This window comes from Streptomyces sp. STR69 (assembly GCF_024519455.1).
Lineage (GTDB): Bacteria > Actinomycetota > Actinomycetes > Streptomycetales > Streptomycetaceae > Streptomyces.
The window spans coordinates 227,979-270,908 of sequence record NZ_JALJRY010000015.1; the positions used below are offsets into that span (position 1 = coordinate 227,979).

43 protein-coding genes and 1 pseudogene (1 of these 44 cut by a window edge) are annotated in these 42,930 nt (G+C 71.1%); 24 read left to right on the forward strand and 20 right to left on the reverse strand.

Annotated elements, in window-relative coordinates; all coding sequences use genetic code 11:
* A protein-coding gene (gene helR, locus OC490_RS27715) for an RNA polymerase recycling motor ATPase HelR (protein ID WP_262060731.1) crosses the window boundary here: on the forward strand, positions 1-1,886 show its 3' portion. It extends 289 nt beyond the left edge of the window; only the last 1,886 of its 2,175 coding nucleotides appear in the window; the start codon falls outside the window, past its left edge; the stop codon is at positions 1,884-1,886.
* A 63-nt stretch (positions 1,887-1,949) separates the two neighbouring features.
* On the opposite strand, the gene OC490_RS27720 is transcribed toward helR, so the two are convergent.
* From OC490_RS27720 to OC490_RS27735, 4 genes are all read right to left on the reverse strand, one after another.
* Entirely contained in the window at positions 1,950-2,690 is a 741-nt protein-coding gene (locus OC490_RS27720) for a GntR family transcriptional regulator (RefSeq protein WP_262060732.1), read from the reverse strand.
* A 154-nt stretch (positions 2,691-2,844) separates the two neighbouring features.
* A complete protein-coding gene (locus OC490_RS27725; RefSeq protein WP_262060733.1) occupies positions 2,845-4,011 on the reverse strand; it encodes a serine hydrolase domain-containing protein in 1,167 nt (388 codons plus the stop codon).
* A gap of 98 nt (positions 4,012-4,109) precedes the next feature.
* On the reverse strand, positions 4,110-4,514 hold the full coding sequence (locus tag OC490_RS27730; RefSeq protein WP_262060734.1) for a nuclear transport factor 2 family protein: 405 nt from the start codon (positions 4,512-4,514) through the stop codon (positions 4,110-4,112).
* Positions 4,515-4,531: 17 nt separating this feature from the next.
* Positions 4,532-5,500 carry an acetylxylan esterase gene (locus OC490_RS27735; protein WP_262060735.1) on the reverse strand — a complete coding sequence of 323 codons (969 nt, stop codon included), beginning with the start codon at positions 5,498-5,500 and terminating at the stop codon, positions 4,532-4,534.
* Between the two features lie 103 nt (positions 5,501-5,603).
* Here OC490_RS27735 and OC490_RS27740 point away from each other — a divergent pair, with 103 nt between their 5' ends.
* A complete protein-coding gene (locus OC490_RS27740) occupies positions 5,604-6,962 on the forward strand; it encodes an 8-oxoguanine deaminase (RefSeq protein WP_262060736.1) in 1,359 nt (452 codons plus the stop codon).
* A gap of 63 nt (positions 6,963-7,025) precedes the next feature.
* Here OC490_RS27740 and OC490_RS27745 read toward each other — a convergent pair whose 3' ends face one another.
* The 3 genes from OC490_RS27745 to OC490_RS27755 form a co-directional block, all read right to left on the reverse strand.
* Entirely contained in the window at positions 7,026-7,679 is a 654-nt protein-coding gene (locus OC490_RS27745; RefSeq protein WP_262060737.1) for a hypothetical protein, read from the reverse strand.
* Between the two features lie 90 nt (positions 7,680-7,769).
* On the reverse strand, positions 7,770-8,525 hold the full coding sequence (locus OC490_RS27750) for a ferredoxin reductase (RefSeq protein ID WP_262060738.1): 756 nt from the start codon (positions 8,523-8,525) through the stop codon (positions 7,770-7,772).
* A complete protein-coding gene (locus OC490_RS27755; RefSeq protein WP_262060739.1) occupies positions 8,518-9,123 on the reverse strand; it encodes a sulfite oxidase-like oxidoreductase in 606 nt (201 codons plus the stop codon). Before OC490_RS27755 ends, OC490_RS27750 begins: the two co-directional genes overlap by 8 nt.
* Before the next feature lie 226 nt (positions 9,124-9,349).
* On the opposite strand from OC490_RS27755, the gene OC490_RS27760 reads away from it, so the two are divergent.
* The gene (locus tag OC490_RS27760; RefSeq protein WP_262060740.1) at positions 9,350-10,276 is read left to right on the forward strand and encodes an NADP-dependent oxidoreductase; all 927 of its coding nucleotides are present in this window, start codon (positions 9,350-9,352) and stop codon (positions 10,274-10,276) included.
* Positions 10,273-11,004 carry a GNAT family N-acetyltransferase gene (locus OC490_RS27765; protein WP_262060741.1) on the forward strand — a complete coding sequence of 244 codons (732 nt, stop codon included), beginning with the start codon at positions 10,273-10,275 and terminating at the stop codon, positions 11,002-11,004. The genes OC490_RS27760 and OC490_RS27765 overlap by 4 nt, the downstream gene beginning before the upstream one ends.
* Positions 11,005-11,014: 10 nt before the next feature.
* Here OC490_RS27765 and OC490_RS27770 read toward each other — a convergent pair whose 3' ends face one another.
* A complete protein-coding gene (locus tag OC490_RS27770) occupies positions 11,015-11,419 on the reverse strand; it encodes a MarR family winged helix-turn-helix transcriptional regulator (protein WP_262060783.1) in 405 nt (134 codons plus the stop codon).
* Between the two features lie 284 nt (positions 11,420-11,703).
* On the opposite strand from OC490_RS27770, the gene OC490_RS27775 reads away from it, so the two are divergent.
* A complete protein-coding gene (locus OC490_RS27775; protein ID WP_262060742.1) occupies positions 11,704-12,507 on the forward strand; it encodes a putative protein N(5)-glutamine methyltransferase in 804 nt (267 codons plus the stop codon).
* Here the strand turns inward: OC490_RS27775 and OC490_RS27780 are convergent.
* Positions 12,497-13,228 carry a hypothetical protein gene (locus tag OC490_RS27780; protein ID WP_262060743.1) on the reverse strand — a complete coding sequence of 244 codons (732 nt, stop codon included), beginning with the start codon at positions 13,226-13,228 and terminating at the stop codon, positions 12,497-12,499. The genes OC490_RS27775 and OC490_RS27780 overlap by 11 nt on opposite strands.
* Positions 13,229-13,423: 195 nt before the next feature.
* On the opposite strand from OC490_RS27780, the gene OC490_RS27785 reads away from it, so the two are divergent.
* Entirely contained in the window at positions 13,424-15,439 is a 2,016-nt protein-coding gene (locus OC490_RS27785; RefSeq protein WP_262060744.1) for an NADPH-dependent 2,4-dienoyl-CoA reductase, read from the forward strand.
* Positions 15,440-15,461: 22 nt separating this feature from the next.
* Positions 15,462-15,998, forward strand: a complete 537-nt coding sequence (locus tag OC490_RS27790) for a PadR family transcriptional regulator (RefSeq protein ID WP_262060745.1) — start codon at positions 15,462-15,464, stop codon at positions 15,996-15,998.
* A 67-nt stretch (positions 15,999-16,065) separates the two neighbouring features.
* Here the strand turns inward: OC490_RS27790 and OC490_RS27795 are convergent, their stop codons facing one another.
* From OC490_RS27795 to OC490_RS27805, 3 genes are all read right to left on the reverse strand, one after another.
* Complete coding sequence (locus OC490_RS27795; protein WP_262060746.1) at positions 16,066-16,611, reverse strand: hypothetical protein; 546 nt, start codon at positions 16,609-16,611, stop codon at positions 16,066-16,068.
* A 231-nt stretch (positions 16,612-16,842) separates the two neighbouring features.
* Entirely contained in the window at positions 16,843-17,787 is a 945-nt protein-coding gene (locus tag OC490_RS27800; RefSeq protein ID WP_262060747.1) for a LysR family transcriptional regulator, read from the reverse strand.
* 21 nt (positions 17,788-17,808) lie between these two features.
* On the reverse strand, positions 17,809-18,804 hold the full coding sequence (locus tag OC490_RS27805) for a fibronectin type III domain-containing protein (RefSeq protein WP_262060748.1): 996 nt from the start codon (positions 18,802-18,804) through the stop codon (positions 17,809-17,811).
* Positions 18,805-19,196: 392 nt separating this feature from the next.
* Between OC490_RS27805 and OC490_RS27810 the strand changes: the two genes are divergently transcribed.
* Entirely contained in the window at positions 19,197-19,931 is a 735-nt protein-coding gene (locus tag OC490_RS27810; protein ID WP_262060749.1) for a glycoside hydrolase family 75 protein, read from the forward strand.
* A 31-nt stretch (positions 19,932-19,962) separates the two neighbouring features.
* Here OC490_RS27810 and OC490_RS27815 read toward each other — a convergent pair whose 3' ends face one another.
* Positions 19,963-20,724: an SDR family NAD(P)-dependent oxidoreductase gene (locus tag OC490_RS27815; protein ID WP_262060750.1), complete on the reverse strand. Its 762-nt coding sequence runs from the start codon at positions 20,722-20,724 to the stop codon at positions 19,963-19,965.
* Between the two features lie 142 nt (positions 20,725-20,866).
* Between OC490_RS27815 and OC490_RS27820 the strand changes: the two genes are divergently transcribed.
* Positions 20,867-21,505, forward strand: a complete 639-nt coding sequence (locus OC490_RS27820) for a TetR/AcrR family transcriptional regulator (RefSeq protein ID WP_262060751.1) — start codon at positions 20,867-20,869, stop codon at positions 21,503-21,505.
* A 53-nt stretch (positions 21,506-21,558) separates the two neighbouring features.
* Here the strand turns inward: OC490_RS27820 and OC490_RS27825 are convergent, their stop codons facing one another.
* The 3 genes from OC490_RS27825 to dhaK are packed head-to-tail and all read right to left on the reverse strand — an operon-like array spanning position 21,559 to position 23,609.
* Positions 21,559-21,969: a PTS-dependent dihydroxyacetone kinase phosphotransferase subunit DhaM gene (locus OC490_RS27825; RefSeq protein WP_262060752.1), complete on the reverse strand. Its 411-nt coding sequence runs from the start codon at positions 21,967-21,969 to the stop codon at positions 21,559-21,561.
* Positions 21,962-22,570, reverse strand: a complete 609-nt coding sequence (dhaL, locus tag OC490_RS27830) for a dihydroxyacetone kinase subunit DhaL (RefSeq protein ID WP_262060753.1) — start codon at positions 22,568-22,570, stop codon at positions 21,962-21,964. Before dhaL ends, OC490_RS27825 begins: the two co-directional genes overlap by 8 nt.
* A gap of 46 nt (positions 22,571-22,616) precedes the next feature.
* Entirely contained in the window at positions 22,617-23,609 is a 993-nt protein-coding gene (gene dhaK / locus OC490_RS27835) for a dihydroxyacetone kinase subunit DhaK (protein WP_262060754.1), read from the reverse strand.
* A gap of 730 nt (positions 23,610-24,339) precedes the next feature.
* Between dhaK and OC490_RS27840 the strand changes: the two genes are divergently transcribed.
* The 6 genes from OC490_RS27840 (at position 24,340) to OC490_RS27865 (ending at position 32,356) form a co-directional block, all read left to right on the forward strand.
* Complete coding sequence (locus OC490_RS27840; RefSeq protein ID WP_262060755.1) at positions 24,340-25,374, forward strand: LacI family DNA-binding transcriptional regulator; 1,035 nt, start codon at positions 24,340-24,342, stop codon at positions 25,372-25,374.
* A 143-nt stretch (positions 25,375-25,517) separates the two neighbouring features.
* On the forward strand, positions 25,518-26,765 hold the full coding sequence (locus tag OC490_RS27845) for an extracellular solute-binding protein (RefSeq protein WP_262060756.1): 1,248 nt from the start codon (positions 25,518-25,520) through the stop codon (positions 26,763-26,765).
* A gap of 20 nt (positions 26,766-26,785) precedes the next feature.
* Positions 26,786-27,757 (forward strand): carbohydrate ABC transporter permease, encoded by a 972-nt coding sequence (locus OC490_RS27850; RefSeq protein WP_262060757.1) that lies wholly within the window; start codon positions 26,786-26,788, stop codon positions 27,755-27,757.
* A gap of 11 nt (positions 27,758-27,768) precedes the next feature.
* A complete protein-coding gene (locus tag OC490_RS27855) occupies positions 27,769-28,593 on the forward strand; it encodes a carbohydrate ABC transporter permease (RefSeq protein ID WP_262060784.1) in 825 nt (274 codons plus the stop codon).
* Between the two features lie 85 nt (positions 28,594-28,678).
* Positions 28,679-30,445, forward strand: coding sequence for an amylo-alpha-1,6-glucosidase (locus OC490_RS27860; protein WP_262060758.1), 1,767 nt, complete (start codon positions 28,679-28,681; stop codon positions 30,443-30,445).
* 54 nt (positions 30,446-30,499) lie between these two features.
* A complete protein-coding gene (locus OC490_RS27865; RefSeq protein ID WP_262060759.1) occupies positions 30,500-32,356 on the forward strand; it encodes an RICIN domain-containing protein in 1,857 nt (618 codons plus the stop codon).
* Between the two features lie 211 nt (positions 32,357-32,567).
* On the opposite strand, the gene OC490_RS27870 is transcribed toward OC490_RS27865, so the two are convergent.
* Entirely contained in the window at positions 32,568-33,422 is an 855-nt protein-coding gene (locus OC490_RS27870; RefSeq protein WP_262060760.1) for a slipin family protein, read from the reverse strand.
* 513 nt (positions 33,423-33,935) lie between these two features.
* On the opposite strand from OC490_RS27870, the gene OC490_RS27875 reads away from it, so the two are divergent.
* The 4 genes from OC490_RS27875 (at position 33,936) to OC490_RS27890 (ending at position 36,496) form a co-directional block, all read left to right on the forward strand.
* A complete protein-coding gene (locus OC490_RS27875) occupies positions 33,936-34,373 on the forward strand; it encodes a cation-transporting P-type ATPase (RefSeq protein WP_262060761.1) in 438 nt (145 codons plus the stop codon).
* Positions 34,374-34,492: 119 nt separating this feature from the next.
* Positions 34,493-35,218: an HAD-IC family P-type ATPase gene (locus OC490_RS27880; protein ID WP_262060762.1), complete on the forward strand. Its 726-nt coding sequence runs from the start codon at positions 34,493-34,495 to the stop codon at positions 35,216-35,218.
* Positions 35,218-36,129, forward strand: a complete 912-nt coding sequence (locus tag OC490_RS27885; protein ID WP_262060763.1) for an HAD-IC family P-type ATPase — start codon at positions 35,218-35,220, stop codon at positions 36,127-36,129. Before OC490_RS27880 ends, OC490_RS27885 begins: the two co-directional genes overlap by 1 nt.
* Entirely contained in the window at positions 36,113-36,496 is a 384-nt protein-coding gene (locus tag OC490_RS27890; protein ID WP_315986710.1) for a VOC family protein, read from the forward strand. The genes OC490_RS27885 and OC490_RS27890 overlap by 17 nt, the downstream gene beginning before the upstream one ends.
* A gap of 31 nt (positions 36,497-36,527) precedes the next feature.
* Here OC490_RS27890 and OC490_RS27895 read toward each other — a convergent pair whose 3' ends face one another.
* The 3 genes from OC490_RS27895 to OC490_RS27905 form a co-directional block, all read right to left on the reverse strand.
* A complete protein-coding gene (locus OC490_RS27895) occupies positions 36,528-37,805 on the reverse strand; it encodes an APC family permease (protein WP_262060764.1) in 1,278 nt (425 codons plus the stop codon).
* Positions 37,806-37,875: 70 nt separating this feature from the next.
* Entirely contained in the window at positions 37,876-38,457 is a 582-nt protein-coding gene (locus OC490_RS27900; protein ID WP_262060765.1) for a hypothetical protein, read from the reverse strand.
* A 125-nt stretch (positions 38,458-38,582) separates the two neighbouring features.
* The gene (locus tag OC490_RS27905) at positions 38,583-38,975 is read right to left on the reverse strand and encodes an STAS domain-containing protein (protein ID WP_262060766.1); all 393 of its coding nucleotides are present in this window, start codon (positions 38,973-38,975) and stop codon (positions 38,583-38,585) included.
* 211 nt (positions 38,976-39,186) lie between these two features.
* On the opposite strand from OC490_RS27905, the gene OC490_RS27910 reads away from it, so the two are divergent.
* From OC490_RS27910 to OC490_RS27930, 5 genes and pseudogenes are all read left to right on the forward strand, one after another.
* Positions 39,187-40,284 (forward strand): zinc-dependent alcohol dehydrogenase family protein, encoded by a 1,098-nt coding sequence (locus OC490_RS27910; RefSeq protein ID WP_262060767.1) that lies wholly within the window; start codon positions 39,187-39,189, stop codon positions 40,282-40,284.
* The gene (locus tag OC490_RS27915) at positions 40,277-41,026 is read left to right on the forward strand and encodes a helix-turn-helix domain-containing protein (RefSeq protein ID WP_262060768.1); all 750 of its coding nucleotides are present in this window, start codon (positions 40,277-40,279) and stop codon (positions 41,024-41,026) included. Before OC490_RS27910 ends, OC490_RS27915 begins: the two co-directional genes overlap by 8 nt.
* 53 nt (positions 41,027-41,079) lie before the next feature.
* On the forward strand, positions 41,080-41,526 hold the full coding sequence (locus OC490_RS27920; protein ID WP_262060769.1) for a pyridoxamine 5'-phosphate oxidase family protein: 447 nt from the start codon (positions 41,080-41,082) through the stop codon (positions 41,524-41,526).
* Positions 41,527-41,767: 241 nt separating this feature from the next.
* Complete coding sequence (locus OC490_RS27925) at positions 41,768-42,601, forward strand: universal stress protein (RefSeq protein WP_262060770.1); 834 nt, start codon at positions 41,768-41,770, stop codon at positions 42,599-42,601.
* 136 nt (positions 42,602-42,737) lie between these two features.
* Positions 42,738-42,930 (forward strand): annotated as a pseudogene (locus OC490_RS27930) (hypothetical protein); the annotation flags it as partial.

A 42,930-nucleotide genomic window follows, 5' to 3' on the forward strand; every position in this document is an offset into this window, starting at 1 on the left:
CCTCCGAGCCCGTCTACATCGGGCGGCTCGGCCTCACCGACAGCACGGGCCGACGGCTGCTGCTCGACTGGCGCTCGCCCGCCGCCGAACCGTTCTTCGGCGCCACCCACGCCAACCCGATGGGGCTGGCGAGCCGCCGCAGGTACCGCTGGACGCGCGGTCGGATCAGCGACTACTGGGACGAGGTGTTCACGGCGGACGGCTTCGTCGGGCACGCCGCGCTCGACGACCAGTCCGCGTTCATCGCGAGCCTCGGCGGCAACCGCTCGGGCCGGATGCGCGATGTGCTCGGCACCATCCAGGCCGACCAGGACGCCATCATCCGCGCGGGATCACGCGGTGCGCTCGTCGTCGACGGCGGCCCGGGCACCGGCAAGACCGTCGTCGCCCTGCACCGCTCCGCCTACCTGCTCTACTCCGACCCGCGCCTCGGCCACCGCAGGGGCGGTGTCCTGTTCGTCGGTCCGCACCGGCCCTACCTGGACTACGTCGCCGATGTCCTCCCCAGCCTCGGCGAGGAGGGGGTGCAGACCTGCATCCTGCGGGACCTCGTCGCCGAGGGCGCCGCCGCGACCGTAGAGCCCGACCCGGAGGTGGCCCGCCTCAAGTCGTCCGTGGAGCTGGTGCGGGCGATCGAGCCGGCCGTCCGGTTCTACGAGGAGCCGCCCACCAAGGGCATGAACGTCACCACCCACTGGTCCGACATCTGGCTCGGCGCCGAGGACTGGGCCGTCGCCTTCGAGGCGGCCGAACCCGGCACCCCGCACAACGAGGGACGCGAGCAGGTCTGGCAGGAACTGCTCACCATCCTGGTCGAGAAGCACGAGGACACCACTCCCGCCCAGGACGGCGCCGTCACACCCGCCCTGCTCCGCAAGTCGCTGCGCCAGAACCGCGAACTGCTGACGGCCTTCAACCGCGCGTGGCCGCTGCTCGAAGCGGCAGACCTCGTCGGGGACCTGTGGACGGTGCCGGCCTACCTGCGCAAGTGCGCCCCCTCGCTGAGCCGCGACGACGTCCAGCGGTTGCAGCGCGCGGACGCCCACGCCTGGACGGTGTCCGACCTGCCGCTGCTCGACGCGGCGCGACAGCGGCTCGGCGACCCGGAGTCGGCGCTCCGCAAGCGCCGGCAGGAAGCGGCCGTAGCGGCCGAGCACGCCCGTCGTACCGACGTCATCGACAGCCTGCTGCAGAACGTCGAGATCGACGAGAGCGAGGGCGCGATGGGCATGCTCCACGGACAGGACCTGCGTGACGCCCTGATCGACGAGGCCGCCCAGCCCGGCATCGAACCGGACCAACTCGCCGGGCCGTTCGCACACATCGTCGTGGACGAGGCCCAGGAACTCACCGACGCGGAGTGGCAGATGCTGCTCCTGCGCTGCCCGTCCCGCAGCTTCACCATCGTCGGTGACCGCGCGCAGGCCCGGCACGGGTTCACCGAGTCGTGGCAGGAACGGCTGAAGCGGATCGGGCTCGACCGGATCGGCTTGGCCTCCCTGACCATCAACTACCGCACCCCGGAAGAGATCATGACGGAGGCCGAGCCGGTCATCCGCGCCGTGCTCCCGGACGCCAACGTGCCGACCTCGATCCGCAGCAGCGGCATCCCCGTCGGCCACGGGCCCGTCTCGGACCTGGAGTCGGTCCTCGACACCTGGCTCGCCGCACACACCGAGGGGATCGCCTGCGTCATCGGTGACCCGGACTTCCGGGCGACGCCCCGCGTCCGGTCACTGACTCCCGAGCTGTCCAAGGGACTTGAGTTCGACCTGGTCGTGCTCGTCGACCCGGAGAAGTTCGGCGAGGGCATCGAAGGGGCCGTCGACCACTATGTGGCGATGACCCGGGCGACTCAGCAGTTGGTCGTCCTCACGGGCGCGTAACGCCGGGCGGTGCGCGGCGAGTTCGACAACGGACCCGCCGCGCACCATCGTCCGGCCCGGGGTTCAGCCTGCCGACGGCACCGTGAACTCGTAGATCAGGGCGTCCTGTTGGGCCTCCACGACCAGGTCGGTTATCTCCAACGGGCGCGCGTACTGGTCGTGCACGCGCCGGGTCACCCGCACCGAGGGCGCGTCCGGGACCTGGGTGATGCTGTCCCGGTGGTGCAGGGTCAGACCGGCCCGGCGCATCCAGTCGTAGGCGCGCCGGAGCTGGGCCGAGGCGGAGCCGTCGGCGCGGTCGCGGTAGCGGGCGAGTTCCTCCACCTCGGCCAGCGCCACCGCCGAGAACGACGTGACGGCCGTACGCAGTCCGCTGCCGTCGGCCGCCGCGGACGCGTAGCGGTGCACCAGGGTCGGGCGGTTCGGGGCGATCCTCAGGGCCTCCGCGTGGTCCGGCGGGGGAGTTTCCCAGGTCACGGAGGTCCGGTCGAAGCCGGTCGGGTCCGTGCTGCGGGCGCCGACCGGGAAGGTGAGGGAGGACGGGGTCTCGACGGGCAGGCCGGGCAGCGTGGCGTGGCTGCCGCGCCGGTCGGTGGAGACCAGGCCGTCCCTGCGCAGCACCTCCAGTGCCTGTCGTACGGTCTCCCGGCTGACCTGGAAGTGTTCGGCCAACTGCCGCTCGCCGGGCAGACGTTCGCCCGGCGGGATGGTGCCGTCGTGGAGTTCGGCGAGCAGTTGGGTGGCGACCTGCCCGTAGAGGGGCTGGTCGTCGGCGGTCGGGTGGTGGGGGGTGGTGCGGGCCATGCCGCGCCTCCTGTTGGTGACAAGACTGAGGGCAGAACTGGTGACGAAACGTAGCCGTGCGGGCTCGTTGCGCGACCAGATCTAGCATTGGTCTAAACCACCAGGGAAGAGCGGCAGGGCAGTTAGGCCGAAACCGACCCGCGCCGATCACTCCTCACAGCGCGCCGTACAGGGCGTCGATCAGGGCCAACTTCCTCGGGTCGTCGGCGATATGAGGCCCCATCCGGTTCATCACGTAGCCGAGTGACACCCCCCGGTCCGGGTCGGCCAGGCCGCAGGAGCCGCCGAAGCCGTCGTGTCCGAAAGCCCTCGGGTCGGGACCGTACGAGCCGTTCGGGCCGCTGAGCCACAGGCCGAGCCCGATCTCCGTCTCGTGCGTGAAGCCCGCGCCCAGCACCAGGTCACGGCAGCTGCCCTGGCCCTCGCGCACCCGCTCGGCCGCCTCGGGGGAGAGGATGCGGTGGCCGCCGTAGGAGCCGCGTCCGGCGAACACGCCGTAGAGCGCGGCGATCGCGCGGGCCGTGCCGTGGCCGTTCGCGGCCGGGATCTCCGCCGCGCGCCACTCGGGGGTGTTGGCCTCGGCCGCGCCCGCGATCGGGTTGGTCAGAGCGGCGATCGCGGCGGGCGCCAACTGGCTGAAGATCGCGGCCTGTTCACTGCTCGACGCGACGGGCGGATGCACCAGCTCGGCCGCCCGCCCCGCCTCCTTCTCCGGCAGCCCGATGGTGAAGTCGATCCCGAGCGGACCGGTGACCTCCCGTTCCAGGAACGCCCCCGGGAGCAACCCCGAGACGCGGCGCACGACTTCGCCGACGAGGAAGCCGTAGGTGAGCGCGTGGTACCCGGACCGGGTCCCCGGCTCCCACCAGGGCTCCATGGCCGCGAGGCGCCGAGTCGTCAACTCCCAGTCGTAGAGCTGGGCGAGGGAGTGCGGCTCGCGCAGGCCGGCCAGTCCTGCGCGGTGCGACAGCAGGTGTCGTACGAGAATGTTCTCCTTGCCGGCGGCGGCGAACTCCGGCCAGTACGTGGCCACTTGGGCGTCGAGGTCGAGCAGGCCCCGGTCGGCGAGGATGTGGGCGCACAGGGCCACCGGGCCCTTCGTCGTGGACCACACGTTGACCACCGTGTCCCGCTCCCAGGGGCGGGTCCGTGCCGCGTCGGCCCAGCCGCCCCACAGGTCGACCACGGTCTCGCCGTCCACGGTGACGGTCACGGCGGCGCCCAGTTCGTCCCGGTCCCGGAAGTTCTCCTCGAACGCCGTGCGCACCGCAGTGAAGCGGGGGTCGCAGTGGCCGTCGATGGCTGGCTGGTGCTCGGACATGGTGCCTCCGTGGTCCGCCGTGGGTCCGGGCCGCGACGCTGCGACCCGGACCCCCTGAACATACCGACTGGTCGGACTGGGTGGAAGGTGTCGTACGTTCAGTTGAGGAACAGCGTGCCCGAAGGCTCCCGGTGGCCCGGTTCCGTGTGCCAGTAGTCGCGGGTCTCCACGGCCAGCCCTGCCGCGTCGAAGCGCACGAAGACACAGCCGGCGAGCGTGGACGGCTCACCGTCCTCCTCGGCCAGCACCCTGAACTCGGCCACGGCGACGCCGTGTCGGCCGACGACCGGTGCCGAGAACCGCACGTCGCCCACCCGCTCCGCCGCGAACGACCAGCGCAGATACGCGGCCAACCCGGCCCGCCCGCGGTGCGGTTCGCGGAACGGCATCGAGCGGTGGACGCAGTCCTCGGCGTAGAGCTCCAGCAGCGCCGCCACATCGTGCTGCGCCCAGGCGCGGGCCCAGACGCGCACGAACCGTTCGGCGGCCTCATCGGTGGCCATGTCCATAGGGGCGCCTCTCAGACGTACGACCGGAGCCAGTCCAGCTTGACCGCCTCCTGGTAAGGGCCGCCGCCCTCATGGTCGTTGAAGTCGTAGACCTCGATCCGCTTGTCCTCGTGCGCCCAGGCGTTGAACGCGGCGAACACCGTGGAGGGCGGGCAGGTCTGGTCCTCCAGGCCGGTCGAGAAGAGGGCGGGGGCGCGGCCACGGGCCGCGAAGTGGACGCCGTCGAAGTACGAGAGCGTGCGCAGCACGTCCTCGGTGCGGCCACGATGGGTCTTCAGGTAGTTGCCGATCTCCCGGTACGGGTCGCGGTCCGTGAGGGTCGCCGCGCGCGGGTAGTCGCACAGGAACGCCACGTCCGGCGCGACGGCGGCCAGGTCGCCGACCAGTCCGCCGACGGCGACGGTGATGCCGCCGCCCTGGCTCGCGCCGAGCGCCACCGTGCGTGCGGGGTCGACCGACGGGTGCGAGCGGGCCGCCTCCACGGCACGCACCCCGTCCGTGAACACCCGGCGGTAGTAGTAGTTCTCGGGGGCGTCGATGCCCCGGGTCATGAAGCCGGGGTACGCGGGCGCGCCGCCCACCGGGTCCGGGGTGCCACCGCCACCGCCCCACGCGCTGCCCTGACCGCGCGTGTCCATGATGAAGTGCGCGCGGCCGGTCGACGCCCACAACAGGTTCTCGTGCGGGAGACCCCGCCCGCCGCCGTAGCCGACGAACTCCACGACCAGCGGCAGGGGTTGGGCCGCGCCGGCCGGCAGCCGCAGCCAGCCCTTCACCGGGTGACCGCCGAACCCGGCGAACGTCACGTCGTACACCCGCACCGTGGACAGCCCCGTGTCGACCTCCTCGAAGCGGGCGTCGAGATCGTGCTCGCGGGCCTCCTGGAGGGTCTTGGACCAGAAGGCGTCGAAGTCCTCGGGCTCGGCGGACTCACTGCGGTACTCACGGAGTTCGTCGAGCGGAAGGTCGAACAGAGCCATCGATGACCGCCTTTGTGAAGGGTGAGTACGGATGATCACACCGTACGTGTGACATCGGAGGACTCGCCAGGTCTGTGCGGCGCCCCGCGCCTACCATGTCGGCATGTCGCCTGCCGTGGATCTGCTGGTCAAGGACGCCGAACTGCTCGTCGTGGACGGGGAACGCGAGATCCCGGGCGGCTGGGTCGCCGTCACGGGTGGTCGGGTCACCGCCGTCGGCGAGGGAGGGACCGAACCCGAGGCGCGTACGACCGTCTCGGCCGCCGGGCGGCTCGTCACCCCGGGCCTGATCAACACGCACCACCACATCTACCAGAACCTCACCCGCTCCTACGCCCCCGCCGTCAACGGCACCCTCTTCGACTGGCTGACCACGCTCTACCCGCTGTGGGCGAGCCTCGACGAGGAGGCCGCGTACGTGTCGGCGTACGTCGGTATGGCGGAACTCCTCATGGGCGGCTGCACCACATCCTCCGACCACCTCTATGTGCATCCACGCCCCTACCTGGTCGACGCCGAGATCCGTGCCGCCCGCGACATCGGCTTCCGGTTCCACGCGACCCGCGGTTCGATGACCCGGTCCGTCGAGGACGGGGGACTGCCGCCGAGGAGCGTCACCCAGAGCACCGACGAGGTGCTCGCCGACAGCGAGCGGCTGATCAAGGCCCACCACGACCCGGCACCCGGCGCGCTGATCCGGGTCGCGCTCGCACCCTGCTCGCCGTTCTCGGTCACCAAGGACGTGATGACGGCGACCGCGGAACTCGCCGAACGGTACGACGTACGGCTGCACACCCACCTCGCCGAGGACCGGGACGAGGACACCTACTGCCTGGAGACCTACGGCTGCCGTCCCGTCGAGTACTTCGAGGACACCGGGTGGATGAGCGACCGCACCTGGGTCGCGCACTGCATCTACCCGAACGACGACGAACTGCGCCGCCTCGCCGCCGCCGGCGTCGGCGTGGCGCACTGCCCCAGCTCCAACATGCTCATCGGCGGCGGCACGGCCAGGGTCAAGGAGATGCGCGAGCTCGGTCTGCCGGTCGGCATCGGATGTGACGGCTCGGCCTCCACCGACCACGCGTCGTTGTGGATGGAGACCCGGGGTGCCCTGCTGCTCGGCCGCTACCGAGGGGGACCCGGTGCGATGACCGCGCGCGACGCCCTCGACATCGCGACCCGCGGCTCGGCGCGCTGCCTGGGCCGCGTCGACGAACTGGGACACCTGCGGCCGGGAGCGTGTGCCGACCTGGTCGTCTGGGACCTGCACGAAGTCGCCCTGGCCGGCGCGCTGAGCGACCCCGTCGAGGCGTGGCTGCGCTGCGGACCGGCGCGGGCGTGGACCACGGTCGTGGGCGGGCGGGTCCTCGTCGATCGCGGTGAACCAGTGCTGCCCGCGCTGGGGGATGTGCTGCGGGACCACGGGCGGGTCGCACGGCGTATGCAGCAGGGGGTGTAGCGGCGGTCCGTGGGGCGGGATTCGCGGCTCTCGCGTCACGGTCCTTGCTTCGCGGTTCTTGCGTCACGCCCGTCGTCGAGTCCACTGCGGTTCGGTGAGTGCCCAGTCCCGTTCCCACTCGGCCAACCGGTGGCGCAGCGCGACCCGTCGGGTCACTGTCGACGCGAGCAGCACGAGCCCGACCACACCGCCCGTGGCCCACATGCCGACCGTCAACGTGTGCTGCCAGACGGCCACTTCGCCCGGAGGCGGTGCCACACCGCGGCCCTTGGCGTCGAACCACACGTCCACCGCGTCACCGCGCCCGGTCCCCGCGGGGACCGCGGCCGTGGCCGTACGCGTCCCCTTGCCCGGTTCCGTCCAGCGCACCGCCACCAGGAAACTGTCCGGGCGGCTGCCCTCCACGTCGGGGAGTTCGGCGGGCGGGGCGCCGATCACCTCCGCGTGGACGCGGTGACGGTCGGCGCGCGCGGTCGCGGCGACGGTCCGGGCCTGGTCGTGGGCCCACAGACCCGCGGCGGCCCCGGCCAGTGGCGCGCAGACGAACAGGAGGACGGCGACGGCAACAGCCGTCCACGTCTCCACGACATCCGACCGGCGCCGCAGCGGATTGTGCCGCCTGCGCCGACTCCGTACCCGGTTCCGCACGTCGACCTCCTCGCCGTCACCGGAGTCGAGGAACGTGAAGATCCCGCTGCCTCGACACCGCGCACGCATGCGAGCGTCCACACAGCAGTCGTACCCCCTCGGAGGCACTTCCCTCAACCGGAGCCGAGGGGACCGGCAGGCACGGCGGGAGGGACGGCCTCAGCCGAAGCGTTCGATGCGGATGCGGTCCACCGGCTGGCCCGCCTCCACCAGCAGCCGTGAGGCGTGCTCGGCGAACCCGTTGGAGCCGCACACATAGGCCTCCCACCCACCGGGAGGCTGTTCGGCCAGGAGCGGCGCCACATGTGCCGCGGCCATACGTCCCACCGGCACACCTTGTGGCGCGCTGCGCGTGAAGACGGCCGTCGTCTCCGCGCCGTACTCCCGCACGTAGATCAACTCCTCCGGACCGCGCGCCGACACCACCAGCCGCAGCGGCACGGACAGCCGCCGCGCCCGGTGCTGCCGGAGCATCGACATCAGCGGTACGACCCCGGAACCGGCGCCCAGCAGCAGCGCGGGCCGGTCGCCGGGCCAGGCGAAGAAGCCGCTCAGCGGGCCGCGCACCTCGACCTGGTCTCCGGGCTGGGCCACCGTGTGGAACCAGCCGGAGACCTCGCCGCCCTCGACATGGTCCAGGGTCAGTTCCACATGCCCGGTGTCGTCCGGGTGGGAGGCGATGGAGTAGTGGCGCTGCGCCACATAGCCGTCCTCGGCGCGCAGCCGCAGCATCAGGTGCTGGCCCGCCAGATGGCCCGTCCAGCCGGGCACCGCGAACCGGAACGTCGAGGCGTGCGGGGTCTCCCGGCGGATCTCGGTGAGCGTGGCGGTCTGCCACACGGCGGCGGCCCGGTTGCTCACGGCGATGCGGCCCGGCACCGCGAACTTGGTGGCGGGGGCGAAGGTGTCAGTCACCGGAGTACCGCTGTTCCTCCCAGGGGTTGCCCCGGGCGTGATAGCCGTTCTGCTCCCAGAAACCCGGCTCGTCGTGGTCGAGGAGACGCAGGCCCGCGATCCACTTGGCGCTCTTCCAGAAGTACAGGTGCGGCACCAGCAACCGGGCGGGGCCGCCGTGCTCGGCGGGCAGCGGCCGGCCGCCGTACTCCCACGCGATCCACGCACGTCCCCCGGTCACGTCTTCGAGCGGGAGGTTTGTGGTGTACCCGGTGTGCGAATAGGCGACCACATGTGTGGCGGACACATGGGGCCGCACCACATTGAGGAACGCGTCCAGCGATACGCCCCCGAACCGCACCCCGAACTTCGACCAGCTCGTCACACAGTGGATGTCACCCTCGTAGGCCGACGCGGGCAGTTCATGGGCCTGCGTCCAGTTCCAGGTGCGCGGCTCCTCGACCAGTCCGTCGACGCGGAACGTCCAGTCGGCGGGCGCCAGGTCGGGGGTGACCTCGGCGGACAGGACGGGCCAGTCGTCGCCCGCGTCGTACTGACCGGGCGGCAGGCCGGCGTCGGGGACGCGGGGGCGTCCGGTGAAGCCTCGGGTGACGTGCATACGGGTGGAGCCTCCAGGTCGCTGCGGCGCGGGTCCGCCGGGCGAGCGCGATCAGTGGTTTATCGCTTCAACGGTACGCGTCCACCGGGTATGCCCAGGTCCGAGGGGTACCGCCGATCATTGCGGCCGTATGAACTCTCCGGGTTCCGGGGAATAGCAGTCCGGTGGCCGACCTTGGTCTTCAGTGCCGGTGATGTGGTGACTGCGAAGGAGAGTGAGGGAGCAGATGCCGAAGGCATACGTCTTCACGCGATACGGGGGACCTGAAACGGAGGCGCTCGCAGAGGTCGACCGGCCGAGTCCCGGTCCCGGTGAAGTCCTTGTCGCGGTGCGCGTGGCCGGGGTGAACCCGGTCGACTGGAAGCTGCGCACCGGCTACCGGCGGCCCGGCGAGACGGATACGCGCACGTTCCCCGCGGTCTTCGGGAGCGAGGTCTCCGGGACCGTGGCGGAGACAGGCGCCGATGTGGACGGGTTCGCCGTCGGCGACGAGGTCTTCGGCAACACGGTGGCCGGCGGTTATGCCGAGTACGCCCTGCTGCCCGCGACGGTCACCGCGCACAAGCCCGCGGAGCTGTCCTTCGAGGACGCCGCCACACTGCCGGTCGCGGCGGCGACCGCCTTCGACGGCGCCCGTCAGCTCGACCTGCCGGCCGGCGCGACCGTGCTGGTCACCGGCGCGGGCGGCGGTGTCGGCTCCGCGGCCGTACAGATCGCCCGTGCCCTCGGACTGCGTGCCGTGGGCGTGGCGAGCGAGAGCAAGAAGGACTTCGTGGAGTCGCTGGGCGCGGTCCACGTCCCGTCCGGACCCGACCTGGCCGTAAGGGTGCGGGCGGTCGCGCCGGACGGCGTCGACGGCGTCTACGACCTCGTCGGCGGCGAGGTGCTCGCCGAGGCCGCGACCCTGCTCACCGACCCCACGAAGCTGATCACCGCCGGGGCCCCCGCACCCGAGGTCGAGAAGCTCGGCGGGGCCCGCGTCGAACGCGCCCGCACCGCGGCCGTCCTCGACGAGGTCGCGCGGCTCGTGGTGGGCGGCCGACTGGATCCGCACGTCACGCAGACCTTCCCGCTCGATCGGGCGGGCGAGGCCCTGCGGACCGTCGAGGACGGCCACGCGCGCGGCAAGATCGTGATCGAGGTCACCGCATGAGCACGTCCGACGAACGCGTCCTCGACAACCCCGCCCGCGCCGCCCTCACCGGACCGCACGCCCACTTCGCCGAGCGGCGCGGCCGGGTCCTGCGCTACCCGGTCGACGTGACCCCGTGGCTGGCCCTGCCCGACGTGCCCGACGTGCCCGACGCCGACGACTGGGCGGACGTCGCCGCGCTCGCCGGGCCCGGCGCGGAGATCCCGCTGCTGGGCTTCCGGGGCCGGGTCCCGGACGACTGGGAGATCACCTTCGACATCGACGGTGTGCAGATGGTGGACGACGGGATGACCGCCGCACCGGACCCGGAGGCGATCATCCTCGGTCCGGCCGACGTCCCCGAGATGCTCGACCTGGTGGAGCGGACCAAGCCGGGCCCCTTCCTGCCCCGAACCGTCGAACTCGGCACCTACCTGGGCATCCGCCGCGACGGTGCCCTCGTCGCCATGGCGGGCGAGCGTCTTCACCCGCCCGGCTGGACCGAGATCAGCGCCGTCTGCACCGACCCCTCCGTCCGCGGCGAGGGACTCGCGAGCCGTCTCATCCGGGCCGTCGCCCACGGCATCCGCGAACGCGGCGAGACCCCGTTCCTGCACACCGGTGCGGGCAACGCCACCGCGATACGGCTGTACGAGTCCCTCGGCTTCCGGCTGCGCCTTCGCACCGCGTTCCTCGCGGCACGGGCGCCGGAGCACCTGACCGAGACCCGGGCCGTCGGGGTGTCGTAGGCCCGGCTCTTCAGTTCTCCTCGGCGGGAGCCTCGCCCGACCACGCGTTGTAGCGCTCCAGGTAGCCGGCGAACCGCTGCAGATCCTCCTCCGGCCAGTCCGCCAGCCGCTCACGGAAGGCGGCCTGGCGGTTCTCGGTGACCTGGGCGAGGATCCGGCGGCCGGCGTCGGTCAGATGCAGGACCTGGACGCGGTGGTCCTCGGGATCAGCACGCCGTTCGATGAGACCGGCGCGCTCCAGGGCGGCGACCTGGCGGCTGACCGTGGACTTGTCCAGGGCGTAGTGCGCGGCCAGGTCGGTGGCCCGGCGGCCGTCGCGCTCCTCCAGATGACTGAGCAGGGTGTAGGACACCAGGGACAGTTCGGGGTGCAGCCGGCCCGCTGAGGCCCGGGCGCGCCGCGCGAAGGCCGTCATCTCGCGCTGGATGGTCTCCACGGCCCGGTCCGTTCGCACTGCGTCTCCTTCGCTGTCCTGGTTGCACACTACAACTCAGTGGGGAGCCCGGCTCCTCGTCGATCCGGTGCTTCGGGTAGTGTTGCCCTCCGGTCGCGGACGTCCGCGACCCTGAACTCCCGGGAGGTGAGACCCATTTCCGCTGTGTCATGCCGGGTGCTCTCACCTCAGGACGGATCGGATCACCGATAGCAGGTGACCGCGAGAGCGCCCTTCGGCAACCTTCCGAAAGGCTCTCGGCTTCCATGCCTCCTCTTTCCCCCGTTTCCCCCGCCTCCGTCGTCGCCGCGCTCCGTGCCGCGGGCTGTGTCTTCGCCGAGGACGAGGCGCAGCTCATCCTCGCCGCCGCCCGCACCCCGGACGAGGCCGCCGCCATGGTGGACCGCCGTGTCGCGGGCCTGCCCCTCGAACTCGTCGTCGGCCACGCCGAGTTCAGGGGCCTGCGCATCACCGTGGAACCCGGCGTGTTCGTGCCCCGCCGCCGTACCGAGTTCCTCGTCGAGCAGGCCCTCGCCCACGCACCGGACGCGTCCGTCGTCGTGGACCTGTGCTGCGGTTCCGGCGCGGTCGGCGCGGCCCTCGCCGCCGCCCTCGGCCAAGTCGAACTGCACGCCGCCGACATCGACCCCGCCGCCACGCGCTGCGCCCGCCGCAATGTCGCCGCCTTCGGCGGGGAGGTCCACATGGGCGACCTGTTCGCCGCGCTGCCCGGTGAGTTGCGCGGGCGCGTCGACATCCTCGCGGCCAACGTGCCCTACGTCCCCAGCGGCGAGGTCGGCTTTCTGCCCGCGGAGGCTCGTGAGCACGAGCCGCTGGTCGCGCTGGACGGCGGCGCGGACGGCCTCGACATACTCCGCGAGGTCGCCGCCGGCGCACCCGACTGGCTCGCCCCCGCCGGCTGTCTGGTCGTCGAGACCAGCGAGCGTCAACTCCCGTCAGCGGTCGAGGCGTTCAGAAGCGCGGGTCTGGAGACGCGGGCGGCCTACTCCGAGGAGCTGTACGCGAACGTCGTGATCGGTGTCGGGCCGGCCGGCGCGGTCAGGTCGTAGCGCCACTGCCGGACGGGCTGGGCGAAGGTGAACCGTTCGGGCCGCCGCGTCCCCAGGGGCCGTGGCCGCCCTGGAACCCGCCCGGTCCGCCCTGGCCCTTGCGGTCGAGGGTGCCCGTGAAGGCCCGGTCGGCGGTCCTGGTGCCGCTGTCGGAGCGGGTGCCGATCAGGGAGGCGGTGTCGCCCTTCTTGAGCGCGGCGGAGTTCTGGGCCGTGGCATCGGAACTCACGGTCCAGGTCCACGAGGTCCCGTCGTCGCTCTGGACGGTGACCTGGTCGCCGTCCACCTTCGTGACCGTTCCGCGCTGCCAGATCCGTACGACCCACTTGCCGGTGGAGTCGTCCTTGACCGTCGCCTCGCCGTGCACGGCCTTGCCGCCGACCCCGAACCCGAACCACATGCCGCCCCCGTGCCGGAAGCCGGGCCCACCGGGCGAGGGCGAACCGGACGGCGCGGGGGACCCGGCGGCGGGCACCGCGGCGCTGCCCGAATTCCCTGAGGTCGCCGCGTAGGCGACGCTTCCGCCCAGCGCGAGCACACCCACGGTGACCGCTGCGATGACCGCCCGGGCCCGCTTCGAACGCCGCCGCCACAGCCGGTCGAGACCGTGGTCCCGCTCGGCCCCGCCGGGTCCGGCGAGCACCTCCCACTCGGGTGCGTGGTCCGGCATCGGCGGTATCGCCCCGGCGCTGTGGTCGTCGTGTTCAGGGTCGTGCGTCACGGCTCGCTCCCTCGGCCCGGGCGCCCGGCATCCCACGGCACGCCTCCCTGTGATTCTCGACTCCCCCCGATAAGGAACAGGTAACGGCTCCCTGTGAATCCGGGGGCGGGCTCGCCCGGGTCTTTATGCAACTAGTTGCACAAACGCGGTCCCGTCCTCTACAAAAGAGGCACGACACCGCGCACGGAGGGCCCGATGAGCCGTTACCCGCACCTGCTGAACCCCCTCGACCTGGGCTTCACCACACTGCCCAACCGGGTCCTCATGGGCTCCATGCACATAGGCCTGGAAGAGGCCGAGCGCGGTTTCGAGCGCATGGCGGAGTTCTACGCGGCCCGCGCGCGGGGCGGCGTCGGCCTGATCGTCACCGGCGGTATCGCGCCCAACGAGGCCGGCCGGCCCTACGAGGGCGGCGCCAAGCTGACCACCGACGCCGAGGCCGCCCAGCACGCCGGGATCACCGCCGCCGTGCACCGCGAGGGCGGCCGGATCGCGATGCAGATCCTGCACTTCGGCCGGTACGCCTACCACCGGGACCTCGTCGCGCCGAGCCCCCTCCAGGCGCCGATCAGCCCGTTCCCGCCCCGCGCACTCACCGACGACGAGGTCGAGCAGACCATCGAGGACTACGTCCGCACGGCCCGCCTCGCCCGGCAGGCCGGCTACGACGGCGTCGAGATCATGGGCTCCGAGGGTTACCTCGTCAACGAGTTCATCGCCGCGCAGACCAACCACCGCGACGACCGCTGGGGCGGCTCCTACGAGAACCGCATGCGCTTCCCCGTCGAGATCGTGCGCCGGGTGCGCGAGGCGGTCGGCGAGGACTTCATCATCGTCTACCGGCTGTCCATGCTGGACCTCGTGCCCGGCGGCTCCACACTCGACGAAGTCATCAGGCTGGCCAAGGCGGTTGAGGCAGCCGGGGCGACCATCATCAACACCGGCATCGGCTGGCACGAGGCGCGCATCCCGACCATCGCGACCTCGGTGCCGCGCGGTGCGTACACCTGGGTGACCAAGAAGCTGATGGGCGCGGTGTCCATTCCGCTCGTCACCACCAACCGCATCAACACCCCTGAACTGGCAGAGCAGTTGCTCGCCGACGGATACGCCGACATGGTGTCGATGGCCCGCCCGATGCTCGCCGACCCGGACTTCGTCGCCAAGGCCGCCGCCGGCCGCTCCGACGCCATCAACACCTGCATCGGCTGCAACCAGGCCTGCCTCGACCACACCTTCAGCGGGAAGATCACCTCCTGCCTGGTCAACCCGCGCGCCTGCCACGAGACCGAACTCGTCCTCGCCCCAACGCGGTTGCGCAAACGCGTCGCGGTCGTCGGCGCCGGCCCGGCGGGACTCGCCTGCGCGGTCTCCGCCGCCGAACGCGGCCACCAGGTCACGCTGTACGACGCCGCGAACGAGATCGGCGGCCAGCTCAACGTCGCCCGACAGGTCCCCGGCAAGCAGGAGTTCGACGAGACGCTGCGCTACTTCCGCACGCGGCTCGACGAGCACGAGGTGGACGTACGCCTCAACACCCCTGTAACAGCAGATGACTTGGAGGACTACGACGAGATCGTCGTCGCCACCGGAGTCACCCCGCGCACCCCCGACATCCCCGGCGTCGACCACCCCAGCGTCATCGGCTACCTCGACGTCCTGCGCGACCGGGTCCCCGTCGGCGACCGCGTCGCGATCCTCGGCGCGGGCGGCATCGGCTTCGACGTCGCCGAGTTCCTCACGGACGGCGGCGACAAGGCGAGCGAGGACCCGGAGACGTACTTCCGCGCCTGGGGCGTCGACATGGACTACGCGGCCCCCGGCGGCCTCACCGCACCCGAGCGGCCCGCCCCGCCGCGCAGCGTCCACCTCCTCCAGCGCAAGGCGACCAAGGTCGGCGCCGGACTCGGCAAGACCACCGGCTGGATCCACCGCGCCGAACTCAAACACCGGGGCGTCACCATGGTCCCCGGTGTCCAGTACGACCTGATCGACGACGCCGGACTGCACGTCACCGTGGGCGAGGAGAGCACGGTCCTCGCCGTCGACACGATCGTGCTGTGCACCGGACAGGACCCGCGCCGCGACCTCTACGACCAACTGGCCGCCGCCGGACGCAGCGTGCATCTGATCGGCGGTGCCGACGTGGCCGCCGAACTGGACGCCAAACGGGCCATCAAGCAGGGCACCGAGGTCGCCGCCGCACTCTGAGAGCCGTCCCTAGGATGACCCCATGTCACTCCCGCACGCGATCCTCACCGCCCTTCTGGAGAAGCCGTCCTCGGGGCTGGAGCTGACCCGGCGCTTCGACAAGTCGATCGGCTACTTCTGGTCGGCGACACATCAGCAGATCTATCGCGAGCTGGGAAGACTGGAGGCCGAGGGCCAGATCCGGGCGCTCGCGTCCGAGCAGCCTGCCCGCGGCCAGAAGAAGAGCTACGAGGTCCTGCCCGCGGGCCGTGCCGAACTGGCCCGCTGGACCGCGTCCTCCCAGGACCCCAAGCCGCTGCGCGACACGATGCTGCTGCGGCTGCGCGCGGCGGCGGTGGTCGGCACGGACGGCATCGAGGCCGACCTGCGCCGCCATCTCGACCTGCACCGGCGGCAGTTGGCGGAGTACGAGGAGATCGAGAAGCACGACTTCCCGCCCGACAGGGACAGCCCCCAGGACCGGCTGCGGCACCTCGTGCTGCGCGCGGGCATCGACCTGGAGACCTTCTGGACGCAGTGGCTCACACACGCGATCGAGGAGTTCGCCGAGTTGCCGTAGGACATGGGGGAGGGGCCGCCGGTGGCCGGCGGCCCCTCAACCGTGGGGAAGTGAGGACGTGGGACGGTCAGAGTCGGTAGGGCTTGGCGCGTCTGCGCAGGAACCAGGCCGTCGCAATGACGCCGGTTCCCACCAGGCCCGCGCCGACTCCCAGGGTGAGCGGGCCGTAGTCCTTCGTGGCCCCGCCGAGCCCACCCATGACACCGCGCGAGGGCGAGGCCGTCGCGGTGACCCTGGGGGTCGCGGCGGCGGAGACGATCACGGACTGGGTGCCCGCGGGCGTAGTGGCGTTCTGGCACATGACGATGACGGTGTAGGTGCCCGGAGTGACGTTCGTCCAGGCGGTGGACTGGCTGACGGTGGTGCCCGCCAGGGTCGCCTTCCGCCCCTCGGCGAAGCTCGCCTGGCTGCTGGTGAGCAGTGAGCCGGTGCCCCAGACGCCGGTGGTGCGGTTCTGGGAACACGAGCTGGTCGTGACCGAGACGGTGGTCCCGGTGGTGCTCACGGAAATCCCCGAGGCCGCGCCGGCGGGGCCGGCGGTGAGGGCGAGGGGGAGAGCGGCGGCGGCTGTCACGGTCAGGCCGGAGCGGAGTAGGAGCTGAAAAGTGCGCATGGGACTGCCCTCCAACGGCACGGTTGGCGGAACATCCCTTGCGCCGCCGGGATCGGGAAACGGCCGTGCTGCCTCCAAGGAAGCCAACGTGCCCCCGGCCCGTCCCGCACCCGGACGGCGACCGGGCAGGTGACGGATTCCTTCGTCCGGCCCAGGGGTGGTGTGGGGGCAGGGGGTGGACGGGCCTGCGCGGGTTCATCGTCTGGGTGTGGGCTCACCACATGTGTGGGCTCACCATGTGGGCGCCACACGGAGCAGCCGCTCCTGTACGAGCGTGATGTGCGGGTTGTCCGGAGAGCCGGGGCGGCGGGTGAGATACGAGGTGTTGATCGGCGGGTCCTCGGGTGTCAGCAGCGGCACCAGCGCGCCGGACGCCAGTTCGTCCAGGCAGAGATACCGGGGGAGCACGGTGATCCCGGCACCCGCCACGACCGCCGCCAGCACCCCGCGCAGATCGGGCACCGTGATCGCGGCCTGCCCGCCGAGCCGGGTACCGAACACGTGGCGCCAATAGCGCCGGGCGATCGGCAGATCCTCCGCGTACGACACGAGGGGCACCCCGCGCAGCGCGGCGGGCCCCTCCGCCGCGACCCGCCCGGCGCCGATGCGCTCCGCCCACGCGGGCGCGGCGAGCAGCACGAACTCCTCGTCCGCCAGCGGCTCCCAGGTCAGCGTCCGCCCGCGCGGCCGGGCGGTGGCGATCACCAGGTCGAAACGGCCGCCCCGCAGCCCGTCGAGGAGGTCGTCCGTCAGCCCCGGGCTGACCCGCAGCCGTACGCCCTCCTCGGTCAGCGGTGCCAGGGCGGGCAGCACCCGGGTGCACAGCAGCTCGGCCGGTCCCGCGACCTGCACGGGCTCCGGGGGCTGGTCGGTGCCGAGGGCGGCGCGGTCCGCCACGACGGCGAGCTCGTCCAGGGGTGCCGCGACCTGCGCGGCCAGCTGGTCCGCCACCGAGGTCGGCACGACACCGCGCGACCGCCGCTCGAACAGCTCCCGGCCCAACTGCTCCTCCAGCGACCGGACATGAGTCGTCACCGTCGGCTGCGACAGCCCGAGCAGCCGTCCCGCCGCCGTGAACGAACCGGCCCGGTGCACGGCGAGGAACGTGCGCAGGAGGGAGAGGTCGAGCGGCCCCGCCGGGCTATGGGTCTCCCTATGGGCATCCCTATGGGTCATGCCGACAACTCTAGGAAACTCCTATGGCACGGCCTCGCCCGTCGTCACCGTCCGCTCCGCCGAGAACCCTCCCCACGTACCGTCGGGCAGTCGCGCCCTGAGTCGCACCCGGTGGCTGTCGCCGGCCTCCCGGCCCACGTAGAAGCTGTAGGTCGCCCGGTCGCGCGGCGCGGTCCCGCCCCAGACCAGCGAGGTGGCCGGCTGCCCGTCGAGGTGGATCTGGTACTCCGTGACCACCCCGTCCGTGCGCGGCGGCACCCAGGACAGGTCGATGTAGTACGCCCCGTCGTCGCCCCGGCGCGTCTTCACGCCGAAGTCCGTGGGGGCGGTGCCCCGCCCGTCGTCGCTGCCCGGTGCCGTGGTCAGCGGGACGGCCGTACTCGCGGGCGAGAGGTTGTCGGCGGCGTCCCGGGCCCGCACGGTGAAGGAGTAGCGCGTGCCGGGCCGCAGCCCCGTGACCACGGTCGCCGTCTGGGCGCCGCCCACACTGTGGATCTTCGCCCCGCCCTGGTAGATGTCGTACGACACCACACCCCGGTCGTCCGTGGAGCCGCCCCAGGACAGTTGCACCGCCCGGCTGCCGATGGCCCGGCCCTGCGGTGAGCTCGGGCGGGTGGGCGCCGAGTGGTCCGCCGCGACGGCGACCGGCGTCCGCGCCTTCACCGCCCGGCTGCGTGGTCCCAGGCGGCCGTCGGTGTCCCGGGCCCGCACGGTGAAGGCATACATGGTCGCGGGCTTGAGCCTGGTGACGTCCACCATGTGCTCGGAACCCGGTACTTCCTTCACTTTCGTGGTGTCCCGATATATCTCGTAGGTGCGGACGCCCGGGCTCGACGTCACCGCGTCCCACATGACATGCACGCTGGTCGCACTTCCCGCCGCGGCCGTGACGCCGACCGGGGCACCGGGCGCGTGGCCGTCCGTGTCGCCGCCCGTGCCGCAGGAGGCGAGCAGCAGGAGCGCGGCACAGGTGAGGGCGGCACGGGGGAGAGTGAGGGTGGCCCGGACGCGTCGCACGATTCTGCCTCCCCGGCATTGCACGGGCATCACACGACCTGAAAGGTCCGGACCAATATGACGCGGGTGGGGCAATCGCATCAAGAGGGGCGCCGTTGAAGATCGGTCGCGAACGTTACGTATGCTGATTCCTCACGGCTGAACTCACCCCTGTGAGTGGGGAGTTCATGCCGGTGGCGCGGACCGCTGTCGTCGCTGATCCCGCGCCGGCGCGGGTGGTCGGGCGGCCGGGGCCGACATGGGCTCGGGCCCCCGGCCCCCGTCGGGGGCGACCTGGACTCGCCGGGATTCGGGGGCGTGCACCGTCCGGCCCCCTATCAGTGGCCGCGCGATCGGACCGGTACCAGGGTGGGCTGAGTGTCCGTCAGATCCCCCAGGAGAGGATCCTCATCGTGCGTGTCCAGACGCTGACGTTGGTCGCGGCCGGCGCCGTCCTGCTCGCCCCGACCGCGCTTCCCGCCTCGCCCGCCGCATTCGTCCGACCCCAAGCGGGGCCGGCGGCGCTGCGCGAGGGCGACGTCGCGGCGGCCGACCTGCTGGCCAAGGTGCGTGACTGCGTCCCCGTCTCGCGCGGCCGGTACCGCACCGACGACGGGGAACCCGCGTCGATCCCGGTGTGCGGCACCAAGGAGGCCGTCTACTGGAAGGCCGACATGGACATCGACTGCGACGGGCAGGCCGGTACCCGCTGCAACGCGCGCACCGACCCGGTCTTCGCGGCCATGACGGCGTACCAGCAGTCCGACGGCCGCTACCTGGACGCCGAGCGGCTGCCGTACATCGTGGTTCCGGCCGCCAGCGCCCTCTGGAACCACCGGGACCACCGGATCGGCGGCGGTTCGGTCGCCGCCGTCGTCTACCGGGACCGGGTGCAGTACGCCGTCGTAGGAGACGTCGGGCCGCGCGACATCATCGGCGAGGCGTCCTACGCCACGGCCAAGGCCCTCGGCATCCCTGCCGATCCGCGCGGCGGCGGGACGGACACCGGGGTCACCTACATCGTGTTCAAGGACTCCCGGGTGAAGCCCATCGAGGACCATGCCGCCGCCGTCGAGACGGGGCAGCGGCTGGCGCGGCTGTTCGTGGGGCGACCACGGGGAGGAGCGGTCGAGCCGGCGGGGTCGTAGCACGCTGTCGGCCGAGTCCTCCGGAGGGGCGTCAGACCGCCGACCAGCCGTCGTCGACCGGCAGGATCACGCCGTTGATGTTGCTCGCCGCGTCCGAGGCGAGGAACACGATCGCGGCGGCCTGCTCCTCGGGCTGGGCCACGCGGCCGACGTTGACGAAGTGCGGGCCGAGCGCCGCCGGGCCGAGGGCGGTCCGGTCGGCGTCCACGGAGATGTTGGTCGCCGTACCGCCCGGGGCGATGGCGTTGGCGCGGATGCCCTGCTTGCGGTACATCACCGCGAGCGACTTCGTCAGGCCCACGACCCCGTGCTTGGAGGCCGTGTAGGCGGCGCCCGCCGCGCTGCCGCGGAAGCCCGCCTCCGAGGCGGTGTTCACGATGGCGCCCCGGCCCGCCGCCAGCATGTGCGGCAGCACGGCCCGGGTCAGGAGGAAGGGCGCGGTCAGATTGACCCGGATGACCCGCTCCCACTCCGCGTCGGCCACGTCCGCCAGCGCCGACATACGGTCCATGATCCCCGCGTTGTTCACCAGGACGTCGACCCCGCCGAAACGCTCCACGGCGGTCGCGGTCACCTCGTCGACGACCGCCTGCTCGCTCAGGTCGCCCGTGACCGCGACAGCCGTACCGCCCGCCTGCTCCATCTCCTTGACGACCGCCTCGGCGCCGTCGGCGTTCAGGTCGGCCACCACGACCTTGGCACCCGCCGCGGCGAAGGCCAGCGCGGTGGCGCGCCCGATGCCCGAACCCGCTCCGGTGACGATGACGCTGCGTCCGTCGAGTCCACTGGTCATGAGGTGCTCCTGTTCGTCGTGCGAGGGCTCCACGCCCGTTGTGCGCTCACCATACGACTTAATGTCTGCGAGTGACATAAAGTCATGGTCGGGTCATGGTGCAGAATCCCGGGAGGTCACGACCGCAGCCGGAGGGGAACTGATGACCGCATCCAGCGGACGCACGGGACGACCGCCGCTCACCGAGGCGCGCAAGGCCGAAATCCGGCTGGAGATCGCCCGGGCGGCAGTGGAACTGTTCGTCGCCCAGGGCGTGGCGGCGACCACCGGCGAGCAGATCGGACAGGCGGTCGGCGTCTCGGCGCGCACGGTGTGGCGCTACTTCCCGAGCAAGGAGAGCTGCGTACGGCCGCTGTTCTCGGCCGGTATCGACGTCATCGCCGCCCGGCTGCGGGAGTGGCCGCACGACCTCCCCCTGGAGGACCTGTTCGCCCCGAACCTCGCGACCGACCTGCTCGCCGCGACCGGCCCCGACGGCGCCACGGGCAGCGCACTGGTACGCCTCACCCGCACCGAACCGGGCCTGCGCGCGATCTGGCTCCAGACCTACGACGAGGCGGAACCGGCGTTCGCCCGCGCCCTGGCCGACCGCGCCGGCCTGCCCGCAGGCGACCTGCGCCCCATGATCCAGGCGGCGATGCTCAACGCGGCACTGCGCGCGGCCGTCGAACGCTTCGCGTGGAGCCCGCCCGGGACCGCGACGGACGCGGCGACCGGGGAGGCCGAGGTGGCGGAGACGCTGCGCGCGGCGCTGGTGATCGCGGCGAAAGGGGTCTCGTGACGCTCGTGACGTAGGAGGGGGTTTCGGGGCGGGCCCTTCAACAGGTGGGTGTCTCACACCTTCCGATACGTGTACGCCTCCACGGCTGCCGCCTCCACCGCATCGAGGTCCGCTCCGGTCGACGCCGTGACGACCGCGGCCACCGCGCCCTCGACGAACGGGGCGTCCACCAGGCGGGTGCCGGGCGGGAGTTCGTCGCCCTCGGCGAGCAGGGCCTTCACGGTGAGTACGGCGCTGCCCAGGTCGGTGAGGACGGCGACTCCGGCGCCGCGGTCGACGGACGCGGCAGCGGCGGCGATCAGTTCGGAACTCGTGCCGAGTCCGCCGCTCTCGGTGCCGCCGGCCGGCGCGAGCGGCACGGCCGCGCCCGAGCCAGCCAGTCCCCGCGCCAACTCGGCCACGGAAGCGGCGACTTGGGCGCTGTGCGACACCAGCACGATGCCCACGAGGTTCTTGTCACTCACCGTCGGCCTCCGCGGCTTCCTGGAGCGCGGCGATCAACAGTGCCGAGGACGTGGCGCCCGGGTCCTGATGTCCGATGCTGCGCTCCCCGAGATAGCTCGCCCGGCCCTTGCGGGCCTGCAACGGCGTGGTGGCCCGCGTGCCCTCCTCGGCGGCGGCATGCGCCGCGGCGAAGCCGTCCGGGAGCGCGTCGAGCGCCGGGACGAGGGTGTCGATCATGGTCTTGTCCCCGGGCGCGGCCCCGCCGAGGGTCATGACCGCCTCGACCCCGACACGCAGCGCGTGGGCGAACTCCGCCTCGCTCACCTCGGCGGCGTCCCCGAGCGCCTTGCCGGTGCGGCGCAGCAGCGTGCCGTAGAGCGGTCCCGAGGCGCCGCCGACGGTGGATATGAGCTGGCGCCCGGCGAGGGTGAGGACGGCGCCGGGGGTGTCCGGCGCCTCCTTCTCCAGGATGGCCGCCACGGCGGTGAACCCGCGCTGCAGGTTCGCGCCGTGGTCGGCGTCGCCGATGGGTGAGTCGAGGTCGGTGAGCCGTTGCGCCTCGCGGGCGACGGAGGCGGCGGTCGCCGTCATCCAACGGCGGAAGAAGTCGGCGTCGAGCACTGGATCTCCTTGCCTGGTGGGTGAGTTGGCCGAACGCGCCGACGTGTCACACGCCCCAACGCAGCCCCGGCGTCTTCACCGGCGCGTCCCACAGCCGCAGCAGTTCCTCGTCGATCTGGCACAGGGTGACCGAGGCGCCCGCCATGTCGAGGGACGTGACGTAGTTGCCGACCAGTGTGCGGGCGACGGCGACCCCGCGCTCGGCGAGCACCCGCTGCACCTCGGCGTTGAAGCCGTACAACTCCAGGAGCGGGGTCGCGCCCATGCCGTTGACCAGGACCAGGACCGGATTGCGCGGCGGCATGTCCTCCAGGATCGCGTGCACGGCGAAGTCCGCGATCTCGCCGGAGGTCATCATCGCCCGCCGCTCACGGCCCGGCTCGCCGTGGATGCCGACGCCCAACTCCAGTTCGCCCGGCGGCAGATCGAAGGTGGGGCTGCCCTTGGCCGGGGTGGTGCAGGCGCTGAGCGCGACGCCGAAGCTGCGCGAGTTCTCGTTGACCTGCCGGGCGATCGCCGTCACCCGGTCCAGCGGCTGCCCCTCGGCCGCGGCGGCACCGGCGATCTTCTCCACGAACAGGGTGGCGCCGGTTCCGCGCCGCCCCGCGGTGTAGAGGCTGTCGGTGACGGCCACATCGTCATTGACCAGCACCTTGGCGGTCCGGATGCCCTCGTCCTCGGCGAGCTCGGCCGCCATGTCGAAGTTGAGGACGTCCCCCGTGTAGTTCTTCACGATGAACAGCACCCCGGCCCCACTGTCCACGGCCGCCGCGGCGCGCACCATCTGGTCGGGCACCGGCGATGTGAACACCTCACCGGGACAGGCCGCCGACAGCATCCCCGGACCCACGAACCCACCGTGCAACGGCTCGTGCCCAGACCCGCCACCGGAAACAAGCGCGACCTGCCCGGCCACGGGAGCGTCCCGCCGTACGATCACCCGGTTCTCGACGTCCACGGTCAACTCGGGATGGGCGGACGCCATACCTCGCAGCGCGTCCGTGACCACGGTCTCCGCGACGTTGATCAACATCTTCATGGGTACCTCCTGGCGAGACTGGCAGATGGGCCTCTGACCTGTGTCTTTGCTGGTCAGTGAAGGGTTGTGGCGGTCATCGATCTTGGCGGTCCATGGCGGTCGGAAGCGGGTTCCGGCGGGGGAGTCCGTAGGGGAAGTATCGACCTTGCGGGAGCGAAGGTCACGAGCTGGGACGCTCATGGGCGTGGACGCCCGCAGGACTCACCGCACGGCCTCATGGCGAGATCACCGAATTGCCGTCGATACACCGCTCCCGCCGACGCGATCACCGCCGTCCGCTTGTAGGCCATCCATGAACGCGAGCCCCAGCCCACTCGACAACTTCACAGTGGGGGCGGAAAGGAAGACCGCGCCCCGCTGAACTGCCATGCCCACAAGCCCCGATGGAGGTGGCTGTGGCCTCGACCGCGGAAATCCTGGGATCGCCCGTGCCCGCCGAGTCTGTGTATGCGGGCACAGTCACGTCTCCGATGCATGGGTCGAACCGGTTCGACGGAACCTAGCAGCGCGGAAATCCACCGGCAATACCTCCGGCGGAGGCTGTCGCGGCAGCCCCCTGTGCAGGTGTCTCTGTTGCTCCCTCTGGATTCCAAGCGTGTTACGGGAAGTGTCGCGAGAGGTGTTGACAGTGGCGGGGGGTGTTCCTACCTTCACTTCACGCGAACCGGTTCGACGGCTGGTTCGCGGTATCGGAAACATCGAACCGGTTCGATCCATCCAAGGAGTGCCCGTGAACATCGGTGAGATCGCCCGGCGAGCCGGTGTCTCGCGGAGCACCGTGTCCTACGCGCTGAGCGGCAAGCGCCCCGTGTCGGAGGACACCCGGCGGAAGATCCAGCGCGTCATCGACGAGCTGGGCTACCGGCCCAACGCCAGCGCACGCGCCCTGGCCAACGGCCGGACCAACACGATCGGCCTGGTCTTCCCGCCGGCCGGCAACCACTACACCGGGATGCAACTCGACTTCATCGGCAGCGTGGTGGAGGCTGCCGCCGCCCGGGACTACGACGTACTGCTGTCTCCCAGCGGCGTCGACAGCGACCGCTCGTTCCAGCGGATGCTGGGGGAGCGGCGGGTCGACGGCGCGATCCTGATGGAGATCAGACTGGAGGACGACCGGGTCGATCACCTGGCAGCCCTCGACTTCCCCTCCGTCGCCATCGGCCGGACCGCACATCCCGAGGGCACCTGGTGGGTCGGCCTGGACCACACCGCGCTGGCTGCGGCGTGCGTCCACCATCTCGCGGACCTCGGTCACCGCAGGGTCGCCTTCGTCAACCGTCCCGAGCAGCTCCTGCGGGCCGGATACGAGTCGGCACACCGGGGCCTCGACGGCTTCACCAAGGCCGCGGCCGAACGCGGGCTGGCCGTCCGGACGTACTGCTGCGGGGACGATGCCGCGTCCGGCCAGGCCTGCCTCGAACAGATCCTGCACGACGACCCGGCCACCACGGCCCTGGTCACCCTCAACGAGGCCGCGCTCGGCGGCCTGTACCGCGGGCTGTCCCAGGCCGGCCGTCATGTACCGCGCGACTTCTCCGTCACCGGAGTCGTGGCAGGCCGCTGGGCGGAGACGGTGACCCCGCAGCTCACCGCGGCGGACGTACCGGCCGAGGAGATGGGCCGACACGCCGTCGACCTCCTCGTCGAGCGGCTCGACCACCCCGACGCACCGCCCCGGCACCACCTGCTGACCCCGCCCATCTCGCTGCGAGCCAGCACAGGGCCCGGCACCGGCACGCGGTCGTCCATCGAGGCCCGCTGACCTAGCCCCGCCCCCACCGCCTGCTCACCACGGATCACGGGCACCGGCGTCACCCTCATCGCCGCCGTGGCGGTCCGGCGTGTCCGCTTCCCCCCTCGTCACCCTCCCTCGGCACCTCCATGCCAAAAACGAAGGAACGCGCAATGCACAGCTCCCTCAGACGACTCCGCCTCACCGCCGCGACCATGACCGTCCTCGCCGTCGCCGGTACCGCCACCGCCTGTTCCTCCGGGTCGGGCAGCACCGGTACCAAGGCGGCGGACAGCGGCACTTACACGATCTGGGACCCGTACCCGCAGTTCGACAAGAGCTCCGCGTGGACGAAGCTGCTCGACGCCTGCGGCACCAAGGCCGGGGTGAAGATCAAGCGGACCGCGTTCGACACCAGCGACCTGGCGAACAAGGCACTGCTCGCCGCCCAGCAGGACAACTCCGCCGACGTCCTCGTCGTCGACAACCCGGTGGTGTCGACCCTGGCCGAGGCCGGCGTCCTCACCACGACCGCGGACAACAAGCTGGACACCTCGAAGACGGACGCCAACCTCCTCGCCGCCGGACAGACGGGCGGCAAGACGTACGGAACGCCGATCGGCGCCAACACCCTGGCCCTCTACTACAACAAGAAGGTGCTGAAGCAGGCCGGGGTGGACATAGCCACGGTCAAGGACTGGAAGTCGCTGACCGCCGCGCTCGCGAAGGTCAAGGCGGCGGGCAAGAAGGGCATCACGTTCTCCGCGATCGGCACGGAGGAGGGCACCTTCCAGTTCCTGCCCTGGTACTGGGGATCGGGCGCCCAACTGACCGCGCTCGACTCGGAGAAGGCCGTCTCCGCACTGACGCTGTGGAAGGACTGGCTGAAGAACGGCTACGCCCCGAACTCGGTCCTCAACAACACCCAGACCACCAGCTGGCAGGAGTTCGCCACCGGCGACTACGCGTTCAGCGAGAACGGCACCTGGCAGCTCGCCAACGCCAAGAAGGCCGGCTTCGAGTACGGAGTCGTCCCCGTCCCGGCCGCCGACGGCGGCAACGCGTCCGCCCCGACCGGCGGCGAGTTCGTCACCATCCCGGTCCAGGGCAAGACCGACCGCTACGCCACATCCCAGAAGATCGTGACCTGCCTGACCAGCACCGACAACCTCCTCAACACCGACACCACGCTGTCCTACGTGGCACCCACCACCGAGGTCCAGGACAAACAGGTCACCGCGAACGCCGAGTTGAAGCCCTGGGTCGACGCGGTCAAGGCCGCCAAGGGACGCACCAGCGACGACCTGGGCACCAAGTACCCGAAGATCTCCGAGCAGTTGTGGAAGGCGGTCCAGTCCGCCCTCAGTGGTGCGCAGTCACCGAAGGACGCACTGGCCGCGGCGCAGTCCGCCGTCAAGTAGCCGGGAACCAGAGCCTGTTGATGAGCCACACGACTAAAGTGCCGCACCGGCGGCCCGTGCGCCTGGCCAGTGATGCGGCCCCCACCGCACACCCCCGGGCCCGGCGCCGCCCCACCTCTCAGCAGTGGGCCGCCTGGGGATTCCTCACCCCGGTGACCCTCTACCTCGTCCTCTTCTACGCCTATCCCCTCTACCGCAACATCGACCTGAGCCTGCGCAACTACACCGTCCGGTCCTTCGTCCAGGGCGACGCCCCCTTCACTGGCCTGGCGAACTACCGCACCGTCTTCGACGACCCGACCTTCGCCCCGGCCCTGCTCCACACCGTGGTCTTCACCTCCGTGTGCCTGGTCTTCCAGTACGCCATCGGCCTGGCCCTCGCGGTCTTCTTCAACCAGCGGTTCCGGCTGTCGGCCACCCTGCGCGCGCTGTTCCTGGTGCCGTGGCTGCTGCCGCTGATCGTGTCGGCGTCCACCTGGTCGTGGATGCTCAACAGCGACTCCGGTGTCGTCAACGCCGTACTCCACGCCGTCGGCATCGGACCGGTCAACTGGCTGACCGCACCGGGCTGGTCACTGGCCTCGGTGATCATCGCGAACATCTGGATAGGCGTCCCCTTCAACCTCGTCGTCCTCCACAGCGGCCTCCAGTCCATCCCCGCGAGCCTCTACGAGGCCGCGGCCCTCGACGGGGCGAACGCCTGGCAGCGGTTCTGGCGGATCACCTTTCCGCTGCTGCGCCCGGTGTCCGCGATCACCCTGCTGCTGGGCCTCGTCTACACGCTCAAGGTCTTCGACATCATCTGGATCATGACCAAGGGCGGCCCGGCGGACTCCTCCACCACCTTCGCCACCTGGTCCTACCAACTCGGCTTCGGCAACCTGTTGCCCGCTTTCGGCCCCGGAGCGGCCGTCGGCAACCTGCTAGTGGTCGCCGCCCTGGTGTTCGGACTGGTCTACGTCAGGGTCCAGCGGAAGCAGGCACTGTCATGAACGGCACCGTCATGAACCGAAGCACCGGCCGTACGTGGTGGCAGACGGCCATCGGCGTCCTGCTCACCGCGGTGATGCTCTTCCCGGTCTACTGGATGCTCAACGTGTCCTTCACCCGCGACCAGGACATGCGCAAAAGCCCGCCGGACCTGATCCCCCTGCACGGCACCCTGACGGGCTACCGAGCCGTCCTGGACCAGCAGTTGCCCTACCTCGGCACCAGCCTCGTCATCGGCCTGGGCACGGTAGTACTGACAGTGGCCCTGGCCGCACCGGCCGGCTACGCCCTGGCCAAACTCCGCCCCTGTGGCGGCGGCGTCCTCAGCTTCCTCTTCCTGGTCGCCCAGATGATCCCCGGCATCATCATGGCGATGGGGTTCTACGCCATCTACCTCAGCCTCGGCCTGCTCCAGTCGGTACCCGGCCTGATCGTCGCGGACTCCACGCTGGCCGTGCCGTTCGCGGTGCTGATCTTCACCGCGTTCATGTCCGGCATCCCCGGCGAACTCCTCCAGGCCGCGAAGACGGACGGCGCCGGGCCGGTGCGCACCTTCCGGTCGATCGTGCTGCCCATGAGCCGCAACTCCATCGTCACGGTGTCGCTGTTCGCGTTCCTGTGGTCCTGGTCCGACTTCGTCTTCGCCAGCACCCTGGCCAACGGTGGCGCGCACGAGCCGATCACCCTCGGCATCTACCACTACATCGGCAACAACAACCAGCAGTGGAACGCCATCATGGCCACCGCCGTCGTGGCCTCACTGCCCGCCACGGTGATCCTGGTCCTCGCCCAGCGCTATGTGGCCGCCGGCGTGACCGCAGGCGCCGTCAAGGACTGACCCCTCCCCGATTCCTGCTCGCCCTTGGGCCAATCACCCCTGCCCACGTGCCGATCACCCCTGCTCCAGAAACGAGTCACGCTGCATGACCGCCGCCCCGTCCGGCCCGGCCTTCTCCGTCCACGACATCCCGTTCAGCACGAGCGGGTCATGGTTCGGCATCTCACCCGTGGTGGCGGAGAAGACGTACGCCGAAGACCTGCACCTCGTCTCGCACCAGAACGGCATGCACGCCGTGCTGCGCCTCGTCCCGCTCGACCCGGCCACCGGCGACCGCGCCGCCACCAGCCCGCACGCGACACCGAGCCTGCTCAGCTGGACCGGTACCGCAGGCCGCATCGACCTCGCCTACGAATCGTCGGACACCGTACGCCTACGTGGTGACGGGCTCGGTCTGCACATCGGCGCGGCGGCGGCCGTACTGACGCCGTTCAGCGGCACCTATTTCTACGGCGAACCCGGCACTGGCGCCTATGTGTTCACCTCGTACGAGACCGGTCGGCGCTACCGCGTCACCGTCCTGTCGGGAACCGTGACCGAGGCGTCCGGCACGCAGAGTCTGGGCAGCGCCGCGCGAGGTGTCTCGATCGCAGCCGAGGCCGGGGCGGCCTGGGAAGTCGCGGTCGAGGAGTACGAGACCGCGCGCCGTCCGTACGCGTCCCCGGCCCCCTTCGACCAGGTCGTGGACACCGCGCGCGACGCGTTCGGCGCCTTCGCCGATTCGGTCGCACCATGGCGTACGTCCGAGACGCCCGCCGCGGAACTCGCCGCCTACGTGCTGTGGTCCGCGACGGTCCGGCCGCTGGGCTTCGTCACCCGGCCCGCGGTGCTGATGTCGAAGCACTGGATGGACAAGGTGTGGAGCTGGGACCACTGCTTCAACTCCCTTGCCCTGGCTGCCGGAAGCCCCGTACTCGCTCTGGACCAGTTCTCCCTGCCCTTCGACCACCAGGACGAGACCGGCGCGCTGCCCGACTCGGTGACCCACTCGGAGATCCTCTACAACTTCGTCAAGCCCCCCATCCACGGCTGGGCCCTCCGCCACCTGCGCCGACGGCTCCCCGAGCCACTCAGCCAGGCGGAGTTGGCGAAGGTGTACGACCGGCTGGTCCGCTGGACGGAGTTCTGGCTCACCATGCGGCGCGCACCCGGGGCCGCCCTCCCGCACTACCAGCACGGCAACGACAGCGGCTGGGACAACGCCACCACCTTCGACCCCGAGCGCGTGATCGTCAGCGCCGATCTCGCCGCGTTTCTCGTCCTGCAACTGCGTGAACTCGCCGAAATGGCAGGCGAGTTGGGGCTGTCGGACGACACGCGCAGATGGACGCGAACGGCCGACGCGACGCAGGCCGCGCTGCTCGACGAGCTGTGGACCGGCAACCGGTTCGTCGCCCGCTCGGCACACAGCGGGGTCACCTGGACCAGCTCCAGCCTGCTCGACCTGATACCCGTCGTGCTCGGCGAGCACCTGCCCGAAAGCATCGGCGACGCGCTGGCCGACCGCATCGAGGCCCACCTCACCGCGTACGGTCTCGCCACCGAACTGCCCACCTCACAGCGCTACTTGGACGACGGCTACTGGCGCGGCCCGATCTGGGCCCCGTCCACCGTCCTGATCGAGGACGGCCTGCGCCGCGCCGGCCACGAGCGCCTCGCGGACGAGATCAGCAACCGCTTCCGCGCCCTGTGCGAGACCTCGGGCTTCGCCGAGAACTTCGACGCTCTTACCGGCGCGGGTCTGCGCGACCGCGCCTACACCTGGACCGCCAGCAGTTACCTCCTCTTCGCCGAGGCCCACGAGTCCCGGCGCGCCGAGGCCACCGAGACCGCCGAGGCCGTCGGCGGCTGACAGACCACCTGGGCCGTCCACGCCCAGGCAGCACCCCCTCAACCAGGAGCCGCCATGCACACCACACCGCCACCCCGAACAGCACGCAGACACCGCCCCGGACGGCGAGCGGCCTCGGCCCTCGTCACCCTGTTCGCCGCACTGGCCGGGACCCTCCTGCCCGCCGCCCCCTCCCAGGCCGCCGACACCTCCGTCACCGTCGACTTCTCCACCGCGGGCGGCGCCCCCACGTACCACGCCTCCGGCATGATCTACGGGATGACCCCGGACGGCTCGCTGCCGCAGGACCACTTCTTCACCGACATCAAGTGGCACTTCATGCGAGCCGGGGGCGCCCAGCTCAACAGCGGCGGCTACGCCACCAGCCTCGCCGACTACCAGACCCGTTGGGCGTCCACCCTCGCCCAGTACAAGCGCACCGCGGCCCTCGGCGGCACCTTCGTCCTCCTGCCGCACGACCTGTGGGGCGCCGATGGCACCACCACTCAGGGCTGGCCCGGCGACAACGGCGACTGGACGCAGTTCGACGCCTTCGTCACCCAGCTCATCAGTGACGTCAAGGCCAACAACATGACGGTCCAGTGGGACCTGTGGAACGAGCCCGACGGCAGCGGCTTCTGGGGCGCGTCCCAGACGCAGTACCTCCAGATGTGGTCGCGCTTCTACGCCAGGGTCCGCGCCGCGTTCCCCGCCCAGCTCATCGTCGGCCCCAGCATCGCGGGCCAGCCGAACTCCTCCAACAGCTGGTGGACGACGTATCTGACGTACATCAAGGCGAACAACGTCGCGCCCGACATCTACAGCTGGCACGACGAACCCGGCGACCCCGCCACCGACGTCGGCCGCGCCAACTCCACGCTCGCCGCAGCCGGGTTGACCAACACCCGGGCGTACCAGATCAACGAGTACGCCACCCTGTCCATGCAGTCCCCGGGCGGCGGCGCCTGGTTCATCGGCCGCCTGGAACGCGCCGGCGCCGACGGCCTGCGCGGCAACTGGGCCTCCGGAACCGCCCTGCACGACAACGAGGCCAACCTGCTCACCAAGAACAGCGCGGGCCAGTACCGGCCGCTCGGCGAGTGGTTCATGTACCGCTACTACGGCTCCCAGACCGGCAACATCGTCAAGCTCACGCCGGGCACCGGCACCGACGGTCTGGCGACCAAGGACAACTCGGCAGGAAACGCCAAGGTGTTGCTCGGCAGCAGCGGCAACACCGGCACGGTCACCGTCAACCTGACCGGGCTCAACACCACGTCCGTCGTGGCGAACAGCCAGGTCCGCGCCGTCGTCCAGCGCGTCCCGTACAACAGCGGGGCCGCCGTCACCGGCCCGGAGACCATCGCCGACACCACCCTCACGGTCAGCGGCAACTCCGCCTCGGTGAGCCTCCCTTGGACGAACGCCAAGGACGGCTACACCGTCACCTTGCTGTCCCCGTCCAACACCACCGTCTCCACGGTCGCCGTGAGCCAGAACAGCGGCCAGTGCCTGGACGACACGGGTGTCAGTACCGCCAACGGTACGCAGTACCAGCAGTATTACTGCGAGGGCGGCTACCAGCAGATGCTCGACCTCAAGCCGGTCAGCGGCAGGACCAACACCTACACCGTGGTCAACGAGCTGAGCGGCAAGTGCCTGGACGTCTCGGGCGCCTCCACCGCCGACGGCGCCGCCGTCATCCAGTACACCTGCAACGGCGCCACCAACCAGCAGTTCACCCTCAACCCCGTCACCGCGCTCGGCAACAGCCACGACTACCAGCTGGTCGCCGTCCACAGCGGCAAGTGCGTCGACGTCACCGGCGTCTCGACGACCGCCGGTGCGCTGGTCCACCAGTGGACCTGCGACGCGGCGAGCGTACTGAGCACCAAGAAGAACCAGATCTGGCGGCTGCTCGGCAAGAGCTGACCGCCGTCACGTATGACGATGCGGAGCGGCGGTTCGCCTGCCTCTCCGCATCGTTCGACTGAGTGGCCTCGCCGTCTACCTCGCCGAGGAGGGCATCCTCAACCGCGTGCTCGGCTTGCCGACGGCGTGGGGATGAAAAGCACGTCGTCGGTGCCGTACCACCTCGAAAACCTCGGCCTCCACCCGCATGGGCGACCTCGGCGTACGGCGGTCACACGGTCTCGGGCACGCCGTTCGACGTGGGGGCCGGGATTGTCTTGGTGGGGAGTTCGGTGGGCGGCGCCGGGGAGGTGGCCGAGGCCGTTTCCCGGGCGAGGAAGGAGCCGAGTTCGCCGATGGTGCTCATGAGGGGGGCGGGGAAGACGACGGTGGTGTTCTTGTCGACGCCGATCTCCACCAGGCTCTGCAGGTTGCGGAGTTGGAGGGCGAGGGGGTGGGCCATCATCGTGTCGGAGGCGTCGCCGAGTGCGGCGGCGGCCAGGGACTCGCCCTCCGCGTTGATGATCTTCGCTCGCTTCTCCCGCTCGGCCTCGGCCTGGCGGGCCATGGCGCGCTTCATGGTGTCGGGCAGCTGGATGTCCTTCAGCTCCACCAGCGTGACCTGAACACCCCAGTCCGCGGTGGTCACATCGAGGATCTGGCGGATGTCGAGGTTGATGCGGTCGGTCTCCGACAGGGTCTCGTCGAGCGTGTGCTGTCCGACGACTTTCCGCAGGGTGGTCTGGGCGATCTGGTTGATCGCCGCGTGGACGTTCTCGACGGCGATGACCGACTTCACCGCGTCGGCCACCCGGAAGTAGGCGACCGCGGACACGTCGACGCTCACGTTGTCCCGGGTGATGATGCCCTGGGACTGGATGGGCATGGTGACGATCCGCAGGGACACCCGGTGCAGGACGTCGACGAACGGGATGATGACCCGCAGTCCCGGGGACCGGGTTCCGACCAGGCGGCCGAAGCGGAACAGCACTCCCTGCTCGTACTGCTTGACGATTTTCACGGCCATCGCGAGTGCCAGGACGGCAAGAACCGCGACGACGACCAGAAGGAAGACCAGAACTTCCATGTGCTGCTCCTCGGATGAGGACCACGTCGTTGTCGCGAGGTCCCGATGATGGGGTGGCGGCGCCTGAGCCACGCCGCCGCATGAGCGGGGCGTGACGCGGTATGGACCGCGGGCCGCCGTGCGTCCAGCATTGCTCGCCGCGTACGTCTGCCGCTTGGGCCGAACGGTCCCCGAGGAGGCGGTTGCAGGGGTGTCCCGGGCGCCTTGGGCACAGGCCGCACGGAGCCCGCGATCACACGGTTGGCGACGCCGTCTGCGACCAACGCGTCCGGCCCTGGTGGCCGAGGGGGCCAGACGGCCCTTCCCATGACCGAGTGGCCCCTTTCGCACGTGGTGGATCCCGCGTGTCAATGGGACGGAGAGCGCGGTCCGTGCGGCAGTTGCCACGGGCCGCGGCACATCAGCAGCAGCCACGCGGGCCGGGAGGACGTCTTCGGCGGCCGGAGTGCGGCGTGCTGCCAGTTTCCGGAGGCGGTGGGTCCAGTGGGCCCTGAGCATGTCGTACGTGATCCCGTGGCGGAACGCGACGGGGCCGGGTCACGGCTTGCCGACCCGTTGGAGCCGCTGACCCTCCTGCTGCAACATCTGCGCAGTTCGGCCGGGGGGCTGTCGGAACGGGAGGCGGCGCGCAGGTCGCAGGTCTACGGGCCGAACGAACTGGTCCGCCGTGGCGGAACCCGGTGGCCCACCGAACTCGCGCGGCAGTTCACCCATCCCTTGGCCCTGGTCCTCGCGGTGGCCGCGGTACTGGCCTGGGTCAGTGGGAGCCCGACCCCGGGGGTGGCGATCACGGCGGTGATCGTGCTCAACGCGGGCTTCGCGTTCTTCCAGGAGGTACAGGCGGAGCGGGCCGTGGAGGCACTCGCGGCCTTCCTCCCCTCCCACACCCGGGTCCTGCGTGATGGTCACCCGCGACAGGCGGAGGCCGTGGTCTGGTCCCGGGCGATGTGATGGTCGTGGCCGAGGGCGACAGCATCTGTGCCGACGCGCGGCTGCTCAGCGGAGCGGTGTAGGTCGACATCTCCACCCTCACCGGTGAGTCCGAACCGGTCGCCCGCTCCGCCGAGACCATGGACACCGACGTTCCCCTCCTCCAGGCGCGCGACGTGCTGTTCAGCGGGACGGTGTGCACCGGGGGAGGGGCCCTCGCGGTGGTCACCGCGACGGGGATGCACACCGAACTGGGCCGCATCGCCGCGCTCACCGCGCGCGTGACGCGTGAGGACAGCCCGTTGGAGCACCAGGTGAAACGCGTTGCCTGGCTGATCGCCGCGGTCGCCGTCGGGGTGGGGGTCGGCTTCCTTCCGCTGGGCCTGCTGGCCGGACTGGGCTGGAGCGCGGCGATCAGTTTCGCGATCGGTCTGCTGGTGGCCAATGTGCCCGAGGGGCTGCTGCCCACCATCACCCTGGCGCTGGCCGTGGGCGTCCGGGAGTTGGCCGGGCGCGGCGCGGTCGTCAAGCGCCTCAGCGCGGTCGAGACACTCGGCTCGACGACGGTGATCTGCACCGACAAGACCGGGACCCTGACCGAGAACCACATGCGCGTCACCTCCCTGTGGACCTCCGAGGGTTCCGCGGACCCGCAGGTGCCGACGCCGCAGACCGACCTCGTCGTACGATCCGCCGCGGCCTGCACCAACGCCGAACTGCCCGGGAGCGCCACGGCCGAGGCGAAGGGAGACCCCACGGAACTGGCCCTCCTGGAACTGGCCGCAGCCCTCGGCCGTCCGGTCACCCCCGACCAACGCGCCCTGGGCGCCGGACCTTGTTCCCCTTCGACTCACGGATCAAGCTGATGACCACCGTGGACGAGCAACAGGGCGGGGACGGCGGCACTGTCCTCACGGTGCACACCAAGGGTGCGCCGGAAGAGGTGCTCCCCAGGTGCACCCACCTCCAACACCCGCACGGTGCAAGCCCGTTGACGGACGCCGACCGTGACGCCGTGACTTCGGCCATGGACGACTACGCGGACGCCGGGCTGCGCGTCCTGGCCGTTGCCGTCCGCCAACTCCCCACCGGGGCCCCGGTTCCCGCCCGGCGCGAGGAAGCCGAACTCGACCTGTGCCTGCTCGGCCTGGTCGCCATGACCGACCCTCCCCGCCCTCAGGTGGCAGCCGCGATCGCCCGCGCCCACCAGGCCGGCATCCGCGTGCACGTCGTCACCGGCGACTACGGGGCGACCGCGGCGGCGATCGCCCGCCAGGTCGGCATCGGCGACGACAAGCCGCACGTCATCACCGGCACCGAACTCGACCGGCTCTCCGAACCGGAACTGGACCAACTCCTGGCCGCGGAAGGCGAAGTGGTCTTCGCCCGCAGCACACCCGAAGCCAAACTCCGCATCGCCGACGCACTGCGCGCCGAGGGCCAGGTCGTCGCCATGACCGGGGACGGTGTCAACGACGCACCCGCGTTGCGCAGGGCCGACATCGGGATCGCCATGGGCCGCTCCGGGACCGACGTCGCCCGGGAAGCCTCCACGATGGTGCTCACCGACGACGACTTCACCACCACCGTCTCGGCCATGTCTGGGGAGCCGACGAACTACGGCGCTGGTACCGGCGCCGTCCTGAAGCCACAGTCGTCAGTTGACAAGCAGTGGCGCCCTGGTCGAGCGCCAGGGAACCACCGCTGCCCGATCACGCCTCACGCGCGACAGATCAGGGTGCGTACGGCAGGCTGCCGGAATGAAGTCTCGAACTGATGGCATGTGGTGGGGAACGGCGATCGAGGCGCCGGACCCGAGCGGCCTGGCGAGGTTCTACGCCGAACTGCTCGGCTGGCACATCGGACACGAGGAGCCGGGAACGGCCGTCGTCGCCGCCTCACCGCAAGGGCCTTTCTTCGTGTTCCAGCAGGCGGACGACTATCGGGCCCCGGTCTGGCCTCCGGCCGACGGGGAACAGCGCCCGATGATGCACTTCGACTTCCAGGTGGGCGACCTGGACTCGGCGGTCGCCGAAGCGGTCGCCCTGGGCGCAACGGTCGCGGAGTCCCAGCCGCAGGTGAACGTCCGAGTGCTCTTCGACCCCGCCGGCCACCCCTTCTGCCTCTGCTGCGACGAAGGATGACCGCCTGAATCGCACGTCACGGGATCCACGCCTACTGACCGTTGCCCGATGCCGTCGTGACCCGTCGAAGACCGTAGAACGCAGCCCCGAGGACGAGGACCGCGGCGCCGGAGACGACGGTGCTCGCGGGCAGGGCGAAGGCGAGGGCCGCACAGCCGGCCAGGCCGATGACAGGGATCAGGCGGTTCGGCCGGCCCTCTTCCTCGGTGAGCGTCCAGGCGGAGGCGTTGGCGACGGCGTAGTAGGCCAGGACGCCGAAGGAGGAGAAGCCGATCGCACCGCGCACGTCAGTGGTCGCGGCGAGGACGGTGACCACCGCGCCGACCGCGAGTTCGGCGCGGTGGGGAACACCGAAGCGGGGGTGGACGGCGGCCAGGGTGTGCGGCAGGTGCCGGTCCCGGGCCATCGCCAGGGTGGTGCGGGAGACCCCGAGGATCAGCGCGAGCAGTGAGCCGAGCGCGGCGACGGCGCCGCCGATGCGTACGGCCGGCACCAGCCAGTCGGCGCCTGCGGCGCGCGCGGCGTCCGACAGCGGGGCGGCGGCGTCCGCCAGCCCGGCCGGGCCGAGCAGCGTCAGAACGGCGACGGCGACGAGGGCGTAGACGGCGAGGGCGATCCCGAGCGCGATCGGGATGGCGCGCGGGATGGTGCGGGCCGGGTCGCGGACCTCCTCCCCGAGGGTGGCGATACGGGCGTATCCGGCGAAGGCGAAGAAGAGCAGGCCTGCGGCCCGCAGCACCCCGGTGACGGTGGTGTCCGGGCCGATGCCCAGCCGAGTCGTGTCCGCGTGGGCGGAGGCCAGGGCGGTGACGACCACGGCGGCGAGCACGGCCAGGACGACCGCGACGACGGCGCGGGTGAGGAGGGCGGACTTCTGCACCCCGGTGTAGTTGACCGCGGTCAGCGCCACTACGGCGGCCACGGCCACCGCGTGGGTCTGGCCGGGCCAGAGATAGGCGCCGACCGTGAGGGCCATGGCGGCGCAGGAGGCCGTCTTGCCGACGACGAACGCCCAGCCGGCCAGGTAGCCCCAGAAGTCGCCCAGGCGTTCGCGACCGTAGACGTAGGTGCCGCCGGACCGCGGGTATCGGGCGGCCAGTCGTGCCGAGGACGTCGCGTTGCAGTAGGCCACGACGGCGGCCAGGGCCAGAGCGAGCAGCAGTCCGGAACCGGCGGCGTCGGCCGCCGGGCCGAGGGCCGCGAAGATCCCGGCTCCGATCATCGACCCCAGACCGATCACCACGGCATCGGACAGGTCCAGACGCCGTTCCATCCCACCCGTGCCCACCGGGGCTCTCTCCGCGTTCATCGCGCGCTCCTCCTCGTACCCGGCGCACGGTACCCGAGGAGCCGAGGAGGAGCGGTGGCACTGCCAGGCATCAGCTGGTCTTGCGGCCCCAACTCGGACCTACGAGTTGCCACTCCGTGCCCCAGGAGTCGATACGGCGCCGGTCCAGCCGGTACCGTGCGACGGCCCCGGTGCCGAACGCCAAGCCGGTGAAGGCGAGTGCGGCGGTCAGGCCCAGGACGGCGGATTCGAGAGTCGCTTCCTTCGAACTCGGCGGCTCGATGGTGAAGTTGCCCGCGGAGTCCAGCCAGACCACGACCGTGGATCCGGCCTTCTGCCCCGTGTCCACCAGAGCGCTGCCCGTACGGCGGGGGCCGTCGGCGGTTGTCCAGCGGACCTTCGCCTTGATCAGGTCGCGCACCCCGCCGGGCGTCGAGCTCGCGGGCGGGGTGTCCGTGAGGAGGACGGCCTGCACGGCGTGCCGTTCGGTGCGCTGTGCGGCGAACACCTCGTCGGCGGCGTGGGACGTCACCAGGCCGGCCAGTGCGCCGCCCACCGCGACGACCGCCCACATGATCAGGACGATCCAGGCCTCGACGATGTCGTCGTGTCGGCGCAACGGATTGCTCCGCAACCGCCACAGCCGCTTCTTCAGACGCCTGTTCCTGCCCATGAGTCCGCACCTCCTCGTCGGGGTCGTCTCTTCGAAGGTGTCAGTCGGGAACAAGGCGTCGCTTGGGCCGAACAGGGGCTGTGGAGTACCCCATCGGCACTGCATGCGGCACCCGGATGGGCCGTTCAGCCCGCTGCGGCGGAGGCGTCGCCGGACTCCGGCCTGGCGGCCAGGGCGTTCGGCAGCCGTGCGTGGATCTCGAAGACGCCGCCGAGCTGGGCGTGGCGCAGGATCCGCAGGAAGCCGGTGTCCCCGGTGACGAACCGGAACCGTCCGTCCCGGGCCGCTGTCCGGTTCCGGGCCCGGCACAGCACGCTCAGCCCCGCGCAGTCGATGAACGACACAGGGCGCAGGTCCAGTACGAGATCGGGGCGTGGGCCGGAAGTCAGCATGTCCAGGCGCGCGGACAGCGGCTGCGCCGTGAGGAGGTCGATCTCACCGGACAGCGCCACGACGGTCGTCCCGGCGATCACACGTTCCGAGGAGCGCAGGGCAGCGGTGGTGTGGATCTCGGTCATGGTGCGAGCCAACCGGCCAGGTGGTCCCGCACGGAAGGGCCGACCAGCCCCGTCCGCCAGTTCGACCTGGGCCACTCGGCCCAACCCGCGACCACCCGGTTGCAACGGCCCCGTCCGGCAGGCCGATGAGGGCCGACCGGCCCAAGCCAGGACCGACGGACCCGGACAGGCTGGACACAGGGGGCAGCCGACCGTACGAGGAAGGAACGTCATGAAGGGCTTCGTCTACCACGGCCCGGGACAGTCCTCCTGGGACACCGTCCCGGATCCCGGCATCAAGGACGCCACCGACGTGATCGTGCGCGTCGACGCCGTCACCATCTGCGGAACCGATCTGCACATCCTCAAGGGCGACGTGCCCGAGGTCCGCCCCGGCACCGTTCTCGGCCACGAGGCGGTCGGCGAGGTCGTGGAAGCGGGCTCCGACGTGCGGACCGTACGGCCCGGAGACCGGGTCCTGGTCTCCTGCATCACCGCCTGCGGGCGCTGCGCCTACTGCCGCAAAGCCATGTACGGGCAGTGCCGCGGCGGCGGAGGCTGGATCCTGGGTCACCTCGTCGACGGCACCCAGGCCGAGTACGTCCGCGTCCCGCACGCCGACCTCTCCGTCCACCCGCTGCCCAGCACGCTGGACGCCAAGGACGCCGTCCTACTGGCGGACATCTTCCCCACCGGCTACGAGGTGGGCGTGCTCAACGGACAGGTGCGTCCCGGAGACACCGTCGCCGTCGTCGGCGCGGGCCCGGTCGGGCTGGCGGCGATCGCCACCGCCCGGCTGTTCTCGCCAGAACGCGTCGTCGCCGTGGACCTGGCGCCCGCCCGACTCGACGCGGCGAAGCGGTTCGGCGCCGACGCCGTCGTGGACGCCCGCGAAGCCCCAGAGCAACTGATCGCCGACCTCACCGACGGGCTCGGCGCCGACGTCGTCATCGAGGCGGTCGGCGTGCCCGAGACCTTCGAACTGTGCACCCGCATGGTGCGCCCCGGCGGGCACGTCGCCAACGTCGGCGTCCACGGCAAGCCCGCGACCCTGCACCTCGAAGACCTGTGGATCAAGAACATCACCATCACCACCGGTCTGGTCGACACCCACTCCACTCCCACCCTGCTGCGCATGGCCGCGGCCGGCCGGCTGCCCACCGGCGCGCTGGTCACCCACACTTTCCCGCTGGAGCTCATGGAGGAGGCGTACGACGTCTTCGCCAAGGCGGCCGACACCGGCGCCCTCAAGGTGGTGCTCGGCGGGACCCGGCACGAGGAAGTCGCCGTCCGGGCGGCAGGACGAAAGGAAGTGACGAGCCATGCCTGACCCGTTCCCGTTGAACGTGACAGAGGGCACACCCACGGGTGACCTCGGACGCCGGATCGCCGTACGGCGCACGGCACTTGACCTCTCCCGAGAGGAGACGGCCGCGCAGGCGGGCGTGGCGGCGAGCTACCTCCAGTACCTGGAGGAGTTTCCCGGCGCCGCTCCGGGCCGGAGTGTTCTGCTCAGGCTCGCCGAGGTCCTGCACACGACCGTGACCGACCTCGCCGGAGGCGACAGCGACCAGACGCCCGGCCAGGGGCGAGCCGGCTCCGACCCGACGTTCACCGCACTGACCGTCCAGGAGTGCCGCGAGCTGCTGTCGACGCACGGGGTGGGCAGGATCGCGATACCCACCGCCTCGGGACCCGTCATCGTCCCCGTCAACTACAGCGTGGTCGACGGCGCGATCGTGTACCGGACCGCTCCCGGTGCGATGCCGTCCCGGGCGGCGGGCAGCCAGGTGACCTTCGAGATCGACCGGATCGACGAGGCGTTCGGGGAAGGCTGGAGTGTTCTGGCGCTCGGTCGGGCGCGGGCCGTGACCGACGCGGACGACGTACGGCGGCTGACGGAACGCGCGTTCAGCACGCCGTGGGCCGGTGGTCCACGCGAGGAGTGGGTGCGTATCGACGCGCTGAGCCTCACCGGACGTCGGATCACCACGCGTCAAGGGACGTTCTCCGAAGCGAGCGGGACTGATGGCCCCTCACCCGCCGACGCCGCGGGGCGAAACATGGAGTGACACCCATATACAGACCCGCAGACCCGCGCACAGGGCGAGAGACGGACTGGCTGATGTATTCCAACGACGGATTCCGCGAACTGGAACGACACGAGTGCCTGCGCCTGCTGGGGCAGGTACTCGTCGGCCGTATCGTTCACACCCGCCAGGCACTGCCCGCCGTGCTGCCCGTGAACTTCTCCCTGGACCACGACGGTGCGGTACTGCTGTGCACCTCGGCGGCCTCGGAGCTGGTGCGCGCGATCGACGGCTCCGTGGTCGCCTTCGAAGCCGACGAGGTCGATACCGTCGCACACTCCGGCTGGAGCGTCGTCGTCACCGGGTCGGCCACCGTGGTGACCGACCCGGCCGAACACGAACGCTTGACCCGAACCGGCCCGACCTCCTGGGTGCCCTCGCCCCAGGAGGTCTTCGTACGCGTCGACCCCGAGCTGGTGACGGGACGTGAACTCGTCGGCGGGCGCTCGATGTACGGGGTGGATCTCACCGGCGCGACCTGACGACCGTGACGTCCTCGCGGTACGGGGCAGGTACGGGCATCAGGACGAGCGGCGCCAACGCGGTCTGCAGGGACCGTACGGCCCCACAAGAAGGGGCCGTACGGCGTGCAGGCAGGTTCCCGTGGACTCTGACCCGGTCCGTCCGCGCGGGACGAGCATCGCCGGAGGAGCCGTTGTGCGCATGGGCGGCCCATTCCCACCGAGCACGGTGAGCACGCAACAGTCAGAAGGGAAACAGGACATGACTCTCCATCATGTGGTCGTCGGAGTGGATGGTTCGCTGGTCTCGGTCCGAGCATTGGACTGGGCCGCGGACGAAGCCGTGCGCCGAGGCGTCGAACTGGTCGTCGTGTACGCCGTGCCCGACAGCGACGAGGCAGGACCGGTCCTGGCGTCCGCGGTCACACGCGTCCGCGTACGCCACCCCGAGCTGCGGGTGGTGACCAAGGACGCCGTCGGTGGCCCGGTGCGCACGCTCGTGCGGGAGAGCGAGGGCGCGGATCTCACCGTCGTGGGGACCCGGGGCATGGGAGGCATCGCCGGTCTGCTGTTCGGCTCGGTGAGCCTGCGGCTGGCCGCGCACGTGCACAGCCCGTTGCTCGTCGTCCGCGGCGACCACGCGTGCGACGCCGGACAGCCCGTGCTGCTCGGCCTGGAGGGCGACAACGACGAGGACACGGCGCTCTACGCCTTCCAGGAGGCCGAGCGGCGCGGTGTCCCGCTGCGCGTCCTGCACTCCTGGACCCACCGGCACATCACCCCCGAACTCCCCTCGCTGATCCCGGCCACGAGCCCGGGCCAGAAGCAACTCGCCCAGCAGGGAAGGGCGGAGGACTCCGTACCGCGCTTCAGCCTGGCCCGGCTCAGCGAGCGGCACCCCGCCATCCAGGTCGAGAGCCGCACGGTCCGCACCGGGCCGGCGCACGCACTGCTGGAGGCCACCCCGGACTGCGCCGTCGTGGTCGTCGGTGCCCATCACCGCACCCACCGGTTCGGCCCGCGGCTGGGTCCGGTCGCGCACACCCTGCTGCACCGCTCCCACTGCCCTGTCGTAGTGGTGCCGATCGCCAAGTGACCCGGCAGACAGGGCCGTTCGGGCCCTCGGCCGGGGACCTGCAGCCCCTCTGCCGCCGGCGCCCGCCGCGAGACATTGAGGGCGCAACGAGAGTCGTCGGATCCCAAGCGTCGTTCCCTCGAAAGGGATGAGCATCATGGCAGTCCAAAACCACCCCCAACACCACCCGCGATTCCGCTTCCCGTCCCTGCACCGGACCGGAACGGCACAGGCCGCCACCGCCACGACGGCGGCGACCACTGCGACGCGTGCCTACGCCTTCGCATCTCTGCGCCTGCTGACCGGGTTCGTCTTCTTGTGGGCGTTCCTGGACAAGACGTTCGGGTTCG

What these genes read in the sequence shown, in the direction of transcription:
- OC490_RS27920 (WP_262060769.1), top strand. Translation starts at nt 41,080, where the DNA reads ATGTATTCCAACGACGGATTCCGCGAACTGGAACGACACGAGTGCCTG.
- OC490_RS27735 (WP_262060735.1), bottom strand. Translation starts at nt 5,500, where the DNA reads ATGGCTCTGTTCGACCTTCCGCTCGACGAACTCCGTGAGTACCGCAGT.
- OC490_RS27900 (WP_262060765.1), bottom strand. Translation starts at nt 38,457, where the DNA reads ATGGGCAGGAACAGGCGTCTGAAGAAGCGGCTGTGGCGGTTGCGGAGC.
- dhaK (WP_262060754.1), bottom strand. Translation starts at nt 23,609, where the DNA reads ATGAAGATGTTGATCAACGTCGCGGAGACCGTGGTCACGGACGCGCTG.
- OC490_RS27915 (WP_262060768.1), top strand. Translation starts at nt 40,277, where the DNA reads ATGCCTGACCCGTTCCCGTTGAACGTGACAGAGGGCACACCCACGGGT.
- OC490_RS27925 (WP_262060770.1), top strand. Translation starts at nt 41,768, where the DNA reads ATGACTCTCCATCATGTGGTCGTCGGAGTGGATGGTTCGCTGGTCTCG.
- OC490_RS27745 (WP_262060737.1), bottom strand. Translation starts at nt 7,679, where the DNA reads ATGCGTGCGCGGTGTCGAGGCAGCGGGATCTTCACGTTCCTCGACTCC.
- OC490_RS27785 (WP_262060744.1), top strand. Translation starts at nt 13,424, where the DNA reads ATGAGCCGTTACCCGCACCTGCTGAACCCCCTCGACCTGGGCTTCACC.
- OC490_RS27885 (WP_262060763.1), top strand. Translation starts at nt 35,218, where the DNA reads ATGACCACCGTGGACGAGCAACAGGGCGGGGACGGCGGCACTGTCCTC.
- OC490_RS27770 (WP_262060783.1), bottom strand. Translation starts at nt 11,419, where the DNA reads ATGACGGCCTTCGCGCGGCGCGCCCGGGCCTCAGCGGGCCGGCTGCAC.
- OC490_RS27730 (WP_262060734.1), bottom strand. Translation starts at nt 4,514, where the DNA reads ATGGCCACCGATGAGGCCGCCGAACGGTTCGTGCGCGTCTGGGCCCGC.
- OC490_RS27765 (WP_262060741.1), top strand. Translation starts at nt 10,273, where the DNA reads ATGAGCACGTCCGACGAACGCGTCCTCGACAACCCCGCCCGCGCCGCC.
- OC490_RS27820 (WP_262060751.1), top strand. Translation starts at nt 20,867, where the DNA reads ATGACCGCATCCAGCGGACGCACGGGACGACCGCCGCTCACCGAGGCG.
- OC490_RS27910 (WP_262060767.1), top strand. Translation starts at nt 39,187, where the DNA reads ATGAAGGGCTTCGTCTACCACGGCCCGGGACAGTCCTCCTGGGACACC.
- OC490_RS27720 (WP_262060732.1), bottom strand. Translation starts at nt 2,690, where the DNA reads ATGGCCCGCACCACCCCCCACCACCCGACCGCCGACGACCAGCCCCTC.
- OC490_RS27795 (WP_262060746.1), bottom strand. Translation starts at nt 16,611, where the DNA reads ATGCGCACTTTTCAGCTCCTACTCCGCTCCGGCCTGACCGTGACAGCC.
- OC490_RS27850 (WP_262060757.1), top strand. Translation starts at nt 26,786, where the DNA reads ATGAGCCACACGACTAAAGTGCCGCACCGGCGGCCCGTGCGCCTGGCC.
- OC490_RS27865 (WP_262060759.1), top strand. Translation starts at nt 30,500, where the DNA reads ATGCACACCACACCGCCACCCCGAACAGCACGCAGACACCGCCCCGGA.
- OC490_RS27760 (WP_262060740.1), top strand. Translation starts at nt 9,350, where the DNA reads ATGCCGAAGGCATACGTCTTCACGCGATACGGGGGACCTGAAACGGAG.
- OC490_RS27725 (WP_262060733.1), bottom strand. Translation starts at nt 4,011, where the DNA reads ATGTCCGAGCACCAGCCAGCCATCGACGGCCACTGCGACCCCCGCTTC.
- OC490_RS27890 (WP_315986710.1), top strand. Translation starts at nt 36,113, where the DNA reads ATGAAGTCTCGAACTGATGGCATGTGGTGGGGAACGGCGATCGAGGCG.
- OC490_RS27845 (WP_262060756.1), top strand. Translation starts at nt 25,518, where the DNA reads ATGCACAGCTCCCTCAGACGACTCCGCCTCACCGCCGCGACCATGACC.
- OC490_RS27880 (WP_262060762.1), top strand. Translation starts at nt 34,493, where the DNA reads ATGGACACCGACGTTCCCCTCCTCCAGGCGCGCGACGTGCTGTTCAGC.
- OC490_RS27775 (WP_262060742.1), top strand. Translation starts at nt 11,704, where the DNA reads ATGCCTCCTCTTTCCCCCGTTTCCCCCGCCTCCGTCGTCGCCGCGCTC.
- OC490_RS27800 (WP_262060747.1), bottom strand. Translation starts at nt 17,787, where the DNA reads ATGACCCATAGGGATGCCCATAGGGAGACCCATAGCCCGGCGGGGCCG.
- OC490_RS27895 (WP_262060764.1), bottom strand. Translation starts at nt 37,805, where the DNA reads ATGAACGCGGAGAGAGCCCCGGTGGGCACGGGTGGGATGGAACGGCGT.
- OC490_RS27740 (WP_262060736.1), top strand. Translation starts at nt 5,604, where the DNA reads ATGTCGCCTGCCGTGGATCTGCTGGTCAAGGACGCCGAACTGCTCGTC.
- OC490_RS27815 (WP_262060750.1), bottom strand. Translation starts at nt 20,724, where the DNA reads ATGACCAGTGGACTCGACGGACGCAGCGTCATCGTCACCGGAGCGGGT.
- OC490_RS27860 (WP_262060758.1), top strand. Translation starts at nt 28,679, where the DNA reads ATGACCGCCGCCCCGTCCGGCCCGGCCTTCTCCGTCCACGACATCCCG.
- OC490_RS27755 (WP_262060739.1), bottom strand. Translation starts at nt 9,123, where the DNA reads ATGCACGTCACCCGAGGCTTCACCGGACGCCCCCGCGTCCCCGACGCC.
- OC490_RS27905 (WP_262060766.1), bottom strand. Translation starts at nt 38,975, where the DNA reads ATGACCGAGATCCACACCACCGCTGCCCTGCGCTCCTCGGAACGTGTG.
- OC490_RS27790 (WP_262060745.1), top strand. Translation starts at nt 15,462, where the DNA reads ATGTCACTCCCGCACGCGATCCTCACCGCCCTTCTGGAGAAGCCGTCC.
- OC490_RS27870 (WP_262060760.1), bottom strand. Translation starts at nt 33,422, where the DNA reads ATGGAAGTTCTGGTCTTCCTTCTGGTCGTCGTCGCGGTTCTTGCCGTC.
- OC490_RS27855 (WP_262060784.1), top strand. Translation starts at nt 27,769, where the DNA reads ATGAACCGAAGCACCGGCCGTACGTGGTGGCAGACGGCCATCGGCGTC.